Source organism: Streptomyces sp. NPDC043878 (assembly GCF_056435735.1).
Genome location: NZ_JBWKDW010000001.1, coordinates 640,222 through 696,019, shown reverse-complemented (window position 1 = coordinate 696,019; position 55,798 = coordinate 640,222). Strand labels below are relative to the sequence as shown.

General features: G+C 71.8%; 52 protein-coding genes and 1 pseudogene (1 of these 53 cut by a window edge). 28 read left to right on the top strand and 25 right to left on the bottom strand.

What is annotated here, in order from left to right:
- Positions 1-233 precede the first annotated feature (233 nt).
- The 5 genes from AC07AZ_RS02955 to AC07AZ_RS02935 all read right to left on the bottom strand — a co-directional run bounded on the left by AC07AZ_RS02955 (position 234) and on the right by AC07AZ_RS02935 (position 3,270).
- The gene (locus AC07AZ_RS02955; protein ID WP_478843140.1) at positions 234-614 is read right to left on the bottom strand and encodes a VOC family protein; all 381 of its coding nucleotides are present in this window, start codon (positions 612-614) and stop codon (positions 234-236) included.
- Complete coding sequence (locus AC07AZ_RS02950) at positions 605-1,522, bottom strand: Vgb family protein (protein ID WP_478843138.1); 918 nt, start codon at positions 1,520-1,522, stop codon at positions 605-607. The genes AC07AZ_RS02955 and AC07AZ_RS02950 overlap by 10 nt, the downstream gene beginning before the upstream one ends.
- On the bottom strand, positions 1,519-2,175 hold the full coding sequence (locus tag AC07AZ_RS02945; RefSeq protein WP_478843136.1) for a CatB-related O-acetyltransferase: 657 nt from the start codon (positions 2,173-2,175) through the stop codon (positions 1,519-1,521). Before AC07AZ_RS02945 ends, AC07AZ_RS02950 begins: the two co-directional genes overlap by 4 nt.
- Positions 2,176-2,407: 232 nt before the next feature.
- Positions 2,408-2,905 (bottom strand): anthrone oxygenase family protein, encoded by a 498-nt coding sequence (locus tag AC07AZ_RS02940; RefSeq protein WP_478843134.1) that lies wholly within the window; start codon positions 2,903-2,905, stop codon positions 2,408-2,410.
- Positions 2,872-3,270, bottom strand: coding sequence for a VOC family protein (locus AC07AZ_RS02935; protein ID WP_478843132.1), 399 nt, complete (start codon positions 3,268-3,270; stop codon positions 2,872-2,874). Before AC07AZ_RS02935 ends, AC07AZ_RS02940 begins: the two co-directional genes overlap by 34 nt.
- A 143-nt stretch (positions 3,271-3,413) precedes the next feature.
- Here AC07AZ_RS02935 and AC07AZ_RS02930 point away from each other — a divergent pair, with 143 nt between their 5' ends.
- The 4 genes and pseudogenes from AC07AZ_RS02930 to AC07AZ_RS02915 form a co-directional block, all read left to right on the top strand.
- Positions 3,414-4,067 (top strand): TetR/AcrR family transcriptional regulator, encoded by a 654-nt coding sequence (locus AC07AZ_RS02930; protein ID WP_478843130.1) that lies wholly within the window; start codon positions 3,414-3,416, stop codon positions 4,065-4,067.
- Positions 4,068-4,629: 562 nt separating this feature from the next.
- Positions 4,630-4,824 carry a ribbon-helix-helix protein, CopG family gene (locus AC07AZ_RS02925; RefSeq protein ID WP_107021548.1) on the top strand — a complete coding sequence of 65 codons (195 nt, stop codon included), beginning with the start codon at positions 4,630-4,632 and terminating at the stop codon, positions 4,822-4,824.
- Entirely contained in the window at positions 4,821-5,213 is a 393-nt protein-coding gene (locus AC07AZ_RS02920; RefSeq protein ID WP_478843127.1) for a type II toxin-antitoxin system death-on-curing family toxin, read from the top strand. Before AC07AZ_RS02925 ends, AC07AZ_RS02920 begins: the two co-directional genes overlap by 4 nt.
- Positions 5,214-5,315: 102 nt before the next feature.
- Positions 5,316-5,528, top strand: a pseudogene (locus AC07AZ_RS02915) (peptidase C39 family protein); the annotation flags it as partial.
- A gap of 95 nt (positions 5,529-5,623) precedes the next feature.
- Here the strand turns inward: AC07AZ_RS02915 and AC07AZ_RS02910 are convergent.
- Genes AC07AZ_RS02910 through AC07AZ_RS02890 form a run of 5 tightly spaced genes read right to left on the bottom strand, consistent with a single transcriptional unit; the run spans position 5,624 to position 11,180 of the window.
- Entirely contained in the window at positions 5,624-6,073 is a 450-nt protein-coding gene (locus AC07AZ_RS02910) for a hypothetical protein (RefSeq protein ID WP_478843125.1), read from the bottom strand.
- Positions 6,074-6,083: 10 nt separating this feature from the next.
- Positions 6,084-7,151: a hypothetical protein gene (locus tag AC07AZ_RS02905; RefSeq protein WP_478843123.1), complete on the bottom strand. Its 1,068-nt coding sequence runs from the start codon at positions 7,149-7,151 to the stop codon at positions 6,084-6,086.
- Complete coding sequence (locus tag AC07AZ_RS02900) at positions 7,148-9,139, bottom strand: hypothetical protein (protein ID WP_478843121.1); 1,992 nt, start codon at positions 9,137-9,139, stop codon at positions 7,148-7,150. The genes AC07AZ_RS02905 and AC07AZ_RS02900 overlap by 4 nt, the downstream gene beginning before the upstream one ends.
- Positions 9,136-9,873 carry a toll/interleukin-1 receptor domain-containing protein gene (locus AC07AZ_RS02895; RefSeq protein WP_478843119.1) on the bottom strand — a complete coding sequence of 246 codons (738 nt, stop codon included), beginning with the start codon at positions 9,871-9,873 and terminating at the stop codon, positions 9,136-9,138. Before AC07AZ_RS02895 ends, AC07AZ_RS02900 begins: the two co-directional genes overlap by 4 nt.
- Entirely contained in the window at positions 9,870-11,180 is a 1,311-nt protein-coding gene (locus AC07AZ_RS02890) for a helix-turn-helix domain-containing protein (protein ID WP_478843117.1), read from the bottom strand. The genes AC07AZ_RS02895 and AC07AZ_RS02890 overlap by 4 nt, the downstream gene beginning before the upstream one ends.
- A 551-nt stretch (positions 11,181-11,731) precedes the next feature.
- Between AC07AZ_RS02890 and AC07AZ_RS02885 the strand changes: the two genes are divergently transcribed.
- Positions 11,732-12,211: a hypothetical protein gene (locus AC07AZ_RS02885; RefSeq protein WP_478843115.1), complete on the top strand. Its 480-nt coding sequence runs from the start codon at positions 11,732-11,734 to the stop codon at positions 12,209-12,211.
- Positions 12,212-12,340: 129 nt separating this feature from the next.
- Here AC07AZ_RS02885 and AC07AZ_RS02880 read toward each other — a convergent pair whose 3' ends face one another.
- Entirely contained in the window at positions 12,341-13,300 is a 960-nt protein-coding gene (locus AC07AZ_RS02880; protein ID WP_478843113.1) for a D-2-hydroxyacid dehydrogenase family protein, read from the bottom strand.
- Positions 13,301-13,687: 387 nt separating this feature from the next.
- Between AC07AZ_RS02880 and AC07AZ_RS02875 the strand changes: the two genes are divergently transcribed.
- The 3 genes from AC07AZ_RS02875 (at position 13,688) to AC07AZ_RS02865 (ending at position 15,407) form a co-directional block, all read left to right on the top strand.
- Entirely contained in the window at positions 13,688-14,446 is a 759-nt protein-coding gene (locus tag AC07AZ_RS02875; protein ID WP_478843111.1) for a WD40/YVTN/BNR-like repeat-containing protein, read from the top strand.
- 58 nt (positions 14,447-14,504) lie between these two features.
- Positions 14,505-15,128 (top strand): RraA family protein, encoded by a 624-nt coding sequence (locus AC07AZ_RS02870; RefSeq protein WP_478843109.1) that lies wholly within the window; start codon positions 14,505-14,507, stop codon positions 15,126-15,128.
- 126 nt (positions 15,129-15,254) lie between these two features.
- Positions 15,255-15,407: a hypothetical protein gene (locus AC07AZ_RS02865; protein ID WP_478843107.1), complete on the top strand. Its 153-nt coding sequence runs from the start codon at positions 15,255-15,257 to the stop codon at positions 15,405-15,407.
- Between the two features lie 1,247 nt (positions 15,408-16,654).
- Here the strand turns inward: AC07AZ_RS02865 and AC07AZ_RS02860 are convergent.
- Complete coding sequence (locus AC07AZ_RS02860) at positions 16,655-17,920, bottom strand: PP2C family protein-serine/threonine phosphatase (protein WP_478843105.1); 1,266 nt, start codon at positions 17,918-17,920, stop codon at positions 16,655-16,657.
- Between the two features lie 345 nt (positions 17,921-18,265).
- A complete protein-coding gene (locus tag AC07AZ_RS02855; RefSeq protein WP_478843103.1) occupies positions 18,266-19,030 on the bottom strand; it encodes an LmeA family phospholipid-binding protein in 765 nt (254 codons plus the stop codon).
- Between the two features lie 196 nt (positions 19,031-19,226).
- Here AC07AZ_RS02855 and AC07AZ_RS02850 point away from each other — a divergent pair, with 196 nt between their 5' ends.
- Positions 19,227-20,849: an MFS transporter gene (locus tag AC07AZ_RS02850; RefSeq protein ID WP_478843101.1), complete on the top strand. Its 1,623-nt coding sequence runs from the start codon at positions 19,227-19,229 to the stop codon at positions 20,847-20,849.
- A 649-nt stretch (positions 20,850-21,498) separates the two neighbouring features.
- On the opposite strand, the gene AC07AZ_RS02845 is transcribed toward AC07AZ_RS02850, so the two are convergent.
- The 4 genes from AC07AZ_RS02845 to AC07AZ_RS02830 all read right to left on the bottom strand — a co-directional run bounded on the left by AC07AZ_RS02845 (position 21,499) and on the right by AC07AZ_RS02830 (position 26,329).
- Positions 21,499-22,215: an alpha/beta fold hydrolase gene (locus AC07AZ_RS02845; protein ID WP_478843099.1), complete on the bottom strand. Its 717-nt coding sequence runs from the start codon at positions 22,213-22,215 to the stop codon at positions 21,499-21,501.
- A 54-nt stretch (positions 22,216-22,269) separates the two neighbouring features.
- On the bottom strand, positions 22,270-23,241 hold the full coding sequence (locus AC07AZ_RS02840) for an alpha/beta hydrolase (RefSeq protein ID WP_478843097.1): 972 nt from the start codon (positions 23,239-23,241) through the stop codon (positions 22,270-22,272).
- A 216-nt stretch (positions 23,242-23,457) separates the two neighbouring features.
- Positions 23,458-24,366: a helix-turn-helix domain-containing protein gene (locus tag AC07AZ_RS02835; RefSeq protein WP_478843095.1), complete on the bottom strand. Its 909-nt coding sequence runs from the start codon at positions 24,364-24,366 to the stop codon at positions 23,458-23,460.
- A gap of 52 nt (positions 24,367-24,418) precedes the next feature.
- A complete protein-coding gene (locus AC07AZ_RS02830; protein WP_478843093.1) occupies positions 24,419-26,329 on the bottom strand; it encodes an AfsR/SARP family transcriptional regulator in 1,911 nt (636 codons plus the stop codon).
- Between the two features lie 426 nt (positions 26,330-26,755).
- On the opposite strand from AC07AZ_RS02830, the gene AC07AZ_RS02825 reads away from it, so the two are divergent.
- The 4 genes from AC07AZ_RS02825 to AC07AZ_RS02810 all read left to right on the top strand — a co-directional run bounded on the left by AC07AZ_RS02825 (position 26,756) and on the right by AC07AZ_RS02810 (position 30,266).
- Positions 26,756-27,478, top strand: a complete 723-nt coding sequence (locus AC07AZ_RS02825) for a hypothetical protein (RefSeq protein WP_478843091.1) — start codon at positions 26,756-26,758, stop codon at positions 27,476-27,478.
- 45 nt (positions 27,479-27,523) lie between these two features.
- On the top strand, positions 27,524-28,267 hold the full coding sequence (locus AC07AZ_RS02820) for a YcnI family copper-binding membrane protein (RefSeq protein ID WP_478843089.1): 744 nt from the start codon (positions 27,524-27,526) through the stop codon (positions 28,265-28,267).
- A gap of 73 nt (positions 28,268-28,340) precedes the next feature.
- Positions 28,341-29,240: a hypothetical protein gene (locus tag AC07AZ_RS02815; protein ID WP_478843087.1), complete on the top strand. Its 900-nt coding sequence runs from the start codon at positions 28,341-28,343 to the stop codon at positions 29,238-29,240.
- A gap of 354 nt (positions 29,241-29,594) precedes the next feature.
- The gene (locus AC07AZ_RS02810) at positions 29,595-30,266 is read left to right on the top strand and encodes a sigma-70 family RNA polymerase sigma factor (RefSeq protein ID WP_478843085.1); all 672 of its coding nucleotides are present in this window, start codon (positions 29,595-29,597) and stop codon (positions 30,264-30,266) included.
- Positions 30,267-30,349: 83 nt separating this feature from the next.
- Here the strand turns inward: AC07AZ_RS02810 and AC07AZ_RS02805 are convergent, their stop codons facing one another.
- Positions 30,350-30,853, bottom strand: coding sequence for a MarR family winged helix-turn-helix transcriptional regulator (locus tag AC07AZ_RS02805; protein ID WP_478843083.1), 504 nt, complete (start codon positions 30,851-30,853; stop codon positions 30,350-30,352).
- Positions 30,854-30,966: 113 nt separating this feature from the next.
- Here AC07AZ_RS02805 and AC07AZ_RS02800 point away from each other — a divergent pair, with 113 nt between their 5' ends.
- Positions 30,967-31,482 carry a YceI family protein gene (locus tag AC07AZ_RS02800; RefSeq protein WP_478843081.1) on the top strand — a complete coding sequence of 172 codons (516 nt, stop codon included), beginning with the start codon at positions 30,967-30,969 and terminating at the stop codon, positions 31,480-31,482.
- Between the two features lie 66 nt (positions 31,483-31,548).
- On the opposite strand, the gene AC07AZ_RS02795 is transcribed toward AC07AZ_RS02800, so the two are convergent.
- A complete protein-coding gene (locus AC07AZ_RS02795) occupies positions 31,549-33,285 on the bottom strand; it encodes a hypothetical protein (protein ID WP_478843423.1) in 1,737 nt (578 codons plus the stop codon).
- 224 nt (positions 33,286-33,509) lie between these two features.
- Between AC07AZ_RS02795 and AC07AZ_RS02790 the strand changes: the two genes are divergently transcribed.
- The 7 genes from AC07AZ_RS02790 (at position 33,510) to AC07AZ_RS02760 (ending at position 42,006) form a co-directional block, all read left to right on the top strand.
- Positions 33,510-33,899, top strand: coding sequence for a cell division protein SepF (locus tag AC07AZ_RS02790; RefSeq protein ID WP_478843079.1), 390 nt, complete (start codon positions 33,510-33,512; stop codon positions 33,897-33,899).
- Between the two features lie 113 nt (positions 33,900-34,012).
- Positions 34,013-35,443, top strand: a complete 1,431-nt coding sequence (locus AC07AZ_RS02785; protein ID WP_478843077.1) for an AAA family ATPase — start codon at positions 34,013-34,015, stop codon at positions 35,441-35,443.
- Positions 35,440-35,766 carry a nucleotide pyrophosphohydrolase gene (locus AC07AZ_RS02780; RefSeq protein WP_478843075.1) on the top strand — a complete coding sequence of 109 codons (327 nt, stop codon included), beginning with the start codon at positions 35,440-35,442 and terminating at the stop codon, positions 35,764-35,766. The genes AC07AZ_RS02785 and AC07AZ_RS02780 overlap by 4 nt, the downstream gene beginning before the upstream one ends.
- Before the next feature lie 177 nt (positions 35,767-35,943).
- On the top strand, positions 35,944-36,414 hold the full coding sequence (locus AC07AZ_RS02775) for a DUF6099 family protein (RefSeq protein WP_478843073.1): 471 nt from the start codon (positions 35,944-35,946) through the stop codon (positions 36,412-36,414).
- Positions 36,415-36,751: 337 nt separating this feature from the next.
- Positions 36,752-37,675 carry an LLM class F420-dependent oxidoreductase gene (locus AC07AZ_RS02770; protein ID WP_478843071.1) on the top strand — a complete coding sequence of 308 codons (924 nt, stop codon included), beginning with the start codon at positions 36,752-36,754 and terminating at the stop codon, positions 37,673-37,675.
- A 336-nt stretch (positions 37,676-38,011) separates the two neighbouring features.
- The gene (locus AC07AZ_RS02765; protein WP_478843069.1) at positions 38,012-39,466 is read left to right on the top strand and encodes a 3' terminal RNA ribose 2'-O-methyltransferase Hen1; all 1,455 of its coding nucleotides are present in this window, start codon (positions 38,012-38,014) and stop codon (positions 39,464-39,466) included.
- Positions 39,463-42,006 carry a polynucleotide kinase-phosphatase gene (locus AC07AZ_RS02760; protein WP_478843067.1) on the top strand — a complete coding sequence of 848 codons (2,544 nt, stop codon included), beginning with the start codon at positions 39,463-39,465 and terminating at the stop codon, positions 42,004-42,006. The genes AC07AZ_RS02765 and AC07AZ_RS02760 overlap by 4 nt, the downstream gene beginning before the upstream one ends.
- A 136-nt stretch (positions 42,007-42,142) precedes the next feature.
- Here the strand turns inward: AC07AZ_RS02760 and AC07AZ_RS02755 are convergent, their stop codons facing one another.
- Both AC07AZ_RS02755 and AC07AZ_RS02750 read right to left on the bottom strand, forming a co-directional pair.
- Positions 42,143-43,042: an NAD(+)/NADH kinase gene (locus AC07AZ_RS02755; protein WP_478843065.1), complete on the bottom strand. Its 900-nt coding sequence runs from the start codon at positions 43,040-43,042 to the stop codon at positions 42,143-42,145.
- A complete protein-coding gene (locus AC07AZ_RS02750; RefSeq protein ID WP_478843063.1) occupies positions 43,039-44,085 on the bottom strand; it encodes an SPFH domain-containing protein in 1,047 nt (348 codons plus the stop codon). Before AC07AZ_RS02750 ends, AC07AZ_RS02755 begins: the two co-directional genes overlap by 4 nt.
- A gap of 146 nt (positions 44,086-44,231) precedes the next feature.
- On the opposite strand from AC07AZ_RS02750, the gene AC07AZ_RS02745 reads away from it, so the two are divergent.
- Both AC07AZ_RS02745 and argF read left to right on the top strand, forming a co-directional pair.
- Positions 44,232-45,455 carry an arginine deiminase gene (locus tag AC07AZ_RS02745; protein WP_478843061.1) on the top strand — a complete coding sequence of 408 codons (1,224 nt, stop codon included), beginning with the start codon at positions 44,232-44,234 and terminating at the stop codon, positions 45,453-45,455.
- A 131-nt stretch (positions 45,456-45,586) separates the two neighbouring features.
- Entirely contained in the window at positions 45,587-46,603 is a 1,017-nt protein-coding gene (gene argF / locus AC07AZ_RS02740) for an ornithine carbamoyltransferase (RefSeq protein WP_478843059.1), read from the top strand.
- Between the two features lie 9 nt (positions 46,604-46,612).
- On the opposite strand, the gene AC07AZ_RS02735 is transcribed toward argF, so the two are convergent.
- On the bottom strand, positions 46,613-47,065 hold the full coding sequence (locus AC07AZ_RS02735) for an ATP-binding protein (protein ID WP_478843057.1): 453 nt from the start codon (positions 47,063-47,065) through the stop codon (positions 46,613-46,615).
- Between the two features lie 737 nt (positions 47,066-47,802).
- Between AC07AZ_RS02735 and AC07AZ_RS02730 the strand changes: the two genes are divergently transcribed.
- Together AC07AZ_RS02730 and AC07AZ_RS02725 are read left to right on the top strand one after the other, a co-directional pair.
- Positions 47,803-48,630, top strand: coding sequence for an enoyl-CoA hydratase family protein (locus AC07AZ_RS02730; RefSeq protein WP_478843055.1), 828 nt, complete (start codon positions 47,803-47,805; stop codon positions 48,628-48,630).
- Between the two features lie 2 nt (positions 48,631-48,632).
- Positions 48,633-51,053, top strand: a complete 2,421-nt coding sequence (locus AC07AZ_RS02725) for an oxidoreductase (RefSeq protein ID WP_478843053.1) — start codon at positions 48,633-48,635, stop codon at positions 51,051-51,053.
- Between the two features lie 53 nt (positions 51,054-51,106).
- Here AC07AZ_RS02725 and AC07AZ_RS02720 read toward each other — a convergent pair whose 3' ends face one another.
- Together AC07AZ_RS02720 and AC07AZ_RS02715 are read right to left on the bottom strand one after the other, a co-directional pair.
- Entirely contained in the window at positions 51,107-51,919 is an 813-nt protein-coding gene (locus tag AC07AZ_RS02720) for a PaaX family transcriptional regulator (RefSeq protein ID WP_478843051.1), read from the bottom strand.
- A complete protein-coding gene (locus tag AC07AZ_RS02715; RefSeq protein WP_478843049.1) occupies positions 51,916-53,526 on the bottom strand; it encodes an AMP-binding protein in 1,611 nt (536 codons plus the stop codon). Before AC07AZ_RS02715 ends, AC07AZ_RS02720 begins: the two co-directional genes overlap by 4 nt.
- A 134-nt stretch (positions 53,527-53,660) precedes the next feature.
- On the opposite strand from AC07AZ_RS02715, the gene AC07AZ_RS02710 reads away from it, so the two are divergent.
- Complete coding sequence (locus AC07AZ_RS02710; RefSeq protein WP_478843047.1) at positions 53,661-54,830, top strand: acyl-CoA dehydrogenase family protein; 1,170 nt, start codon at positions 53,661-53,663, stop codon at positions 54,828-54,830.
- On the top strand, positions 54,827-55,225 hold the full coding sequence (locus AC07AZ_RS02705) for a RidA family protein (RefSeq protein WP_478843045.1): 399 nt from the start codon (positions 54,827-54,829) through the stop codon (positions 55,223-55,225). The genes AC07AZ_RS02710 and AC07AZ_RS02705 overlap by 4 nt, the downstream gene beginning before the upstream one ends.
- 15 nt (positions 55,226-55,240) lie before the next feature.
- Here the strand turns inward: AC07AZ_RS02705 and AC07AZ_RS02700 are convergent, their stop codons facing one another.
- Entirely contained in the window at positions 55,241-55,438 is a 198-nt protein-coding gene (locus AC07AZ_RS02700) for a DUF5999 family protein (protein ID WP_478843043.1), read from the bottom strand.
- Positions 55,439-55,680: 242 nt separating this feature from the next.
- Between AC07AZ_RS02700 and AC07AZ_RS02695 the strand changes: the two genes are divergently transcribed.
- Positions 55,681-55,798 carry the start of a DUF6299 family protein gene (locus AC07AZ_RS02695; RefSeq protein WP_478843421.1) on the top strand. Its footprint extends 311 nt past the window's final position, so the window shows 118 of its 429 coding nt (coding positions 1-118); its start codon is at positions 55,681-55,683; the stop codon falls past the right edge of the window.

Genomic DNA, 55,798 nt, shown 5'->3' with positions numbered 1-55,798 from the left:
GCTCGTCCTGATGGTGCGTCAGGCCGGTATGCCCGACTGCGGCGGGCAGGCGGGCAGGCGGGCAGGGGGGCAGCACGGGGAAGTGCTGGGGCAGACGGGCGGGGCAGAGATCGGTGAAACGGGACGGCAGATCGACGGGGAGCGCATCCGGTCGGCAGATGTTTACAGTCTCGAACACGCGACCGGGCAGGATGGGTGGACTGGTCATGCGGTTCTTTCGGGGGCGGTTCGGTTCACAGATAGGGCTTGGTGATCAGTTCGATGGCGTGGCCGGCGGGGTCCTTGAAGTAGACGCCGCGGCCGCCGTGCTCGGTGTTGGTCTCACCGGGACGCGTCATCTGGGGATCGGCCCAGTGCTCGATGCCGCTGGCGCGGAGGTGGGCGTAGGTCCGGTCGAACAGGTCGTCGTCGACGAGGAATGCGTAGTGGTGCATCTGGATTTCGTCGACGCCGGGTAGTTCGGCGAACTGCAGCAGCACGCCTTCATCGAGCTGGACGTTGGTGAACGGCCCCCACGACGGCGCTTCGGGGAGTTCGAGCAGGTCCCGGTAGAACCGTGCCGATGCCTCGCGGTCCTTGGCGGGGACGATGGTGTGGTTGAAGGTCACGGGCATGGGGCAACTCCTGGGGTTGAGGAAACAGTTGTCGGGCTGATGCGGGCCAGGGCACCGATCTCCAGTGCCGTCCACAGCGCGCCGTCGGGGCCGGAGGCGATGCCGTGCGGCTCGGCGCCGGGGGTCGGCAGGTCGTACACCTCGATCACGCCCTGGGCGGTGATGGAGCCGACGCGGTTGCCGCTCCACTCGGTGAACCACAGGGCACCGTCAGGCCCTGGGGTGATGGCGTGCGGTCGGCCGGCACGGTCGGGGAGCGCGAACTCCGTCACGTGTCCGTCGAGGGTGATCCTGCCGATCTTCCCGGCGGCGATCTCGACGAACCACAGGGCGCCGTCCTGGCCGGTCGTGATGCCTACCGGTGCGGCGGCCGGGGTGGGCAGCGAGTGGACCGTGAGCGCGCCGTCCATGCCGATCCGGCCGATGGCGTTGGCCTGGTTCATGGTGAACCACATCGCGCCGTCGGGCCCTGCGGTGATCGCGGAGGGGAACGCACCGGTGGTCGGGAGCGGGAACTCGACGACCTGTCCGGCAGTGGTGATCCGGCCGATGCGGTCGGCAGTGGTTTCGGTGAACCAGAGAGCGCCGTCGGGTCCGGCGGCGATGCCGAACGGTCCGCAGTCCGCAGTGGGCAAAGCGAACTCGGTGACGGTGCCGTGAGTGGTGAGTCGCCCGATGCGGTGTGCCTGGTACTGGGTGAACCAGAGGGCACCGTCCGGCCCAGTGGTGATGACGGTCGGACCGCACATCGGTTCCAGCTCGTGGTAGGAGGGTTCGCCGCCGGGGGCCAGCCGGCCGATCCGGCCGCTGTGGACCATGGTGAACCACAGCGCGCCGTCCGGCCCGCTGGTCAGCGCGTACGGGCCACCGTCTGCCACCGCGTATTCCTTGATGGACACCTGTGTCATGGCGTCTCCTGCAGATTGTGCTGGGCGGTGATGCGTGCGATGTCGGCCGGGGTGCCGGCCATGATGGTGCGGGCGTGTTCGGTGACCAGGTCGGCCGGCCAGTCCCACCATGCGGCGCGCAGCAGCAGTTCGATGTCGGCGTCGGCGAAGCGCTGCCGGATCGGCCGGGCGGGGTTGCCGCCGACGATCGTGTACGGCGCGACGTCGGCGGTGACCACCGCGCCGGCGGCGATGATGGCGCCGGCGCCGATGTGCACGCCGGGCATGACTGTGCTCTGGTAACCGAACCAGACGTCGTTGCCGACGACCGTGTCGCCGCGGCTGGGCATCGAGGTGACGATATCCAGGGTTTGTTCGGTCCACTCGCCGCCGAACATGGTGAACGGGAACGTGGAGACACCCATCGTCGGATGCTCGGCGCCGGCCATCAGGAACCTGGTTCCCGTGGCGATCGCGCAGTACTTGCCGATGATCAAACGCTCCGGCCCGTAGGCGTAGAGGACGTTGCGCTGTTCGAACTCGGTCGCGCCGTCCGGGTCGTCGTAGTAGGTGTACTCGCCCACGTCGATCTTCGGTGAGGTGAGCATCGGTTTGAGGAACACCACGCGGTCGTGGGCGGGCAGCGGGTGCAGAAGTGTCGGATCAGGTGACACGGTCGAGTTCCTTTGTTGTGGGGCGGGGGCGGTCCGGGGCGTGCGTGGGCGTGGCGCCATGCCGAACTTTGCGCCCGGTCGTGGTTGCCATGTGTCGGTCGCCAGGTGGTGGTGCCCGGGGACGGCCGGTTGCCCTCGGCCGGGGGGTGGGTGGATTCGGGCGGTGCCGAGGGCGACGAGGGCCCAGGCCAGGCATCCGAACGCGGCGGTGTGCAGTAGAGCGCGGACGAGGTCAGGTGACCCACCGGTTCTCGAGGTGCTCACGGGCCATGGCCAGGCCGTCGGCGTCGCGCAGGGGGGCGACCTTGGCGAGCTGGTCGTTGAGCGGGACGTTGACTGCGCCAGTGATGCCGAAGGCCACCAGGTACAGCAGCAGTGCGGCGATGATCCAGGGGAGGGCGGGTCGGCTGTGGCCGCGCCAGGCCAGGACGGCGGCCAGCGCCAGCAGGGGGATCGAGCCCATGAAAGGGATCATGAACGTGGGGCTGATGATGGCCTTGTTGATGTTCTGCATCGCCTCGACCAGGGTGCGGTCGGAGGACCGGCCCAGGCCGGGCATGACCGAGTAGGCGAAGCCGGCGAACAGTCCGGCCATCAGGCCGGTGCTCACAGTGGACGCCAGGAGCACGGCTGTCTGCAGGGGCTTGATGGGTGCGCTCGCTTCGTCGGGCTGGTGGTGAGGGCCGGTGGCGGGGGTCAGGCGTGCTCGATTCCGGTCGGGGTCGCCCACTCGACGAACTGGACGATCACGCCGTTGGGGTCGGTGACCTGGAAGAGGCGCTCGCCCCAGGGCTCCTCGCGCAGCGGCATGGTGATCTCGACGCCCGCGGCGCGCAGCCGCTTCTCCTCTTCGGTGACGTCGGTGACGGTGAAGGCGAGGATCAGGCCGGAGGCGCGCTGGTCGCGCTGGTCGGCCGGCAACACCTCGGTGCCGCGTGCGAGCAGGACGACGTCCACCGCGGCGTCGTCGCGCGACAGGGAGGCGAATCCGTTGGCGGCGGCCTGCTCGACGTAGCCGAGGTGGGTGATGAAGAACCGCTGGGACGCGGCAAGATCGTTGACGGTGAGCGAGACGGTTGACGCGGTGATCTGCAAGCGGGTGCTCCTTATTGGTGGGGCTTGTCGTCGGCCGGTTGGCGGGGCGCCCAGCCGAAGATGCAAACTTACTATGAAGGTAAACTTATTCCAGTGGCATCAAGGCTGTCAACATAAAAATGCTACAAGTGTAAGATTGAGTCATGGCTACCGACACCACATCGTCAGCGCAGCCCACCGGCTTGCGGGACGCCAAGAAGCAGGAGACGAGGCAGCTCATCTCCGACCACGCCACCCGCCTGTTCATCGCGCAGGGCTTCGAACAGACCACCATCGCCGAGATCGCCACCGCCGCCCGGGTCGCCAAGAAGACCGTCACCAACTACTTCCCGCGCAAGGAAGACCTGGCCCTGGACCATCAGGACGCCTTCATCGCCTCCCTGGCCAACGCCGTGACCGACCGTCGGCCCGGCGAGTCCGCCCTGGCGGCACTACGCCGCGCTTTCGCCGACGCCGCGGCGGCCGCGGATCCGGTCGCCGGGTTCTCCGGCCCCGCCTTCGCCCGCATGATCGCCGACAGTCCCACCCTCTCGGCCTGCCTGCGCGGCCTGCATGACCGGCGCGAACATGCCCTGGCCGAGGCTCTCGCCGCGGCTGTCGGCGCACCACGAGACGACATCACCGTCCGCACCGCCGCCGGACTGCTCGGCACCGTCCACCGCATCCTGTTCCAGCGCATCCAGGACCTCACCCTGGCCGACCGCCCCAATGACGAGATCGCCGAGACCGTCGACGCGGAGGCATCCCTCGCCTTCGACCTGCTCGAACCCTCCCTCGGCCACTACGCCATCGTCTGAACACTCCCGGTTCCACGGAGGGTGCACATGAGCGGATGTCGGCTCATGCAGGGGGAACTGGTCGTGGCGGCCTGTTCCCCCTGAAGAGGGGGATGGCTGGGGGCCATGACGCCCGTTTGACGCTCTGGGTGCCGACACGCGGGACGGGAGCCCAGAAATGGGCTTTGACCTGGTCTTTTGTGAGACCCGCTCAGCCCGACATCCTTCCGATGACGCATCATGTGGAGTGCGTGGCGGTTCTGGAGCCGGTCGCGAAGGGCGCCTGACCTGCGGTTTCGTTGCCCTGGTGGGTTGCTCGACCTGTTTCCCTCCGTGTAGCGGTTCAATCGGGCGGATCGATCTTAGAGAGCTCTCTTACCTGCGAGTTCGGGAGGGATGCGCTGCATCGGGGCGACGCCTTCGGGTGTCTCTTCGGAGATTCTTGACGCTCGGATGACGCTCGCAATGGGGTCTCTAGCGCGCCTCCGCGGTAGCGGTGCGAGTGGCCGCTTTATTCGCGCTCCGCGGAGCTGGGAGCGGGGGTACCATCACACCATTGATACCGGACTGGTATCATTGGTGTATGGCGATGACACTTCGACTCCCCGACGACCTTGACGCGAAGCTCACTGAGCGGGCTCGTCGGGAGGGCCGCAGCAAGCAGGAACTCGCCATTGAGGCCATCCGTGACGCCCAGGACCGGGCCGAGCTGAAGGTCGATGACGTCCTGGTCGAGCTCATGGACAGCGATGCGGAGATCCTGGACTACCTGAAGTGACCGAAGTGCGCTACATCCAGATCGACGAGATCCTGGCCATCGCTCGCAAGGTCAACGATACCGAGCACAGCGTGCGTGACCTGGGACTTTTGGTGTCAGCGATCGAACGGCCCCGGACGAACGTGTTCGGAGCCGAGCTGTATCCCACGCTGCACGAGAAGGCGGCGGCACTGCTGCACTCCGTCGCTCGCAATCACGCGCTGATCGACGGCAACAAGCGCACCGCCTGGCTTGCCATGCGTGTCTTCCTGCGGCTCAACGGCGTCAGCGCCAGTACCGCCCCGCCACCCGTCTCCATTGCCGGCCCGTTCGTCGAGGAAGTCGCGCAGGACAACATCGATGTCCCGGTAATCGCCAAGCGCCTGGCGGCCTGGTTCCCCGTTTTCTGACGTTCGACGACGTGAGGGCAGGGCATGCGCGTGCTCTGCCCTCACGCGCTGTTCGGCCGTCATCCCACGCGGCCGCATTGGCTGGTTTGGGAGTGTCGGGCTGCGCCAACCAAAGGCTTCGATGTCCCGCACTGAGTGCTGTGCCACGGCGTCACGTACCGGCGCCGACGTGATCGACGCCCCCTGCGCCAACGCGGCGATGGGGGCCACCTGGGTCGACGCACACCTCCTGCCGGTCCCGCCCTGTCGCTCGTCGCGATCTCGATGACCTCGCCGGATGGATTCCGGGGTGCCGTGACCACCGGGCGCGCGTAGTTACGCGGCGCGGCTGCCTTGGGGCGGCCGACTCGAGCCGGGGCAGGAACGGGTGACCGAGCACAGGAGCGCGCGGTGCCCTCCTCGCGCTGGCGTTATTGGCGATCCGCGCGATCGACGTGATCCACGTGGAAGGTCAGCCCGGCAACGGTGCCCGACTGGACGACGGGACCGTGCTGGACTCCTCCGCTGATGCGGTTGTCCACCGTGCGCCAGCTGTCTGCCGTGGACGCCGAGAGTTGCAGTAACGAGGTCAGCAGAGCGCGCAGGGCCGCGTCGCTGCCGTCGTCGGCGTCCGCGAGTCGGCGCAGACGGTCACCGTATCGTCCGCTGATCTCGCGGGCTGTCCGTTCACGTTCCGTGGCGTCGGCGGCGAGGAGCCAGGTCCTCGCGTCCTGCAGATCGTCGAACGTGTCGGGGTCCGCGCCTGTGCGGGTCAGGAACCGCCCGACGAGTTCCCGGGCGTGTGTCCAGGAGTCGGTGACCATGAGGGAGACCAATGTGGTGGCGCCCGACGCCGCGAGTACGGCCAGTTCGCTGTCCATGTGTCTTCTCCTAGGCGAAGGGGGAGCCGGAGGCGGGCGCCTCGTCGTCATCCGGAGCGAGGGACGCCGGCGGATCGAAGCAGTGCTGGATCTCCTCGGCGGTCTCGTGGCGGTTCTGCTCCTTGACGAGGCCGGCGATCTGTGCGGCGAGCATCGGGCGGCGTACATCTCCGTCGGTGAAACCGATGCTGTCGAGGAAGTCGGAGAGATGCATCGTGGCCGTCTCCCGTCCCTGTGGCGCTGAGGGGTGCTCCACCCCGGGAAAGTCCGATGTCGTCGGCTCGCCGGCCTGCTGAGAGATCAGATCCTGAAGCCGTTCGGGAACGTCGGTGTCATTGGCCGCCGAGGTGAGCTGAGCGAGCAGGGCCAGGTCGTTCACCGTACGTTCCACGTGCTCGTCGTTCCTGGCGAGCCACCAGACCACGGCGCTGCCGGTGTCCTTGAGGACGTCCTCGCCCAAGTACCGGCGCCTGCTCTGCTCGTACTTGCGCTGATGCACCCAGACCTCCTCGTCCTTGCGTACGCCGGCGAGCTTGTCGAGGCGCTCCTGGTCCTGCTGCACCAGGACGAGCTGGATGTTCTCCGCCATCGCCTGGAGGTGCCCGGTGGGCTCAGGCGCCATCCGGCTGAGGGCGCCGCACAGTTCCTGCTCGACGAGTGAGGCCCGGACCGGTTCTCGTTGCTCGGTGATGGCGCGGGCCCGCTTCAAGACCGCGTCGACGGCGAGACCCGCCGGGTTGAGAACGAGGGCACTCGCGGGAGCGTCGACGAGGTACCAGCGCACCGTCGCAGAGAAGACGAAGTCGTAGTCGGCCCACTTGCTGGGCAGTACGACCTGGTTGACGCGGTGTTCCGTGCGTTCCACGGGGGCGGCCGTGAGCTGCTCCTCGAAAGCCACCGGTACCGTGCCGCGGCGCATCGCGGCGATCCGGAAGACCGCTGCGGGGACGACGAGCAGCAGTACTGCCAGCAGTGACCATGCCCATGCGGGCCACCGCTGCGTCAGACCGATGATGCTCAGCAGGAGACTGCTCAGAACGGTGAGGAAGACGGTCGTGGTTTTCCGTGCGGTGGTCATGGTCGAGTCCCCCTGGGTGAGGTCGTCGGCGGTGTGGCCGGAGCGAAGCCTTGAGCCGTGCTGATCTTGTGGAGCAGTAGATCGGTGGTCTCCGCGGCCCGCGCCGCATCCCCCGGACTGGTGCGTTCGGCGTCGCGGGCGCACGCGTACAGCAGAGCGAAGACCTCGCCCCGCTTCTCTGTGCACTGCTGTGCCGCGCTGACGAGGAGGTCCAGCAGGAGCCCGCCGTGCGGCCCGGTGCCGGCGGCCGCCCAGTGGAGCCAACGTCGTGCTTCGGCCTGCCACTGCGGAGGAGGCAGCTCAGCCAGTACTGCATGCCAACAGGTTGTCAGGGAGCCCTGCGCGCTCTGTTCGTCGACCAGCGTGTGAGAGGTGCCGGTGCGGTGCGTCAACAGTTCGGGGTCGCTGGCCTGGAGGAAGATCCCGAGATTGGCGGGTGAGAAGTCGGAATGGGCGAGACGGTCGAGCAGCACGCGGTGCAGCCTGCGGCTGCGCGCCACCAGCTCGCACAGCGCCTGCCGGGCACGCGTCGTGCCGCGCTCACGCCGGGCCAGGTGGTAGAGCCTGACCAGGGCTTGATCGGGATGACTGGTCGCGAGGACGTCAGCACAGACGCGGACCAGCACCTGCGCGAGCTCCCCCTTGAGGCGCCGTTTGGCGCACCACTGGTAGATCTGCTCGCGGAAGTCCCTGGCGTGCACCGGGTCCGCCAGCCCGCGGGTGAGCGCATGAACGGCCGCTTCCAGGCGAGGGCGGCTCGTCCCACCGGTGCTCCAGCCTTCGACGAGAGCCCCCAGTCCGTCCGCACGTCCGGTCCGCAGATATTCACCGGCCACTCGTTCCACCAGACCATCGCGTACGAGGGGGACGACGTGCGGGTCGTTCAGCTCCACCACACTCACCGCCCAAGTGCCGAGGTGGGGGCGGAGATCGGGCATGTGGTCCCAAAAATGGGCACGAACGGCGGAGTCGAAGTCCAGTCTCTCGAACCGGACCTGTCCGTTGGGGGTGGCAGTGGCCGAGATCTCGAGGAGTCGCTCGGCGAGGTCCCGGTGCTGCAGCGGCGAGTCGCCCTCCGACGGAGGCCCGAGGGCGCTCAGCAGTTGCCCGGCCGCGCGGTGAACGACATCGGCATGCGCCCCGTGCAGCATGGACACCGCGATCAGCAGAGCTCGTTGCGGTGCCTCCCGCAGCTTGGTGACGAGCGCGGCGGCTTCCCGTCGGCCGTCGTTTCGCGCCCGCCCGGCCGCCTCGCACCACTGACCGAATCCGTCCCCGGGCTGACCGGCCTCGCGTGCTCGGCGCACCAGGTCGGCGAATTCCGCGATCTCCCGCATCGGCCTGTTCGCCGTCAGGAACCCGGTGACGGTGCCGTCCGCCCGGAGATATTGCTCAGGCGGCACACCGTGCAGGCGCAGGTGCCGCCGGAGAACGCCGATACCGGGTGGCCGTTCGAGTACCACGCGACAGTACTGCAGGTCCGGGTCGAGAACGCCGCGGTGCGGCATGACCACGACCAGATGAGCCCGCTGCTCGTGCACGGCCTTGCGCAGCGCCGGGAGGTCGGCCTGGGCCGCTGCCCAGCGGCGGTCGTCCGCGGCGGCCAGGTCCAGCAGCAACTGGTCACCGGTCCCGACCAGAGCGGGGTCCTGGAGGGAGAGCTCCTCCTCCTCCTCATCGGGCAGGAGTTCGTGGAAGACACCACTGTCCCGGTGATGTTCGTGCAGCAGTACGCGGGCCGCAGCCGACCGGCCGCTGCCCGGGGCACCCTCCAGGATGACGGTGCCGGTGTCGGCGAGTACGGCACGAGCCTCGCCCATACGCGGCGGGGCGACCAGTACGTAGCGCAGTCGGCGGAGTTGGTCCTCGGCGACTCGGCGGAAGGCCGGCTTGTCCGAGTCCTGCAGTTGCGTTCCGATGTAGACGTCGCCAGGGCCCGTGACCGTGACGCCCGAGTCCCGGACCCAGGTGCCGGCGTGCTGGTTCACCGGTCCTTGTCCTCGTGACCGTCCCGTTCGCCGAACCGGTGCTGGACGGCACCGTGGTGGTCACCCTCGGAGTACGTCATCCCGTCACCACCCGAGATATGACGTGAATGCGAGTAGATGTTGCCGGTCCCGGTGTGGACAGGAGCGTGGGTGCCCTTGACGACCGTGCCGACGTCACCGGTGAAGTCACGGCTCTGTACGGCTGTGCCGCTCACGGTCCCGATGGAATTGGTCACGCTGCCCGGCGCGGGCGTCCCCGCCTCGGTCCCGGACTGGTCGTCAAGGCTGGGAATCAGGTCGGCCATCAGATCACCGATGCGCGCGACGCACACCTCGGTGTCACCAGAGTCGAACGCGATGGACTGGAGATCGGCGAGCCGTCGCAACGCGGGCGGGAGATCGGCCTTGCTCAGCCGGCTGGTTTTGCGTCCGTCCAGAACGGGGACCACCGGGACCTCACATGTGAAAGCCTCCTCGATCTCCTTGCGCACCCAGTCCTCGGGGTCCTCCAGCCGGGTACGGAAGTTCGTCCAGTCCGGTCCGATGACGGCCAGGAGCACGGAGCTGTGCCGTACCGCGGCCAGTAGCCGTTCGGGCCAGCTCTCACCGGGGACGATGGACTGTGACGCGTGGAACGCGTGTCCCGGGCCGAAGCGGTGCGACAGCCCTTGACGCAGTAGAGCCGCGGTTTTCTCCCCGTCCCCGGTGCGGTAATTGATGAAAATCTCGCTCATGACGATGACTCCTCAAGAGGGGTGGCCGGGCGTGACAAGGTGCCGAGCCGCGGTGCCAGCCGGCGTACCGGTGGATGGTCCGGGTAGCGGCCCAACACCCGGACGAGCCGTCGGAGATCGGTCGCGACGGTCGCCGAGCGCACCGCCGTCACGCCGTCGAGCAGTGACTCCGTCAGCGCGCAGGCATGGTCGATCTCGCCGGCGGAGGCATAGGCGAACGCGCGGCGTACGCCGTACCGGACCTGCGTACGCACCGCGTCGGGGCCGACCAGAGTGAGTTGCCGATCCAGTTCCTCGCACGCCTCGCGCGGTCGCCCGAGATCGACGAGGCACCAGCCGGTGACCATGCCGACCGAATCGGGAAGATGCATAGAGCCGATCACCGGGCCGTCGGCATCGTCGTTCCGGCGGGCGAGCAGAGTACGAGCCCGGTCCAGGGCACGTAGACAGGCGCCGACATCACCGGCGAGGGCATGACCCTGCGCTTCGCGCTGTGCGGCGAGACCACGGATCCGTAACGGCAGCACGCCGCTCTGTGCCCGGCGGGCCAGCGCGATCGTCTGCTCGGCGTCCTCCCGGTACAGCGTGACCAACGCCCTGCGGACCAGCGCATAACCGGCCAGTGCCTGATCACCGCCGGCGGCGGCCAGGGCGACCGCACGCTGTGTCCACCACAGCGCCGCACGCTCGTTCCCGGTCTCCTGCACCAGCCAGCCCACGTACTCGGCGTACCGGGAACCGAGCGCCAGCAGGCGGCGCCTGGTGCCGCTGTCACTCTGCGCCGACAGCTCCCGCAGCGTGTGTGTCTGCGCGATCAGAACGGGCAGGAGCAGGCCGGGTTCCACGGCCTGACCGAGTCTGCGGTAGTGCGTGAACAGGGAGCGTGAGGCTTCCAGCATGCCGGCGCCGGCGGCCGGGGAAGCCGGACCCGATCCGTCCGACCTCCAGGTCATCAGCGAGGCGACACCGGCGTTCATCACCTCACGCCGGCCCACGGGCCCGAACGAGTTCGGGCCGTCCGGTGACAACTGCATCATCCAGTTCTCCTCCTCGACCCGGCCTGGCGCCGACACGGCAGGTGAGTCGACAGCGGCGGGGGTGCTCAGGGCGATCAGTGCCCCGTCGGCACCGAGTGCGGCGTCGCACAGCCGCGCGAGATCACGGCTGGGTGCCTTGATGCCCCGCTCGACCTTGCTGAGCTGCGCCTTGCTGTAGTGCACGAGACCGGACAGGTCTGTAAGGCTCAGTCCGGCCTCCAGACGCCGCTTCCTCAGTTCCTCGCCGAACGGGGTGGACGGATGTGGCACGGGAACCTCCCAAACCCGGTCGTCCGGGCTGAGGCGGTGCTGCACGGAAGAGTGCGGCACCAACTGCCGGACGGACAAGGCGATCGAAGCTGTTTCCCGTTTCCTTCTCCACGGCGGGGCGCGGCAAGCTCGTGCGGGGCAGTTGAGTTCCCCAAGGGTCGGTGCTCGTGTTTCCGGCGGACGGCTGGGTCGCCTTCGTTTCAATGAGTGCGAGTGGGCGCTCGGGTGCCTGAGCCGAGATGCGGTCCGTCCGACACCGTGGGTCCGCACGATGACCCGAAGGAAAGTGCAAGGTGGCCTTCGACGCGCCCTCGCCCACGCGCCCCCGCCCACGCGGCCGGGCCCGCGACACAGCCGACGAGCCGCTCCACTGTCAGGAACATAGCCGCGCTTCCTGGAGCCGCTACGCCGAACAGGCGACACCGAGGAAAGCGATGGTGTCGCCGCGGTTTGCGGGCTGCTGAAGACGATCACCATCCGCAGGCCACACACCGATGGTCCTCTCCCGCTGGCCGGGCAGGTACGGGTGCGGGCGGCGATGGACCTGTGACGTGCCGCGCTTGCCGTCGACCTGCCTGGTTGGCACGCTGGTCGGAGTCGGTGCGTTCGCCGACGCGGCGATTGGCGAGAGGGTGTGGCTGGAGTTGATGCACTCCAGCGCCGTGCATTTTCCGGCCTTTACGGACGCTGACTTCGTCACCGAACGCACCGCCGCCCACCCCTGCCATGGGGACGTCCTGCTGCTCGTCGACCGTGACGCTCGTTTGACGCTCCAGGCACTCACACGTAGGACGGCGAGGGGAGAAACTGGCTCTGACCTGGTCTTTTCCATGACCTGCTCAGGCCGGCACCTTTCCGATGACGCATCACGTGGAGTGCGTGGCGATTCTGGAACCTGCGGCGAAGGGGGCCTGAGCTGCGGTTTCGTCCATGCAGTGATCGCTTTGACGTGTTTGCTGAGCCACATCACGTGGATCGAGTCGAAAGTGCTTGAGCGTCGCTTGACCAGCTGCTTCGTCAAGTGCGGGTGACGGGGAGCAGGAGCGCGAGGCGTTTTCGCCGGACTCGGATCAGACCATCCTGACGCTCTTTTGACGCTGGTGCTGATGTTGCGTCAGGTGGCTGGCGCCGGGCTCCGAGAGGGCTGGGCCCGAGGTCGGTCAGCCGAGGCGGCGTACCGGTGAGCCCGCCAGGAACGCTTCGATGTCCTCGACGGCCTGGCTGTAGTAGATGCGGTAGTTGTTCTGGGACACATAGCCGAGATGCGGCGTGGCAAGCAGCCTGGGCGCGGTGCGCACGGGGTGGTCGACGGGCAGCGGTTCGATGTCGAAGACATCGGTCCCCGCGCCGGCGATCCGCCCCTCGTGCAGCGCGGCGAGCAGGGCGTCCTGGTCGACGATCGCGGCCCGGGAGGTGTTCACCAGATACGAGGTCGGATTCATCAACGCCAGCTCGGAGGCTCCGAGCAGCCCGCGGGTGCGGTCGCCGAGCACCAGGTGCACCGAGACGAAGTCACTGGTGGACAGCAACGCCTCCTTTGAGGGGGCCAGTTGCACACCGTGCTCCTTGGCCCGCGCGTCGGTGAGGTTCTGGCTCCAGGCCACCACGTCCATGCCGAAGGCGAGGCCGACCTGCGCCACCCGGCTGCCGATCTTGCCGAGGCCGAGCAGGCCGAGCCGACGCCCGTGCAGGTCGGCGCCGACCGTCGACTGCCACGGGCCGCCGGTGCGCATCGCGGTGGACTCCGTGACGATGCCGCGGGCGAGACCGAGCAGCAGCGCCCAGGTCAGCTCCACCGGCGGGGTGGAGGTGCTCTTGGTGCCGCACACCGTCACGCCGTTGGCTTCGGCCGATACGAAGTCGATCACGGAGTTGCGCATGCCCGAGGCGATGAGGAGCTTGAGGCGGGGGAGTCGGTCGAGGACTGCAGCCGGGAACGGGACACGTTCGCGCAGCGTGACGATGATGTCGAAGTCGCCTACGGCGGAGACGAGTTCGTCCTCCGTGGCGAAGTGTTTCGGGAAGCTGACGACCGCCACTCGGTCCAGGACCGGGCCCCAGTCGGCAACGGTGGTGGCGACGGATTGGAAGTCGTCGAGGATGGCGCAACGCAGTTTCATGTCAGGGCTCTCCATTGTTCACGCGGTGAGTTGGGCTGCTGACGGGTAACGCCACGGCACCGAGGCCCGCGGATGCCGGGAGGCTGATCATCCCGCAATCGGTGCCGATTCCCGTGAACGGGTCGTCGGTCAGGTCCAGATGTCCGTCCAGGTCCAGGTGGTCGGCGAGCCCGGCCAGTTGCGCCCGTCGCGGTCACGCCGAGGGAGCTCTCCACCTTGCATCCGAGCATCGCCTAGAGGCCGCAGCGGCGGGCGAGGGAGACCGTCTCGCGGGCAGCGAGGAGCCCACCGCACTTGAGCAGCTTGACGTTGATGCCGCTCACCCGGCCCTGCAGCCGCAGGACGCTCTCGCGTCGGTGCAGTCCTCGTCGGTGAAGACCGGCACCGGTGAGCGCTCGTGCACGTAGCCCAGGTTGTCCGGTGAGCCGGGCGACGCCGGTGTTGCCGGGCGGAGGGCGCCCGCAGCGCGATCGTGGCCGTCTCCGGGCGAGTTTCATCGCAGTACTTCCTCGAACTCGGCCACTACACCGCACGCTTGACGGAACGTCAACGCGGGAAACTGTCTGGCTCCACCGGTGTCGCCGGGGCGCGCAAGGCGGCGGCGGTGGGGATGCCGCCGGCGACCTCGGCACGATCATCGTCACCCGGGACGGCGGCACGACCTGGCGCACCCAGCCCACGCCTTGCGACGACGTCCTGGGGGGCCTCGACTTCACGGACACGCAGACCGGTTGGGCCGTGGGCCTCGGCGGCACGATCCTGCGCACCCGCGACGGCGGGGACACCTGGCAGGCGCAGGACGTGGGCACCGACGACGACCTGTTCGGGGTGTACGTCGCCGACGGTCAAACCTGCTGGGTGGCCGGCGACCGGGGCGCGGTTCTGCACAGCCGCGACGGCGGCCATACTTGGGCACGTAACCCGACCGACGCCCAACAGACTCTCCACGCCGTCGCGTTCACTCCCGACGGAGGCACCGCCCTCGGCGTCGGCCGCAGCGACACCGTCCTCAACTCCCGGGAAGATGGTGCCCGACCACGGCGCACCGGGCATGGATCGTCGGCGACGAGGGGACCGTGCTCTCGACTTCGGACGGCGGTGCCACCTGGGACCGCCATCCCCACAGCCCGGAGAAGGACGCAGTGATCCACTGGTAGCGCGCCCGGACACCCGGAGAGAAGAACACCCAAATCAGGAGAACCGTATGAGCAGCATCGCCGCATTCGCGAACATCCCCACCACGACCCTCGCCGACATCCTGGGCCACGAGCAGGTCATGGACATCAGCATCCGCCCGCTGTGGCCGTCGATGCCCCGTATCGCCGGCCCGGCCTTCACGGTGCAGTGTCCGCCCGGCGACAACCTCATGCTGCACGCGGCGATCCACCGGGCCGCGCCCGGCTCGGTCATCGTGGTGGAGTCCGGCGACGTGGACTTCGCGCTCGCCGGCGGCAACGTCTGCGCCGTCGCCCAGCGCCGCGGGATCGTCGCGTTCGTCGCCGACGGAGTGATCCGCGACATCGACGAGGTGCGCGACGCCCGCTTCCCCGTACACGCGCGCGGAGTTGTCCCCATCCCCGGGGCGAAGAAGCTTGTCCGGCCGCTGAACGAGCCGGTGCGCTGCGCCGGTGTGCGGGTCGAGGCCGGTGACGTCGTGGTCGCCGACGAGGAAGGCGTCGTCGTCGTACCCGCCGCACGCCAGGAGGAGGTGCTGCGCACGGCGGAGGCGAAGCTGGCCAAGGAGGCGGACCAGACCCTCGACGCCTGGGAGGAGGCGCACCGCACACGCATCGACAAGATCCTTGCCGAGTCCGGCTTCGAGAGCTGATCGGCCGTCCTCCGCAGATGCTCAAGCGTGGCCTCGCGGCGCTCAAGGGCGCCGTCCCCGAACACTCCCCGGTCCGTACCTTCCTCGGAATCGTCCCTGGTCCTCACCCTGGGACAGGGACTGTGGATGGCGCTCAACGCCGTCTACGCGACCACCGTTCTCGGCCTGTTCCCAGGCCAGTTCGGCGTGGGCGTGGGGATCGCCGCCGGTGTGGCGCACCGGGACACCGCCAGGGAGTTCGAGGGTGTCTTCGGCCGGCTGTTCCCGGGCTCGCGCTGAGCACTCCGGCCGGCCACCTCGCGGACCGGATCGGCCCGCGCCGCGTACAGACCGTGCACCGCACCGCACCGCGACGGGCCCGGACCGGGAGCGCCACACGATTCACACGTGCGGCGCTCTGGTGCGATCAATTGCCGTCTGAGCAGTAGCTGTCGCGCTACCTGCCTGGACTGAGGTCCGCTCCGCTCCTTTGCGGCACCGCCGGTTGTCTCCACAGCACCTCCCAGCCCTGAATCAGGGACCGCCCGCTGGTGCGGCCATAAGCCGGGCCTCCAGCAGCTGGTCGGCGCTCGGCTTTGGGATCAGCAGGGAGCCAGGCGCAGCGGCCTCGACACAGCGCCGAGCGGACGGACTGCCTCGACCGCCCGATGTGTAGAAGCAGCAATTCAGCGCGACGTTCGATAGCGTTTTTTCACGACACGGAGGCCCCTTTACACCGCCGAGCCGTCTCTACACAGCGCGCGCACTGGGCGCACCGACGCGACTCGACCGGCGTAGGGCTCCGTACCGGCGGGCGTACTACGGTTAGCCATCACGCGCCAGAGTGCCGGTGCCGAACAGACGTAGGGCCGTGACGCTCATTTGACGCTCCGGGCGCCCGGCGGCCCTCATTCGGGACCCAAAAGCCTATCTGACCTGCGAATTCAATGAGGGAGACGCTTGCGTCGGAGATGCCTTCAGGGTGGCGTTCGGAGATTCTTGACGCTCGGATGACGCTCGAAGTGGAAGCCTCAACCTCCCGGACCTCTTCGGCTGTGGCCGTGCGAACCGGGCCATCGGTACGGGGGAAGGAATCCGGTATGGGCGTCCCGCTGCACCTTTCCGGCGGCGGCGCGAGCTGCCATCCCGGCCCTGGGCTCGTTGGACTGGACGCCCGCTCCGGCAATGGCTTGGGTTCGGGCGAACGTCAGCAGCGGAACCCGCGGGTCGTGTCCCGGGGCTCGACGTCCGTGTAAGGCTTGAACCAGTCGAGCGGGACGGAGCCTGCTGGGGAGCTGGTCGGGGCTGCTCGGTCTGCCCCGCGCAGGTGGGACGGGCTGTCGGCCGTGACGCTCGTTTGACGCTCTGGGCGCACTCACGCTGCGCGGCGAGCCGAGAAACTGCTCTGACCTGGTCTTTTCCACGACTCGCCCAGGCTGACATCTTCCCGATGACGCATCATGTGGAGTGCGTGGCGGTGCTGGAGCCCGCCTCCAAGGGCGTCTGACCCCACTCCGCCACCGGAACGCCGCCGCGTTGCCGCGCTCTCAGCCGCCCGGCATCGCTGTCGGTACTCCTGCCAGTGGGCCGACCGTCGAGGTGGGTACGGTTCGGGGGCCCAGCCATTCACACAGCAGGATCGTCGCGTCGTCCTGCAGGTGTTCCTGGTGGTGGCGCAGGTGGGCGCGGATGAGGCGGCGGAGGGTCTCCGGCACGGAGAGGCCGTCGGAGTGGTGGCGGACCAGGAAGTCCGTGAAGCGGGTCAGGCCGAACTCCTCGCCATGGGGGGTACGGGCCTCGGTGATGCCGTCGGTGTAGAGGACCAGGCGGTCACCGGGCTGGAGCTGCTCGCGGCACAGGATGGTCGGCAGCCGCAGGTCGGTGCCCATGGGATGGGCGGGCGGGCAGTGCAGCAGAGTGGGCCAGCGCCCGTCACGGATCACGATCGGCGGGTGGTGGCCACGGTTGACCCAGGTCAGCATGCCGGTGGTGGTGTCCAGGTCGGCGAGGATGCCGGTGACGTAACGGGACCGGTCGAACTGTTCGATCAGGACCCGTTCGATGGCGTCACCGAGATCGCCCAGGGCGGTGCCCTGCCTGCGGTGGTTGCGGCAGGCTCCCATGGCGAGGTTGGCGGTCAGACCGGCCGAGGTGTCGTGGCCCATCGCGTCGAAGATCGACAGATGGACCACGTCAGCGGCGGTGGCGTAGTCGTAGGCGTCGCCGCTGACCTCGTACGCCGGTTCCATCACGGCGCCGATGAGCACCCTGCTGTCGGCGTACGAGCGGGGCGGCATGAGCGTCCACTGCATCTCCGCGGCCACGTTCATCGGCTGCGTGCGGGTGAGGCGGGCGTGGGAGTCACTCGTGTCGCGGCTGCCGACCACCATCATCGCGACCAGCGAGGCCAGCGCCAGCATGTCCTCGCAGACCTCCGTGCCCTCCCCGGCGGACGTCAGGTGCATCACGCCGAGGCGTTCGGTGCCGTCCAGGAGCGGTACCCACCAGGCGTGGCGGCCGTCCTCGGCGCTGGTGGCCACGAGGCGTCCGTACTGGTAGGCGCGGCCCGCGATGGTGCCCTCCACCGACAGTTCCGCCTTGCCCTCCGGCGGGTCGGCGGCGGCGTCCAGACCCTTGCCGGTGAGCAGGCGCAGCACGTCCCGCTGCAGGTCGCCGAGGTAGATCATGACCTCACCGAAGCCCGCCTCCGCCGCGAGCGCGGCCACCCGGGAGGGCAGGCACTCGAACGACATCAGGTGGCTCTCGCCCAGCAGCCCCGTCAGCATGCGTCGCACCGCGCTGTCCCGCTGCATCACGGACGACCTCCGTACGGCTCGCGCGTCCCGAGCTCTCCGCTCCCTCTCCGTCTACCCCACCGTTCCCAACCGACTCGGAGGGGTGCGACGGTCTCGGGAGGCACCCGAGTGGGGGCCCCGTGACGTCCGGGGTGCGTCCTGCTCGGTGGCGGGCCGGCTGGGGTGTGTCCGGTTCGGTGGCGGGCCGGTGGGGAGCGCGGTGGGGGCGCCGACCCGGTACTCGCGCCACCTCGGATGGTCGGCCGCGTACCGCGCCGCGCGGGTGGCCACCTCCGGCTTGTAGATCGTGGGACGGGCCGCGCGTACTCCGGCTGGTGGGTGCGCGGCTGCCGCGCTGCCGCCTCACCCCGCGGTCGCGTGGCCGGGGCGGAAGGTCACCGACTCACCGGAGAAGCGGGCGTCGAGGCCGGTCGGGGTGGTGGTGAGAGACCGCAGGCGCAGCCCGTCGAGGATGTTCCGCAACGGGATCGGCCGCTCGAAGGCCCGGTCGAGCAGCGCCTGCCCGGCGGCGGGCAGCGCACCGCCGTTGATCCGGGGGTCGCGCAACGCGACGCGGTTGCCGGAGGCCGCCGACACCGTCGTCGACACGGTGATCTCCCCGGCGAACGGAAGGACGACGCGTACCGCGACCTCGCCGGGGCGCTCGCCCCGGGTCACCTCCAGGCCGAGGGCGTCGGACAGGTCCGCGTAGGACAGGCCGGCGGTCGCCGTCGCCGAACGGGCCCACGCCTCGCTGTCGTCGTCGGACTTCCGCAGGCCGTCCAGCCGCAGGGTGAGCGAGGACACCGGCAGCGGGCGGTCGGTGCCGTCGGCGGGTACGTCGTGCGCCGTGACATCCACGTGCCGCAGGGTGCCGGAGGCCAGCTGCGTCAGCACCGGGAAGCCGCGGACGTGCACTTCGGGCCGCCGCGGAGTGCGCATGCCGTCCTGGAACGCCTCCGCCGTACGGGCCTCCACCCGCCCCGCCACGAACCGGTCGGCCGCCACCAGGGCGAGGACCGACGCGAGGACGGCGACGGCGACGACGACCGGACGCCGGCGCCTCCGGCGCACGTGTGCCCTGTCACCGTGCTCCTGCTCCTGCTCCTGCTGCGGCTGCTGGTGCATGAGGTCTCCTTCGGGAGGGGTGGGGGCGAGGCGTGCCAGGGCACTCGCGGGGGCGGGGCGGGGGCGGGGCGAGGGCGGGTGCGGGTGACGGCGCGGATCCGGCGGCTCGGAGCGTCCGTCAATATTTGCACAGTGGTGAGCAATAAACTATTCTGCACATCAATGGGCAATCAATTTCGCCCCCTAGGAGTGTCCGATGCCCTTCCTCGCCACCACACCCGTCGACAAGATGCCCGGGCCGTACGTCCGCCGCTGGTGGGCCCTGCTCGTGCTCTGCCTCAGCCTGCTCATCGTGGTCATGGCGAACACCTCGCTGATCGTGGCCGCGCCCGACATGACGAGGGACCTGCGCCTCTCCAGCAGCGACCTCCAGTGGGTCATCGACGGCTACACCGTCCCGTACGCCGCGCTGATGCTCGTGCTGGGGGCGGTCGGCGACAAGTACAGCCGTCGCGGCGCGCTCGTCACCGGTCTGGTGATCTTCGCGGGCGGCTCCGTGATGGGCAGCCTGGTCGACCAGACCCACCTGGTCATCGTTGCCCGCGCGATCATGGGGGTCGGCGCCGCCGTCGTCATGCCGGCCACGCTGTCCCTGCTCGTCGCGATCTTCCCGAGGCATGAGCGGGCCCGCGCCATCACGGCCTGGACCGCCACCTCCGGCCTCGCCATCGCCGTCGGCCCGCTGGTCGCCGGCTGGCTGCTGGAGGACCACGCCTGGGGTTCGACCTTCCTGACCAACGTCCCCGTCGCCGTCCTGGCCGTCGTCGGCGCGCTGGCTCTGATCCCGCCGTCCAAGGCGCACGGCATGGGGCGTGTCGACCTCGTCGGCGGGCTGCTGTCGATCGTCTCCGTCGGCTCCCTGGTCTACGCGGCCATCGAGGGCCCCCACTTCGGCTGGGGCGCCGGCCCCGTCACCGCCGCGATCGTCGCCGCCGTCGGCCTGATCGCCTTCGTGGCCTGGGAGTTGCGCCACCCGCACCCCATGCTCGACGTGCGCAAGTTCGCGCTGCGCCCCTTCAGCGGCTCCATGATCGCGGTGCTGTTCTTCTTCTTCGGCACCTTCGGCGCGATCTACTACGCCACCCAGTTCCTGCAGTTCGTCCTCGGCAACGACGCCCTGGAGACGGGTGTACGACTGCTGCCGCTGGCCGGAGCCGTCTTCGTGGGCGCCGCCGTCACCGGGCGGCTGACCCCCAGGCTGGGCGTGAAGGCGATGGTGGCGACCGGCATGGCCATCGGCACCGCGGGGGTCCTGCTGCTCGTACGGGTCGACCAGGGCTCGTCGTACACCGACTTCCTGCCGACGCTGCTCCTGCTGGGCTTCGCGATCGGCCTGAGCGTGTCCCCGGCCACCGACACCATCATGGGCTCGTTCCCGGAGAACGAACTGGGCGTCGGCGGCGGCGCCAACGACACCTCACTGGAACTGGGCGGCTCCCTCGGGATCGCCGTACTCGGCTCGCTCCTCGGCACGGCCTACCGCGACAGGCTCACCGACCTTGTCGGCGGCCACCTCCCGGCGGCCGCGCTGGACACCGCGAAGGACTCGGTGGGCGGCGGCCTGGCGGTCGCCGAGCAGATCGCGAGGACCCCGTCGGCCGGCCCCGGGCAGGCCCAGGCCCTGGTCGACGCCGTGCACGAGTCGTTCGCCCACGCCGTCGCGGGGACCAGCCTCGTCGGCGGCATCATCATGGCCGCCGGAACGTTGATCGTCCTCGCGGTCCTGCCCGGACGGCGGGCCGGCGACAAGGACCGGCCGCAGGAGCCGGCCGACGCCACCGGGGAACGGGACGAGACGTACGCCGGCTCCCCGCGGTGACGAGCGTCGTCACACTCGCGCCGACCCCGGCGGGTTGTCGCGGCGGGGATGGGCCGCCGTTCGCCGCAGGCTCGCCGAGGTCTGGCCGACCGCGACGCCGCCCGCACCGGTCCGCCGCCCCGCCGGAGCTCTTCCGCGACCTGCGCCAGGGATCGGCTGCCGGGGGACCGGCTGCCGGGGTTAGGGGAGGAGGGGAACCGGTCTCCGGCGCCGCGTCGCCCATGACACAGGCCGCGTGGACGAACTCCCTGTCGGGGTCCGTCCACGCGGCCTGTTGGTGCCGCTCGCGGGTCTGTCGCGCCGGCCGCCGGCTGCCCGCCGTGAGCGGCTTCGGGCCCGCCGGCCCATCGTGCCGTCAGCCGTCAGCCGTCAGCCGTCAGCCGTCAGCCGTCAGCCGTCAGCCGTCAGCCGTCAGCCGTCAGCCGTGAGCCGTGAGCCGTGAGCCGTGAGCCGTGAGCCGTGAGCCGTCAGCCGTGAGCCGTGAGCCGTGAGCCGTGAGCCGTGAGCCGTGAGCCGTCAGCCGTGAGCCGTGAGCCGTCAGCCGTGAGCCGTGAGCCGTGAGCCGTCAGCCGTGAGCCGTGAGCCGTGAGCCGTCAGGCGTGAGCCGTGAGCCGTGAGCCGTCGGGTGTCAGCCGGGAGCTGTCAGCCGTCAGCTCGTCGCGCGGACGGCTTCGCGGATGAGGTCGGCGACCTGCTGGGGCTGGGACACCGCCACGGCGTGCGAGGCGCCCTCCACCTCGACGATCGTGGCGCCCGCCCGCTTGGCGCCGAAGCGCTCGACCTCGGGGTTGATCGCCTGGTCGGCGCCGGCCACGAGGGCCCAGGACGGCTTCGTCTGCCACGCGGCCGCCGAGGCCGTCTCGGCGAACGCGCCGGCGGCCAGCGGTCGCTGCGCCGCCGCGAGCACCTTCGTCACGGACGCCGGGACGTCCGCGGCGAAGATCTCCGGGTACGCCTCGGCCTTGATGGTGACCTCGACCGTGGGCTCCGCGCCGTCGCTGGGGTAGGTCCACTCCCTGAGGTTGCTGACGAGCTGCGAGAGCGGGAAGCGGCCCTGGAGTTCGCCGAGGCTCTCGCCCTCCTCCAGGACGTAGGCGGCGATGTAGACCAGCCCGACGACGTTCTCCGTCGTGCCGGCCACGGTGATCAGCGCACCGCCGTAGGAGTGGCCGACCAGCACGACCGGGCCGTCGATCTGGGCGGCCACGGAGGCGACGTACGCGGCGTCGGACGCCAGGCCGCGCAGCGGGTTGGGCGGTGCGATCACGGGGATGTCGTGGTTCTGCAGCTCGGCGATGACGCCGGACCAGCTGCCGGCGTCGGCGAAGGCGCCGTGCACCAGGAGGACGGTGGGGGTGGTGGACATGGCGGGTTCTCTTCCCTGTGGGCGGGGCGGGGGATGTGGGCGTGTCGGAGGACGTCAGTCGGTGTGGAGGGCGGTGCGCAGGGTGGTGACGGCGAGGGTGATGGCGGCTTCGGCGGCGTGGGTCCGGCGCAGGGCGTTGAGCATGACGAAGTCGTGGATGATGCCCTGGAAGCGGACGGCGGTGACGGGGACGCCGGCCTGGCGGAGCTTGTTGGCGTAGGCCTCGCCCTCGTCGCGCAGGACGTCGGCCTCGCCGGTGATGACCAGGGCCGGGGGCAGGCCGGTGAGCTGTTCGGTGCTGGCGCGCAGCGGGGAGGCGGTGATCTGCGCGCGTTCGGCCTCGTCTGTCGTGTACTGGTCCCAGAACCACCGCATGCCGTCGCGGCGCAGGAAGTAGCCCTCGGCGAACTGGTGGTAGGAGCCGGTGTCGAAGGCGGCGTCGGTGACCGGGTAGAACAGCACCTGCTGTGCCAGGGGGACGTCGCCGCGTTCCTTGGCCATCAGGGTCAGGGCGGCGCTCATGTTGCCGCCGACGGAGTCGCCGACCACCGCCAGCCGGGAGCCGTCGAGGTTCAGGTCGGCCCCCTGTTCGACGATCCACCGGGCGACGGTGTAGTTCTGCTCGATGGCGACCGGGTAGCGGGCCTCCGGGGAGAGGTCGTACTCGGGGAAGACCACCGCCGCGCCCGCGCCGACGGCCAGTTCCCGCACCAGACGGTCGTGGGTGTGGGCGTTGCCGAACACCCAGCCCGCACCGTGGATGTAGAGGATCACCGGCAGGACGCCCGTGGCGCCGGCCGGCCGCAGCACACGCGCCCGGACACCGCCCGTCGGACCACCCTCGACACTCACCCACTCCTCGTCGACCGCCGGCATCACGACCTCACCCGACTGCACCTCGTCGACCGCCTTGCGGCCCTCGGCGGGCGCCAGGTCGAACAGGTACGGCGGGTTCGCTGTCGCCTCGGCGAACGCGGCGGCCGCCGGCTCCAGCACAGGCTGAACCGGCTCGAAGGTGTAGGACATCTGGTGCTCCTGTGTTTCGTTGCTGCGCCGTGGCGTGTTGCGCCGTGGGGCATGACGGGACGCGCCTGGGGCGGCAGTCGGCTGTGCCGTGGCGCTTCGGACCCCACGCTAGAGGCGTCCCGTGGCCGCGGATGGCCCACGAGTGCACGGGTGTCGACCTCACAGCGCACGAGGACCGAAGCCCGTGCGCCGGCGGTGTGGCCAGGTTGCCCGGTCCTAGGAGCGGTGTCCCCGCGCACCCCGGCCTGCCGTGTCCCGCCACTCGCTGGGGGACATGCCGTACGCGGCCCGGAACACCCGGCTGAAGTGCGTGGCGCTCAGGAAGCCCCAGCGGCCGGCGACCGCGGCGATCGTCTGCCGGTCGCGGACCCGGTACACCAGGTCCCGCCGGCACTCCTCCAGGCGGCGGCGCTGTATCCAGCGGCCGACGGTGGTGCCCTCGCCCTGGAACAGGCGGTGCAGGTAGCGCACCGAGATGTGCTGGGCGTCCGCGATGGACTCGGGGGACAGGTCCGGATCGGCCAGACGCAGGTCGATGTGGCGCTGGATGCGCGTCATGAGCGGTGAGTGGACGCGGGGGGTGCCCGTCGCGTCCTCGCCCAGGTGCCCGTTCGCCAGGGTGGCCAGGAGGTTCACGGCGTTCCAGGCGAGCATCTCGGCGACCGGGGGCCGGGAGGAGGAGACGGTGTCGGCGAGTTCGGACAGGAACGGCGACAGCAGCGTGCCCAGCCGCGAGGACCGGCCGACGGGGGCCGCCATGACCTGCCGCAGGTCGCCCTCCTCGAGGCCCAGCGCCTCACGCGGCACCAGGAAGACCTTCAGCCGGACGGCCTCGGGGGCGTCGAGCGCCGGCGGCCGGTCGGCGTCGTAGAAGCAGATGTCCCCGGGGCCGACGCGGACCTCCCGGGGCCGCCGCGTGTCGGTCGCGGCGGCGGGGGAGCGGGTGGTGCCACCCCGGACGCCGACGAAGAGGTACTCGCCCGGGCCGCGTACGACCAGCCGGTGGGCCGCCGGCCGGGATCGCCCGGTTCCGTCCGCCGGGGCGGGCAGCCTGGTCGGGGCCCGGTCGGTGACGACGATGTCGAGGCCCATGGGCATCCGGCACACCTGTTCCTGCCACACCATCTGTCCTCGCTTCCACCCCGGCTGAAGAACCGTCCTCCACCTCGAGTGGAGCCTAGGAAGGAGGAAGTGCAAAAGAAGTGACGGAGGAGTGACAGTCGTGGCCGGAGCCCGGCGGCCGGCTGCCCGCGGGGCCGGGGGTCGCGCCGGGTTCGGCGGCGAACACCCGCAGCAGGTCGTGCGTGACGTAGTGGCCCGGGGCGTGCTCGGCGACGAGGTGGGCGTCGGCGAGTTCGTCGAGGACGAGCCTGGCCGTGCGGACCGGGAGTCCGGTGAGAGAGGCGGCCGCCTCCGCGGTGAGGTCCGGGCCGGGGTGCAGCGGCAGCAGCCGGAACAGCCGCGCGCTCTCGGGCCGCAGCCGCCGGTAGGAGCAGGTGAAGGCGGTCCGGACGTCGGCCTCCCCGCCCGGGTCCGCGAACGCGTCGAGGCTGTCCCCGGCGGCACCCAGGGCGGCGGCGATCACGCCGAGCGGAAAGTCCGGGCGCGTCACGGCCCGGGCCGCCACCCCCGCGAGGGCCAGCGGCAGCCGGCCGCAGCGCGCGACGATCTCGTCCACCGCCACCGGCTCGGCTGCCAGCCGCTCGTGGTCCACCCGCGCCGCCAGCAGCGCCCGCGCGTCCCGGGCCGAGGGCAGGTCCAGGCGCAGCGGCCGGGCCCCGGAGGTGACCAGCCCGGACAGGCCGTTACGGCTGGTGATGAGTGTCAGACAGCCGGGCGAGGCGGGCAGCAGCGGCCTGACCTGCTCGGTGTCCAGGACGTCGTCCAGTACCACCAGCAGCCGCCGGCCCGGCAGCAGGCTGCGATACAGGCCGGCGAGGGCGCCCTGTTCCGTCGGCATCTGCCGCGGTGTCACACCCAGCGCCGCGAGCATCCCGCGCAGGGCATCCTCCGGCCGCAGCGGCGCCCGCGACGGTGCGTGCCCCCGCAGGTCGACGTGGAGTTGGCCGTCCGGGAACCGGTCGGCGACCTCGTGCGCGAAGCGGACCGCGAGTGTGGACTTCCCGATCCCCGGCATCCCGGTGATCAGGACCGTCGCGGGCGCCCCGGTCCCGTCCGGCGCCGACCCGGCGACCTCCCGCAGGACGCCGAGTTCCGTGCGCCTGCCGGTGAACACCTTGAGATCGGGTGGCAACTGGGCGGCCCGGACGAGTGGTTCGGGCTCGGCGGGCTCCGCCGCGTGCGGTGTCAGGCCGCTCCTGCCGCGGGCCGGCCGCAGCTCCTGGCGGAGCACCCGGGTGTGCGCCGCAGCCAGCTCGGCACCCGGCGCCACCTTCAACTCCCTTGCCAGCAGCTGTCGTACGCCGTCGTACGCGTCCAGCGCCTGGGCCTGCAGGCCGGCGGCGGCGAGGCCCATGACGAGTCTGGCGTGCAACGACTCGTTCAGCGGGTCGAGTTGAAGGGCCTGACGCAGTCGCGGCAGGACCTCCTCCGTCCTGCCGCACAGCAGCGCCGCGTCGGCCGCCATCGTCGTCGCCTGGAGAAGTTCTCGCTCCACCGCGGCGAACACCGCGTGCTCGCGCACCGGCGCGGGGATGCCCATCGCGACGGGCCCACGCCAGGCGCCGAGCGCCTCGACGAAGTACGGCAGCGCCACCTCGGGCCTCCCGGTGGCCGCGGCCCGCTTGCCGCGTTTGGTGAGGGCGCGGAAACGCAGCAGGTCGACCTCGTCCTCGTCCGCCGCCAGCACATAGCCACCGGTTCGGCGCGGCAGCCGCCGCCCGGGCTCCCGGGGCGGCAGCCCGGGTTCCAGCAGCCGCCGCAGCGCCCCCACGTAACGGCGCACCACGTTGACCGCGCTGGCCGGCGGTCGCCCGGGCCAGAGCACCTCGACGATCCCGTGAGCCGTCACGGGCTGGCCGCCCCGCACCACGAGCAGGCCCAGCACGGCGCGTTGCTGGGGGAACCCCAGGTCGAGTTCCCTCTCCCCCTCACGCACCCGGAGCGGACCCAGTACCTCGAACCGCATCAACTGTCGGAACTCCGTCTTGCCGCACGAACAGGCGCAGAGAACGACGGACCCCCTCGGCCGCCCGCGCCCTGTCCGCAGCCTAGTGCCAGGTCGGGCGGTGTTCGCATGTCAGGGGGGAGGGTGCCCGGGGGCGTGGGAGGCGGTGCTTGGCGTACGGCCAATGGTGGGCGCACGGCGTACGGCACGCGGCCGGGGAATGGCGTGCGGCCGGGGAACGGTTGGCGTGCGGCCGGCGCGTCCCCGCGCGGGTGTGCGGTGTGGGTGTGCGGTGTCGACATGTGTGGTGTCGACATGTGTGGTGTCGACGTGTGCGGCGTGGGCGTGTGCTGCGGTCGGTCCGGGAGAACCGTTTCCCTCCGGAGACGTGTGCGGAGCAGCCGTTCCTCCCCGGGAGGTGGGTGCGGCGTGGCAGGATCGGGCGCCATGAGGGCGTCCCCGGCGGTACGCGGCCTGCGCGCGGCGGTGTTCGCGGCGTGGTGCGTGCTGCTCGCAGCCGGGGGACACGTACTGGCGACCGGGATGGTGCCGCCGGTGTGGGCACAGGCCGCCGCGTTCCTGCCGCTCTGCGCGGCCGGCTACCTGTTCGGCGGCCGCGAGCGGTCCCTCGCCGCCATCGGCGCCGGAACGCTCACGGCACAGGGGGGCCTCCACCTCGCCTTCGACGCGGTCCGACCGCGTGCCGCGACGTGCGGACAGGGGCAGGGGATGGGGGTGTTGGGCGAGACCCGTGGGATGGGCGGCATGCGGGGCATGCGTATGGCGCTTCCGCACATGGTGCATCCGCACATGGTGCATCCGCACATGGTGCATGGCCCCGTGGTGTCTTCCCACATGGTGCATCCGCACATGGCGGCTGCCCATGCGCTGACGTCCCACGCCACGGTCGCCCATGTCTCGGCCGCCGTCGTGCTGACGTGGTGGCTGCGGTGCGGCGAGGCGGCCCTGTGGTCGCTGCTGCGCAGGGCCGTCACGTTCGTACCGGGGCTCGCCGCCTGGTGGCAGGTGAGCAGCGGGGTGCGGTGCGTTCCGGCGGTGCCCGGTCCGGTACGCCCGGCGGCCGGTGGCCAGGCGTCGCTCCGGCAGGTCCTGCTCCGGCACGCGGTGCAGCGGCGCGGCCCGCCGACGGGGATCTCCTTCGCGATCTGACGGAATGTCCCCGCACACCTCATGAGTACGGAGATCGACTCACCCATGTCCCGAACCCGTTCCACCCTCCGCCGCACCGGCGTCGTGACCGCCCTGGCCGCCGCTTCGGTCCTGACCGCCGCGGGCATCGCCTCCGCGCACGTCACCGTCCACCCGGACAGTTACGCCAAGGGCGCCACGGACGGAGTCCTCTCCTTCCGTGTCCCCAACGAGGAGGACACCGCCGCCACCACGAAGGTGCAGGTCTTCCTGCCCACCGACCACCCGGTCCTGGGCGTGCTCGTCTCCCCGCACGACGGCTGGACGCCCAAGGTGACGACCACGAAACTCAAGACCCCGGTCAAGACGGACGACGGCACCATCACCGACGCCGTCTCGGAGGTCACCTGGACCGGCGGCCGGGTCGGGCCGGGGCAGTACGAGGACTTCGACATCGCGTTCGGCCAACTCCCCGACACCACCGGCAAGCTCACCTTCAAGACCCTCCAGACCTACTCCGACGGCAAGGTCGTCCGCTGGATCGAGGAGGCGGCGCAGGACGGACAGGAACCGGAGAACCCGGCGCCGGTCCTCCAGTTGACCGCGGCCGGGGCGGACAAGCCGGCCGGCTCCGCGAGCGCCACGGGCAAGGCGGCGACCACCTCCGAGTCGACCACCTCCGAGTCGACGGCCTCGGCGAGCGACTCGACCGCGCGCGGCCTCGGCATCGCCGGTGTGATCGTCGGCGTACTGGGCCTGGCGGCCGCGGCGTTCGCCATCGTGCGCGGTCGCTCGCGCACCGGCGGCTGAGCGAGGAACGGGGGGTTTCCGTACACCCGTGCACAGCACGAGGGCCGGGGTCCGGATGCGAGGATGAGGCGCCATGACCGCAGGGTGGGGATCACGCACGGTACGGGCCGCGGTGTTCGCGGCCGTCTGTGTGCTGCTCGCCGCCCTCGGTCACGTCCTCATGTCCGGCCGGCACGTGCCCGCCTGGGCGATGGCCGTGGGCCTGGCCGCCACCGCGGGCGCGGGCTGGTGTCTCGCCGGCCGTGAACGCGGCCTGCCGGCTGTCACGGCGTTCGTGGTCGCCGTGCAGACGGCCCTCCACGCGGCGTTCTCCCTCGCCCAGCCGGAAGGACATGCCACCGGTTTCGCCGCGGTGGGGTTCCCCGGCATGGTGAACGCCGACATGGGCTTCCCGGACCTGTGGGGCTCGGACCTGTGGAGTTCGGACATGTGGGGTGCGAACATGGGGTCAATGCCCATGGGTCGGGCTCCCCTTGCCTCCATGGACGCGGCGCCCATGGACGCGATGTCCATGCCCCCGATCGAACCCATCGGCATGGGCCACATGCCCGCCGGCCACATGGACATGAGCCACACGTCCATGACCCACATGGCCATGGACCACACGTCTATGACGCACATGGGCATGGACCACACGGGCGTGACCCACATGGCCATGGACCACATGCATCAACTCGGGCAGTCGACGGCCGAAGGCATCACCTCGTCCGTCGGCATGCTCGCCGCGCACCTGCTCGCCGCGCTGCTGTGTGGTCTGTGGCTCGCGCACGGGGAGCGGGCCGCCTTCCGCATCCTGCGGACCGTAGCCGCCCGGCTGGCCGCACCGCTGCGGTTGTTGCTCGCGCTCCCCGCGCCGCCGCACCGCCGACGCCCGCACGTCCGCCGCCGTCGTGCGGGCCGGGCACCCCGCCTGCTCCTTCTCGTCCACGCGATCACCTCGCGGGGACCACCACCGGGGACGGCTGTCGTCTGAGGACAGCCCGCGACCCGGGGCGGTCCTGTGCGCCCCGGGCTTCGGCCGTACGCCCGCGTGAGCGTCGTACGGCCGGTTCCCCTGCACCGGACCGACCGGACCACCGCGCCGGCGCGCGACCGACCGCGCCCGCACGCCTCGTCCGGCCTCCGGACGACCCGAGAAGGACCCCAGGTGATCACTCCTGTCCCGACCGCTCCGCGCGGCCACGGCGACACAGGCGGCGGCGGACGCGGCGCCGGACGCGTCGGCGAACAAGGCGGCGCACATGTCGGAGAACAGACCGGCCGCCACGCCCCACACAGCGGCCGGCGGAACAGCGAGGCGAGCGGCCCGGGACACGGGCGTACACCCGTGTCCTCCGACGAGTCGATCACCGCATGGGCACTGGCCGCCCGGGGCGGTGACGCGGACGCCGTCGAGCGGTTCGTGCGCGCCCTGCACCGTGACGTCCTGCGGTACGTCGCCCATCTGTGCGCCGATCCCCAGGCGGTGGACGACCTGGCGCAGGACACGTTCCTGCGGGCGCTCGGCAGCCTGCACCTGTTCGAGGGCCGTTCCTCGGCCCGCGCCTGGCTGCTGTCCATCGCCCGCCGCGCGGTGATCGACGGCTACCGCCGGACCGCCACCCGGCCACGGCTGAGCGACGCGCCCGACTGGCAGCTGGCCGTCGAGCACGCCCAGCCGCGGGGCCTGCCCGGCTTCGACGACGGGGTGGTGCTGCACGACCTGCTGGCGGCGTTGCCCGTCGAGCGGCGGGAGGCGTTCGTACTCACGCAGCTGCTCGAACTGCCGTACGCGGAAGCGGCTCTGGTGAGCGGCTGCCCCATCGGCACCCTGCGCTCACGCGTGGCCCGTGCCCGCGCGACGCTCATCGCTCTGCTGGCCGACCCGCACGAGTCCGTCGCCCGACCGCCCGCCACGGACCCGCCGGCAGCCCGGCGCCGCACCCTCCTGAAACCCCCGTCCACGCCCAGGCACGAGCCCCCACTCACGCCCGGGCCCGCCCGCACGCCCCCGGCCTGACCGGCTGCCGCCGCCGCCGTCGCCGTCGCCGTCGCACCCGTGCACCGCCCGCGACGGCCGACGGGGCCGGGGAACCCGGGTCCTCAGGCCCCGCTCGTCCCCCCGGCCAGGTCCGGCAGGAGGCCGGACACCGCCGCGCGCTGGGCGGGGCCGACGGACTGGGCCAGGGCGCGGGTGACCGTCTCGGCGAGGGCGCCGGAGGCGTCGGTGAGGAGCCTGCGTGCCTTGTCGGTGAGGGCCACCTCGACGCCCCGCTTGTCACCGCACACCGACTTGCGGGTGACGAGCCCGGCGTGCTGAAGGCAGGCGATCTGGTAGGTGAGCCGGGTCTTGGGGCGGCCCAGGAGTTCGGCGACCCGGGTCATCCGCAGGCCCGCTCCCGGCTGCTCGGCCAGGAGGCACAGGATCAGGAACTCGTCGTGGGAGACGTCGAGCCGTTCCCTCACCACGGCTCGCAGCTGCTGTTCCACCGCCCCCGTGGCACCCACCAGCAGCATCCACGCCCGCAGTTCCGTCGGCAGGAGTCCGCCGCCCTGCGAGGAAGGACATTCGGGCAGGTCGGTGGCGTGCTCGTCGGGATCGGCCATGGTTCGAGTGTACCTGTTGTTCAATTTTGGATTAGAGGGTTGTCCAGATTTGGATGACGGGCTAGCGTGAGGTCATCCAAATTTGTACGAAGAGCGAGAGCGGGAGAAAGATCATGACCGTCGCTGTGGAAACCGGCCTGTGGCAGCTCGACCCGACCGCGTCCAGGGTCGCCCTGCGGCACCGGACCATGTGGGGTCTCGTCACCGTGAAGGGCGCCTTCGCCGCGGTCGCCGGCCAGGGCGAGGTCCGCCCCGACGGGTCCGCTGTGGGCACCGTGACCCTGGATGTCGCCTCCCTGGACACCGGCAACGCCAAGCGCGACACGCACCTGCGTTCCGCCGACTTCTTCGACGCCGACAACCACCCCGAGATCACCTTCGCGGCCCGCAGCGCCGAACTCCGTGACGGGAACGCCGTACACGTGGTCGGTCAGTTGACCGTGCGGGGCGTCAGCAGGCCGCTGTCCTTCACCGGCCGGCTCGGCGCGTCCGACGCCGCAGGGTTCACTCTGGACGCCGAAGTGACGGTGGATCGCGCCGAGTTCGGCCTGACCTGGAACCAACTGGGCATGATCCGCGGCCTGACAACGGTCGCCACCACCCTCCGCTTCACCCGAGCGGCCGCCTGAGTCCGAGCCGGCGCCCGGTCACCCGCCCCGGCCACCCGGCGCCGACGTGAGCCACGTACCCCGGCGTCACCTGGTGGGGTGTGCGTCGTCCGGCAGGAACCGGACGTAGGCGCTCGACAGCGTCTGCGGTGCCGGGGTGAAGGCGCGGAGCCGCACCCGGGCACCGGCCCGGGGCACGTGGTATCGCCCGTCGGGCGGCCGGAGTTCGTACAGGGCCGTGGTGTGGGCGGGCAGCGCGGCGGGGCCCCGGAGCACCGACCAGTACGGGTCCATGCCCGGCCCCGCGGTGAGCGTGAAGTGGGGCGTCAGGGTGCTGCCGACGGTGTTGGTGACCCGCAGGGTCAGCCGGGAGACGGCGGTCGCCGAAACCCGTCGTACCGCGAGGACCCGCATACGCAGCGGCGGTGTCCCCGACGCCGCCAGGGCCGCGCTCGCCAGCGCGGGCAGGAGCAGGAGCACTACGGCGGCGACCCGCGCGGGGCGGCCGTGCGGGCCGGACAGCCGGCGGAACCGCGGCTGCCACGCGCCGGCGAACTCCGCCGGGGGCGCGGTGACCGCGGCCGCCAGCCACAGGGGCGTCATCATCAGGTAGTACCCGTCCTGGGAACGGGTCGCCAGATAGAAGGCGCACCAGGGCAGTACGGTCGCCGCCGGGCCCAGCCGCCGTACGAACAGCACGAAGAGCGCGAGGAGACCGGCGGCCAGCAGCAGGCTCGCGTGTCCGTACCAGTCGAGCCGGTCGCTGCCGTTCGTGTAGTACAGCGAGACGCCGATCAGACCTTGTCCGTGCAGCGTCGCGCCCTGCGTGAGCGGCAGCGCGATGCCGCCGAGCCAGGTGCCGGGCTCGCTGACGGCGAAGTAGGTGTTGATCAGCAGCCAGACGAGACCGGCGACACCGGCCAGCCGCCCCAGTACTCCCGCCGCGGCCCGCCCGCCGAGCTCACCGCGGCGCACCGCGTAGATGCCGGCCAGCAGGAACGGCGCGAGGAACCAGGGCAGTTGCTGCGCCGCGCACGCGGCGCCCAGGCAGCCGGCCTGCGCCACACCAGCCGGGCCGAGCCGCCCGCCCCGTCCGATCCGCGGCCAGCGCACCACCACCGGCACCAGCAGGGCCATCGCGAGGATCGCCGGGTAGCCGAGCCGGCCGTAGGTGGGCAGCATCGCGAAGCCCAGGCACACCATGGTCGCCGCCGGCCGCCACGGCACCGGCAGCAGGCGCCACAGCACGACCGCGCCGGTCAGGAGCGCGCCGGTGCTCACCGCCGTGGCCGGGGTGCCGCCGTGGCCCAGCCACAGCAGGGGCGCGGTCAACAGCGGTGCGAGGGGCGGATAGCCGTACGTGTAGTCGTAGCCGCCGCTGACCGTGGGGGTGACGGCGACCCCGTGCCCGAAGAGCCAGGGCCACGGCTGCCCGTAGACGGCGTGCCCGGCGGCGAGTTCCCGCGCGGCCTGGGTGGTGAGGAGCGCCTCGTCGGAGCCCTTGTGGTAGAGCACCCACGCGCACAGCGCGAGCGTCAGGGCGGTGATCAGTACGCACAGGTCGAGCCGTGCCAGCGACCGGGTCCGGCGCACCACGAGGGCGAGCACCCCGCAGACCAGGATCGAGGCGTAGCAGACCGAGACGACCGCGGCCACGGGGAGCCGGTGGCCGGCGGCCTGGGTCCACACCGACCGCGTCCCGATGAAGAGACTGATGTCGGCGAGCAGGGTCAGGACGCGATGCCACTGGGCGGGGGGTTCCGGATCGGCGGACACCGCCGGCTGGGTGCGCCGGGCGGGTGTCGACGGCTGCGTTTCTGCCACATGCACGACTCCGGACCGTAGGCGGGCGGGGTGAGTGGGCTGTCGGGGGAGGAGAAGAGTCCGGTGTGAGAGGGGTAAGAAGGGGGCTGTACCGGCTGGAACCGGGCAGGGGGTTCCGGTCGTTGTGACGGTGGCGGACCGTGTCGCTGTTGGGCTGAACGGGTGACTTGGCGTAAGAATTGGCCAGTGCAGGCAATGAACGCGAGTCAGGTCGGGGGAAACCGGTGAACAGCTACGACGTCACCGATGAACAGTGGGAGGGACTCGCCCAGGTCGTTCCGTTGCGGGGCCGGGACGCCTGGCCGTCCGCCGTGGGCCACCGCGCGCTGCCGGACGCGGAGACGGAGACCCGGCGCCGTTTCGTCGTGCTGAGGATCAACGTGTTCGCGGACGCCCGCGAGGTCGCCGAGACGCTGATGGCGGGCATCCCCGTGCTGCTCGACCTGACCACGGCGGAGACCGAGGTCGCCAAGCGGGTCCTGGACTTCAGTACGGGCGTCGTCTTCGGCCTGGCGAGCGGGATGCACCGCGTCGACCGCAACGTGTTCCTGCTGACGCCCTCCGGCACCGAGGTCACGGGGCTGATGGAGGGAGCGGGAGTGCCCGGCGTGTGAGACCGTCCCCCGATCGTGAGACCGGCTCACCTGTCGTGAGACCGGTCCCCCGATCGTAGGAAGGTCTCCGGGGAGGAACGGTTCGTCCGACGGCGGAGTCCTACCGTCCGGATATGACCGTGTCCTCCGCCTTCTCCTCCCCGTCCGGTCCCTCCCCGTCCGGTCCCGCCGCGTCCGGCCCATCCGCGTCCGGCCCATCCGCATCCGGCTTCTCCCCGGACGGCTCCCCGGCAACCGGCGCCGCCACCTCCCCGGTAACCGGCCCCGCCGTAGCCGGTCCCGGGGCAACCGGCGCCGCCGTAGCCGACCCTGCGGCAACCGAACCCGCCGCAACCGGCCCCGCCACCTCCCCTTCCCCCGGACCTCCCCGTCCCGCAGGTCCCCCTCCCGGTCCCGCCGGTGCATCTCCGCCTCCCGAGACGACGCGGCGGCCGGTGCTGCCGCGGCTCACCGAGCTGCGGCTGTCCGCGTTCGCCGCGCACCGGGGCGCCCGGTTCCCGCTCGGACCGCTCACCCTGTTCGCCGGCCCCAGCGGCTCCGGCAAGACGAGCGCGCTGCGGGCGTACGAGGCGCTCGCCCGGCTCGGGGGCGGCGCGGCCCTCGCGGAGGTGTTCCCCGACCCCGGCGCCTGCGTGCCCGAGCGTGCCCGGCCCGACGTCCAGCGCCGCCGCGGCTTCCGCATCGGCTGCACGGCCGACGGCCCCGAGGGCTCGGTCCGGCTCGACGTCGCAGTCCAGGCCGAGCCCGAACTGCGCGTGGTGGGGGAGCGGTTGACGGTCGACGGCCTGGTGCTCCTGGAGACCGCCCTGCGGGATCCGGGCCGCCGCAGCGTCCAGGCCGCCTGGTACACCGCCGGGTCGTCACCGGTCACCCGCGCCCCCCTGCCGGACGACCGGCTCGGCACCCCGCTGCTCCCGCTGCGCGTGGCCGGCAAGACGGAGGGGCAGCGGCGGGTGCTCGCCGCGGCGGAACAGATGGTGATCGCCCTGCGGTCCGTGTTCCCCTGCGACCCGCGGCCGGCGCGCATGCGCGCCCCCGTGCCGTTGGGGTCCGGCCGGCTGCTCGGAGGCTGCGACAACCTCGCCGACGTGCTGTGGCGCACCCGCGCGGAGTGCGGCCGCCGGCACGCCCAGCTGGTCGCCGCGGTGCGCGCCGGCTGCGCGGGACCGGTCGCCGACCTGTGCGCCGAGCCGCTCGGCGACGGGACGGTACGGGCGGTCCTCGACCGGGGCGACGGCGTGCGTACGGAGCTGGGGCGGCTCGGTGAGGGCGAGTTGAGGTACCTGGCGCTGTCACTCGTCCTGCTCACCGGCCCGGGGGTGCTTGACGTCGACCCGGCGGGCGAGGTGCCGGCCGCCCTGCAGACGCTCACCGTGCTCGCCGACGGGCTCGACCGGGGGCTGGACCCGGGCCAGCGGGGTGAACTGCTGCGGCTCGCGGCCCGGATGTGCGAACGCGGGCACATCCGTCTCGCCGGTACGGTGAGCGACGCGTCGTGGGCCGCGGCGGCGGACGGGATCACGGTGGTAGACCTGGAGCCGTGACCGAACCTCTCGATGTGGCGAAGCTCCAGCGCAGGCTGACCGAGTTCGCGACGGCGCGGAACTGGCAGCCGTTCCACACCCCCAAGAACCTGGCCTCCGCGCTCAGCGTGGAGGCCGCCGAACTGGTGGAGATCTTCCAGTGGTTGACGCCGGAGGAGTCGGCCCGGGTGATGGACGACCCGGACACCGCGCACCGGGTCGCGGACGAGGTCGCCGACGTGCTCGCGTATCTGCTGCAACTGTGCGAGGTGCTCGGGGTCGATCCGCTGGCGGCACTGGACGCGAAGATCGACCGGAACGAACGGCGGTTTCCGGCACCGTAGGGAGCAGTTGGTTCCGTTTTCACTCTCCGCAGTCAAACCGCGGTGCGAAACCGAATTGTTGTCCGTTAATTTCCGTCTTCCTCTGGCTTTTCGCCGTGCGGAAGCTCACGCTGGGTAGTGGACACGGGAGTTCGGGCGGACGTGCCGTGGGCGCGTCGCGACAGACGGGGGCAGCGCATGGATGCGGTGCGGCTCATCGTGACGAGCAGACGCGCGCTGGTGGGCACCAGTGACGCGCCGGAGGTCATGACCCAGGTGTGGCAGGCGCAGGCCCTCGCGCAGGCGATAGGCAGCCGCCTGGCGGTCTTCGGGCCGCCCGAACTGCGCGGCGAGGCACTCGGGTTGACCGAACTGGCGGGCAGGGGCTGCGGCGTGCTGGACAGGCCGGACCTGGACACCGAGGACCTGTTGGCGGCCCAGCTGACCGACCTGGGCGACGCCCGCCAGGCCCTCGTGTACCTCGGCGGGCTGCTGGGCGAAGTGGGCATCGCCCTCGTCGGCCTGGCCTGCGCTGTGGATGACGAGGGCACGTACTGGCAGTGCATGGAAGCCATCGACGCGGCGGACGAGTCCAGGGACCGGGTCCGCGAGATGCTGCGCAAACTGGCCGACGCGCAGCCGGTGTTACCGGAGCGGGAAGCCGGCTAGGCCCCCCGCGCCCCACCAGTCCCGGCGGCCTCGGCGGCCTACATCACCGGCGTACGCCGGGCACCCGGCCCCCGGTCGCACCCTGCTTCCGTGCCCTCGGCCCGGTCCTCCGGGAGACCGGACGGGGGTGGGCGCCCCGGCATCGCCCGGCCGATGTGCATGCCGGGGGCCGGGCGCCGGGGGCCGGACGCCGGGGGCCGGGCGCCGGGCGACCCCGAATCTCACCCGCCCAGGGACCCGGCCGGGCATGATCGCCGAGTCCGGAGGATCCGCCGAGTCCGGAGGGTCCGGAGGGTCCGGTGAGGCCGTCCGGGCCCTCGGCGTGCAGGATGGAAGCATGGATTTTCGAATCTTCACCGAGCCCCAGCAAGGGGCCACCTACGACACCCTGCTCTCCGTGGCGAAGGCCACCGAGGACCTCGGATTCGACGCCTTCTTCCGCTCCGACCACTACCTCGCGATGGGTTCCGGTGACGGCCTGCCCGGTCCCACCGACGCCTGGATCACCCTCGCCGGCCTGGCCCGCGAGACCCGGCGCATCCGGCTCGGCACGCTGATGACCGCCGGTACCTTCCGGCTGCCCGGCGTGCTCGCCATCCAGGTCGCGCAGGTCGACCAGATGTCGGGCGGCCGGATCGAGTTCGGCCTGGGCGCCGGCTGGTTCGAGGACGAGCACAAGGCGTACGGCATCCCCTTCCCGAAGGAGAAGTTCGCCCGCCTGGAGGAGCAGCTGGCGATCGTGACCGGGCTGTGGCAGACCAAGGCCGGCGAGACGTTCGACTTCCACGGCACCCACTACGACCTCACCGGCTCGCCCGGGCTGCCCAAGCCCGCGCAGGCGAGGATCCCGGTGCTGGTGGGCGGTCAGGGCGCCACCCGCACCCCCCGGCTGGCGGCCCGGTACGCCGACGAGTTCAACATGCCGTTCGGCTCGATCGAGGACAGCGAGCGCCAGTTCGGCCGGGTCCGCGCCGCGGTCGAGGAGGCCGGCCGCGGGGCCGACGAGATGACGTACTCCAACGCCCTCGTCGTCTGCGTCGGCAAGGACGACCAGGAGGTCGCCCGCCGTGCCGCCGCGATCGGCCGCGAGGTCGACGAGCTCAAGGCCAACGGGCTGGCCGGCACGCCGTCCGAGGTCGTCGACAAGATCGGCCGGTACGCGGCTATCGGCTCCCGGCGGTTCTACCTCCAGATCCTCGACCTCCACGACCTGGACCACCTGGAGCTGATCTCCTCCCAGGTCCAGTCCCAGCTGTCGTAGAACACCCCGGGCGGGCGGGCGGGCGGGCGAGCCGAGCCCCGGCCCCGCCGAGCCCACCTGTCCGGACCGGCGGGGGTCCGGTGCGCCGAGCCCCGGCCCCGCCGAGCCGCCCTGTCCGGACCGGCGGGGGTCCGGCGAGCCAACCCCGACTCCGCCGACTCCGTCCGCCCGGTCCGCCCGGTCCGGCGGCCCCCGCGGGCCCCGCGGCTCTGGTGAGCCGGCTCCTGACCTCGCCCGGAACCGCCGCCGCCCACCCCTGCACCCAAGCCGAACCCCCACCCCCGCCCGTGGTGAAAACCACTGGTCATCGCGCACGTCCGCCGGGAGACTCGGGGCATGTTCCTGACGATCTCGACCACCGGCACGCCGGAGAGTCCCGCGACCGACCTGGGGTTTCTCCTGCACAAGCATCCCGACAACTCGCAGGCGTTCTCGACGTCGTACGGCACGGCTCATGTGCTGTACCCCGAGGCCCACGCCGAGCGCTGCACCGCGGGGCTGCTGCTGGAGGTCGATCCGGTGGCGCTGGTCCGCCGGGGCAAGGGCAAGGGCCGCGGCGGCGCGCCCGACGCGGCGCTCGCGCAGTACGTCAACGACCGCCCCTACGCGGCCTCCTCGCTGCTCGCGGTGGCGCTGAGCGCTGTCTTCTCCAGCGCGATGCGCGGAGTGTGCGCCGCCCGGCCCGAGCGGGCCGCGCGGCCGCTGCCGCTGCGCATCGAGGTGCCCGTGCTGCCAGCCCGCGGCGGCCCGGCGCTCGTCCGACGCCTCTTCGAACCGCTCGGCTGGGCGGTGGAGGCCGAACCGGTCGCGCTGGACCCCGCGTTCCCGGAGTGGGGTGACTCGCGCTACGTGTCCCTCGTGCTTGAGTCCGGGGCGCTGACCCTCGCCGAGGCCCTGCGTCACCTGTACGTGCTGCTGCCGGTCCTCGACGACGCCAAGCACTACTGGGTCGCCCCCGACGAGGTCGACAAGCTGCTGCGGGCCGGTGAGGGCTGGCTGCCCGGCCACCCGGAGCAGAAGCTGATCACCAGTCGTTTCCTGTCCCGCCGCTGGGCGCTGACCCGGCAGGCCATGGAACGACTGGAACTGGTGCGGCTGGCCGAGGCCGACGACAGCGCCGTCGAGGAGATCGACAACGCGGTGGCGCCGGAGACCGAGGCGGAGGAGAAACCCACCCCGCTCGCCGTGCTGCGCCGGGAGGCGATCGTCGCCGCGCTCACCGCGTCGGGGGCCACCCGTGTCCTCGATCTCGGGTGCGGACAGGGCCAGTTGGTGCAGGCGCTGCTGAAGGACCCGCGGTTCACCGAGGTCGTGGGCCTCGACGTGTCGATGCGCGCGCTCACCATCGCCTCCCGGCGGCTGAAGGTGGACCGCATGGGAGAGCGGCAGGCGGCCCGCGTCAAGCTGCTCCAGGGCTCCCTGGCGTACACCGACAAGCGACTGGCGGGTTACGACGCCGCCGTGCTGAGCGAGGTGATCGAGCACCTCGACCTGCCGCGGCTGCCCGCCCTGGAGTACGCCGTGTTCGGCGCGGCCCGCCCCCGGACCGTGCTGGTGACCACACCGAACGTCGAGTACAACGTCCGCTGGGAGAGCCTGCCCGCCGGGCACGTCCGGCACGGCGACCACCGTTTCGAGTGGACCCGCGAGGAGTTCCAGGGGTGGGCCCGCCCGGTGGCCGAACGGCACGGCTACGGCGTGGAGTTCGTCCCCGTCGGCCCGGACGACCCGGAGGTGGGACCGCCCACCCAGATGGCGGTTTTCCGCATGAAGGAGGCGAAGGCGGCATGACCGACACACGCGACGGACGGGTCCTGCCCGTCACCGACCTCTCCCTCGTGGTGCTCGTCGGGGCCTCCGGCTCCGGCAAGTCCACGTTCGCCCACCGGCACTTCAAGCCCACCGAGATCATCTCCTCCGACTTCTGTCGGGGTCTCGTCTCGGACGACGAGAACGACCAGAGCGCGACGAGGGACGCCTTCGACGTCCTGCACTACATCGCCGGCAAGCGCCTGGCCGCCGGCCGCCGCACCGTCGTCGACGCGACCAGCGTGCAGCAGGACTCGCGGCGGCAGTTGGTCGAGCTGGCCAGGGAGCACGACGTGCTGCCCATAGCCATCGTGCTCGACGTGCCCGAGGAGGTCTGCGCCGAACGCAACGCGGCCCGCGCCGACCGGGCCGGCATGCCGCGCCGGGTCATCCAGCGCCACATCCGCGAACTGCGCCGATCGGTGCGGCATTTGGAACGCGAGGGCTTCCGCAAGGTGCACGTGCTGCGCGGGGTGGCGGACGTGGACAACGCAACCGTTGTCACCGAGAAGCGCTTCAACGACCTGACCCACCTCACCGGCCCCTTCGACATCATCGGCGACATCCACGGCTGCTCCGCCGAACTGGAGTCTCTGCTGGGCGAGTTGGGCTATGTCGACGGCAGCCACCCGGCCGGCCGCACCGCCGTGTTCGTCGGCGACCTCGTCGACCGCGGCCCGGACAGCCCCGGTGTGCTGCGCCGTGTGATGTCGATGGTCGGGGCGGGCGACGCGCTGTGCGTGCCCGGCAACCACGAGAACAAGTACGGGCGTCACCTGCGCGGCCGCAAGGTCCAGCCCACGCACGGCCTCGCCGAGACCATCGAGCAGATGGAGGGCGAGAGCGAGGAGTTCACCAAGCAGGTCAGGGAGTTCATCGACGGTCTCGTCAGCCACTACGTCCTGGACGGCGGCCGCCTGGTCGTCTGCCACGCGGGTCTGCCGGAGAAGTACCACGGCCGCACCTCGGGCCGGGTCCGTTCGCACGCGCTGTACGGCGACACGACCGGCGAGACCGACGAGTTCGGCCTGCCGGTGCGCTATCCGTGGGCGGAGGACTACCGGGGCCGGGCCGCCGTGGTCTACGGCCACACCCCCGTCCCCGAGGCCACCTGGCTCAACAACACCATCTGCCTCGACACCGGTGCCGTCTTCGGCGGCAAGCTCACCGCGCTGCGCTGGCCGGAGCGCGAGCTGGTCGACGTACCGGCGCAGCAGGTCTGGTACGAACCGGCGAAGCCGCTGCGGTCCGAGGCGCCCGGCGGGCACGACGGGCGGCCGCTGGACCTCGCCGACGTGTACGGCCGCAGGGTCGTGGAGACCCGGCACGCGGGCCGGGTCTCGGTCCGCGAGGAGAACGCGGCGGCGGCCCTGGAGGTCATGAGCCGCTTCGCGGTGGACCCGCGGCTGCTGCCGTACCTGCCGCCCACCATGGCGCCGACGGCCACCTCGCGTGTCGAGGGCTACCTGGAGCACCCCGCCGAGACCTTCGCGCAGTACCGTGAGGACGGTGTGGCGCGGGTGGTGTGCGAGGAGAAGCACATGGGGTCGCGGGCGGTGGCCCTGGTGTGCCGGGACGCGGACACGGCCCGCGGGCGGTTCGGGGCCGGGGGAGGGGTCACGGGATCGCTGTACACCCGTACGGGCCGGCCGTTCTTCGACGACGGAGCGGTGACGGAGGAGATCCTCGGCCGGCTGCGCACGGCCGTCGGCGAGGCCGGTCTGTGGGAGGAACTCGGCACCGGCTGGCTGCTGCTGGACGCCGAGTTGATGCCGTGGTCGCTGAAGGCGTCCGGGCTGCTGCGCAGTCAGTACGCGGCGGTGGGCGCCGCCTCCCGGGCGGTGTTCCCGGGCGCGCTGGCCGCGCTGGAGGGCGCGGCGGCGCGCGGTGTCGACGTGTCGGACCTGCTGGCGCGCCAGCGTGAACGGGCCGGTGCGGCGGCCGCGTTCACCGACGCGTACCGCCGGTACTGCTGGCCCACGGACGGCCTGGACGGTGTTCGCCTGGCACCCTTCCAGCTCCTCGCGGTCGAGGGCCGCAGCCTCGCCGCACTGCCCCACGACGAACAGCTCGCGCTGCTCGACCGGCTCGTCGAGCACGACGGCAGCGGCCTGCTGCACACCACCCGGCGCCTGTACGTCGACACCGCCGACCCCGAGTCGGTGCGGGCCGGTGTCGACTGGTGGCTGGAGATGACCGGCCGCGGCGGCGAGGGCATGGTCGTCAAGCCGCTCGGCGCGGTGGTGCGCGGCGAGCGGGGCCGCCTGGTGCAGCCCGGCATCAAGTGCCGGGGCCGCGAGTACCTGCGGATCATCTACGGTCCCGAGTACACGCGCCCCGACAACCTGGCCCGGCTGCGGCAGCGGTTCCTCAACCACAAGCGGTCGCTCGCGATCCGCGAGTACGCGCTCGGTCTGGAGGCACTGGACCGTCTGGCCGAGGGGGAGCCGCTGTGGCGGGTGCACGAGGCGGTGTTCGGGGTGCTCGCCCTGGAGTCGGAACCGGTGGACCCCCGGCTGTGACATGGAACCCGGTGGACCCCCGGCTGTGACATGGAAACCGGTGAACCCCCGGCTGTGACATGGAAACCGGTGAACCCCCGGCTGTGACATGGGGTTCGGGTGGGAGTCTGCGTCGGTGACGGAGGCTCCCACCGCCTCACCCCACCAGCCGCAGCCGCTCCCCGCACACCCCCACCCGGATCGTCTGGCCCCACGTCAGCTCCAGGGCGTCGCGCTCCATGCCGTCCCCGAAGGCGATGAGCCGTTCGGACTCGACGGTGAGATGGAGGGACGCCCGGGCCGGCAGGTCACCCGCGACCAGGGACGTGCCGGTGGCCGGGGAGGGCCAGGCCTCGCGGACGAACCACAGGAGGCGGGCCTCGGCGGGCCGGGGCAGCGGCAGGGCGCTGGCCCGTTCCTGCCACACGGACCTGATCCAGCCCGTGGCCCCCGTGCCCGTCCCCACCAGCACCCCGGACGATGCCTGGGCCTCGACGACACCCCCGTCGCCCTCGAGGCCCAGGCGGTATCTGGCGGTCTGGTGACCGGGGGCGCCCAGGTAGATCTCGTTCAGCGCGACCAGCCGCTGCGTGTCGTCGGCGACGGCCTCGACCATGGTGAGTTCGTCGACCGGCGTGCCGGCCGCGTGCGCCGCCGGCAGCAGGCGCGCCGCGTCCGCCGGCCGGTGCCGTACCAGCACGCCCGGATTGCGGCCGGGCTCCGTGTCGATCCCCACCACGGGCTGGCCCGCGAGGTACTTGGCGGCGTTGGCCACCAGTCCGTCCTGGCCGACCACGACCACCACGTCCTCCGGCGCGAACAGGAACCGGTCCAGGTCGGCCCGCTCCACCCGGCTCTGCCGCCAGGTCAGCGGGACGGCCGAGGCCACCTCGGCCAGCGCCCGCCGGGTCCTCCGGTGCCGGTCGGCGATCTCCCCGATGTCCCGGCCGCGGCTGGACAGGAAGAAGGCGGCCTGCCCGTGGGTGCCGTGCCGGGCCACCAACTCCTCGTACTCCGTGGTGCGATGGACCAGGACGACCCGGGGGGCGAGACTCACGTCCGCTCTCCCGCGCCCAGCCGCGCGAGCAGTCCGGTCAGCACGTCCGGGGAGATGGTCACGCTGTCGATGTTCGGCAGGTTCTCCGCCAGCCGGGTCCCGGTGAGCGCGTGCAGCGTCGCCAGGCCGTCCACCCCTGCCTCCGCGTGCACCCGCAGCCAGGCCGCCTGTGCCTGGGCGCGTGCATCGCCGAGTTCGCGCGCGCCCTCGGCCTCCGCGCGGTGCAGGCCGAGGGCGCGGGCCGCCTCCGCCTCCGCCAGCCGTACCGTGCGCGCCGCCTCCGCCTCGGCCCGGACCGCGTCGGCCGCCGCGTGCTCCTCCGCCTCGCGCCGGGCGTTGGTGCCGCGCTGGTCGACCAACTGCTCCTCACGGCGGGCGAGTTCGATCTGGCTGGCCAGTTCGTTCTCGGCGATCGTCCGCTCCCGCTCGACGGCCACGGCCCGCCGCTCGTACGTCGCCCGGTCGGCCTCCTGCTGGATCTGTTCGCGCGCCGGGGTGCGCAACGCCCGCTCCACCTCCGGCTCGGGCCGCAGGGCGACGACCCGTACGGCCACCACCTCGATGCCGGTGGCCGGCAGCCTGGGTTCCGCCGCGAGGCCCGCCGCGACCCGCTCGCGCACCGCCGCCACCCCGTCGACCAGGGCGGCCGACAGCGGTGTCCGGGCCAGGACGTCGAGGGCGTGCTGCTGCGCCGTCTCCGTGAGCAGGGTGCCGAGTTGCTCCAGCGGCGCGCCCCGCCACACCCCGGAGTCGGGGTCGATCGAGAAGTCCAGCCGGGCGGCGGCCAGCGCCGGGTCCGCGATGCGGTAGGTGACGGTCGCCTGCACCGCCACGTCCTGGAAGTCGGAGGTGCGGGCGTGGAAGGTCATCGCCAGCTCGCGGTCGTCGACCGGCACTTCGGACAGCGCGGCGGTCAGCGCCCGGAACCAGAAACTGAGCCCCGGGCCGTCGTGCACGAGTGTGCCCGAGCGGTAGTGCCGGATGTGCGCCGTCGGAGTGCCGCGCAGGTGGCGCCGGCCCAGGCGCCGGGTGATGTCTGCCATGATCCTCTCCCCTTTTTCGTCGTCGCGACGATAACGGAGGATTCCGCTTCTCGTCAAGAGGACGAGAAGCGGGGGCGCGGAAAGAAGAGAGAAGCGAAACACCAGAGCAGGGGGTGAATCCGGTCATCGGTGGTCAGGATGGAGGCATGGGATTCCATGTCGACTCCGAGACCGGGCGGCTGCGCCGCGTCATCCTGCACCGGCCGGACCTGGAGCTCAAGAGGCTCACCCCCAGCAACAAGGACGCCCTGCTCTTCGACGACGTGCTGTGGGTACGCCGGGCGCGCGCCGAGCACGACGGGTTCGCCGACGTGCTGCGCGATCGCGGGGTCGCCGTCCACCTCTTCGGCGACCTGCTCGCCGAGGCCATGGAGGTCCCGGCGGCCCGTTCACTCGTCCTGGACCACGTCTTCGACGAGAAGGAGTACGGCCCGCTCGCCACCGACCACCTCCGGGCCGCGTTCGAGACCCTGCCCGCGGCGGAACTCGCCGAGGCCCTGGTCGGCGGGATGACCAAGCGCGAGTTCCTCGACGCGCACCCCGAGCCGACCTCCGTGCGCTTCCACGTCATGGACCTCGACGACTTCCTGCTCGGCCCGCTCCCCAACCACCTGTTCACCCGCGACACCTCCGCCTGGATATACGACGGCGTCTCGATCAACGCCATGCGATGGCCCGCCCGGCAGCGCGAGACCGTCCACTTCGAGGCGATCTACCGTCACCATCCCCTCTTCCGTGACGACGCGTTCAACGTGTGGTCGGAGGGGCAGGCCGCCTACCCCTCGACCATCGAGGGCGGCGACGTGCTCGTCATCGGCAGCGGCGCGGTCCTCATCGGCATGAGCGAGCGCACCACGCCCCAGGCCGTCGAGATGCTCGCGCACAAGCTCTTCGCCGCCGGGTCCGCGCGGACGATCGTGGCCCTCGACATGCCCAAGCGGCGCGCCTTCATGCACCTCGACACCGTGATGACCATGGTCGACGGCGACACCTTCACCCAGTACGCCGGGCTCGGCATGCTCCGCTCGTACACCATCGAACAGGGTGTCGCCGAGAAGGAGTTGAAGGTCACCGACCATCCGCCGGAGCACATGCACCGGGCGATCGCCGCCGCCCTCGGGCTGAACGAGATCCGGGTACTGACCGCGACCCAGGACGTGCACGCCGCCGAGCGTGAGCAGTGGGACGACGGCTGCAACGTCCTGGCCGTGGAACCGGGCGTCGTCGTCGCCTACGAACGCAACGCCACCACCAACACCCACCTGCGCAAGCAGGGCATCGAGGTGATCGAGATCCCGGGCAGCGAGCTGGGCCGGGGCAGGGGGGGACCGCGTTGCATGAGCTGTCCGGTGGAACGGGACGCGGTGTAGGCGTAGAGCCGTAGAGCCGCACGGCCCGTGTGGAGCCGTGGGGCGACGCCGCCCACTTGGAGGTGTATAGAAATTCTGAAGGTCGTATAGACTTCCAAGCGTCCTCGTCCCTGCACCTCTGGAGCGCCCCCATGGCGACTGTCCCGACCGCCCTCGCCGGCCGCCACTTCCTCAAGGAGCTGGACTTCACCGCGGACGAGTTCCGCGGGCTGATCGAGCTGGCCGCAGAGTTGAAGGCCGCCAAGAAGGCCGGGACCGAGACGCAGTACCTGCGGGGCAGGAACATCGCGCTGATCTTCGAGAAGACCTCCACCCGCACGCGCTGCGCGTTCGAGGTCGCCGCCGCCGACCAGGGCGCCTCGACGACCTACCTCGACCCCTCCGGCTCACAGATCGGGCACAAGGAGTCCGTGCGCGACACCGCGCGGGTCCTCGGCCGGATGTTCGACGCGATCGAGTACCGGGGGGACAGTCAGGCCGCCGTCGAGGAGCTCGCGGCCCATGCCGGGGTGCCCGTCTACAACGGCCTCACCGACGACTGGCACCCCACCCAGATGCTCGCCGACGTGCTCACGATGGCCGAGCACGCCGGCAAGGACATCCACCGGGAGGGCGTCACCCTCGCCTACCTCGGCGACGCCCGCTTCAACATGGGCAACTCGTACCTGATCACCGGCGCGCTGCTCGGCATGGACGTGCGCGTCGTCGGCCCCGAGGCCTACTGGCCGGCCGCCGGGATCGTCGCGAGGGCGCGCGAGCTGGCCGAGGACAGCGGGGCCGTCATCACCCTCACCGAGTCGGTGGCGGACGGGGTGCGTGGCGCCGACTTCGTCGCCACCGACGTCTGGGTGTCGATGGGGGAGCCCAAGACCGTCTGGGACGAGCGGATCAAGGCCCTCGGCCCGTACGCCGTGACCATGGACGTCCTGCGCGCCACCGGCAACCCGGACGTGAAGTTCCTGCACTGCCTGCCGGCCTTCCACGACCTCGGCACCAAGGTCGGCCGCGACATACACGAAACCCACGGCCTGGACTCACTGGAAGTGACGGACGAGGTCTTCGAGTCGGCTCACTCGGTCGTCTTCGACGAGGCGGAGAACCGGTTGCACACCATCAAGGCGATCCTCGTCGCGACCCTCGCCCGCTGACCGGCGGGTTCACGCCGGACGGCGCTGCGGCGGGACCACCGGAAGGCGGAACCACACCGCCTTGCCCGTGCCGGTGGGGCGGTGTCCGCAGGACGAGCTGAGGGCGCGGATCAGCAGCAGACCCCGGCCGTGTTCCTGCCAGGGGTCGGGCTCCCCGCCCGCCGGACGCGTGAGGTTGCCGGGTGGCGCCGGGTCCCCGTCGTGCACCTCCACCTGGCAGCCGGACGGCAGCAGCTCCACCACGAGCTCTATCGGCGTGTCGCCGTGGGTGTGCTCCACGGCGTTCGCGACCAGTTCCGCCGTGAGGAGTTCCGCGGTGTCGCAGTCGGAGCCGTGCTCCAGCTCGGCCAGCGCCGTCCGCACCAGAGCGCGCGCCACGGGCACGGCCGCAGCGGTGTGCGGCAGCGCGATGCGCCAGGAGGCGGAGGCGGAGGGGCGTTCGTGCAAGGCGGTTCCGTTCATGAGCAGGCTGTCCTGCTTTCAACCGTAAGAATGGTACGGCGCCGTCCGGCGGGGACGTCGGGGGCGCCGCGGGGACCTTCGGCCCCGTTGCAGGCGGCATACCCCGGTGAACGACCGGCCTCGCTCCGATGCTCCCGTCGTTACGGGTCCATCGACGAGCTGTGACGCGTGTGACCGAGCGCGATCACATCGAGACACCGCGCGCGGAGGGGATGTGGCCTCCGTCCGGGGATGCGGTGTGGGGCGCCGTCCATGTGGGCCGAGATGGTGTGGTCGCTGCCGCTACGTGCGACGGCGACGGCGACGGCGCCGGTGCCGGTGCCGGTGCCGGGATCGTGTGTACGCCGTTCTGTGTGCCGAGACCCGTGTGGTGGCTGCCTACGTGTGCCAAGACCATATGTGGCCGTTGCCCATGTGTGCCGACGCGGCGCCTGCCCTCGGTCCGCCGACGCGGCCACCGCATGTGGCCGCCGCCCATGTGTGCCGACACGCTGCGCGGTCGGGCCGACCATGTGCGCCACACCCGTACAAGCTCGTGGAAGCCACCGCGCTATCGCGCACTCGTGACGACAGTCACCGATGAGTGATAGCTTCGACGCGGAGTCCGGTGGTGGGCCCTCGGCCAGAACCCCAGAACCGACCGCACCCGGAACGCGACACAGCGCCACACAGCGCAGCGCAACGCACCGAGGCTCGGTGCGGCAGTGCCCGCCACTCGCACGAGGAGGCCGCACGTCATGAGTCCCTTCGCCGGTTCAGCCGCCCGCACCCCGCGCTGGCGCCACCTGCGCCTCGACCTCGCCGACGGTGTCGCCACGGTCACCCTCGCCCGCCCCGACAAGCTCAACGCCCTCACCTTCGGCGCCTACGCCGACCTCCGCGACCTGCTCGCCGAGCTGTCCCGGGAACGGGCCGCACGAGCCCTGGTGCTGGCCGGCGAGGGGCGCGGCTTCTGCTCCGGCGGTGACGTGGACGAGATCATCGGCGCCACCCTGTCCATGGACACCACCCAGCTCCTCGACTTCAACCGGATGACCGGGCAGGTCGTGCGGGCCCTACGGGAGTGTCCCTTCCCGGTGATCGCCGCCGTGCACGGGGTGGCGGCCGGCGCGGGCGCGGTCCTCGCCCTGGCCGCCGACTTCCGGGTGGCGGACCCCAGCGCGCGCTTCGTCTTCCTGTTCACCCGCGTCGGCCTGTCCGGAGGCGACATGGGCGCGGCCTACCTGCTGCCCCGGGTCGTCGGCCTGGGTCACGCCACCCGGCTCCTCATGCTGGGCGAGCCGGTCCGGGCTCCCGAGGCCGAGCGGATCGGCCTGATCAGTGAACTCACGGACGAGGGTCGCGCCGACGAACGCTCCCGGGAACTGGCCCGCCGCCTGGCCGAGGGCCCGGCCCTCGCGCACGCCCAGACCAAGGCGCTGCTCACCGCCGAACTGGACATGCCGCTCGCGGCCGCGGTCGAACTGGACGCCGCGACCCAGGCCCTGCTGATGAACGGGGAGGACTACGCCGAGTTCCACGCGGCGTTCACGGCGAAGCGACCGCCGAAGTGGCGGGGGAGGTAGCCGTGCGGAGCGCCGGCGCGGCCGGTGGCCGGGGCGGGCGGCCCCTGCGGGTGGCGGTCGTCGGCGGCGGCCCCGGCGGCCTGTACGCCGCCGCCCTCCTCAAACGCCTGGACCCGGCCCGCGAGATCACCGTCTGGGAGCGCAACGCACCCGACGACACCTTCGGGTTCGGTGTCGTGCTGTCCGACGAGACCCTCGGCGGCATCGAGCACGCCGACCCGGTGGTGTACGAGGCACTGCGCGCCGAGTTCGTGCGCTGGGACGACATCGACGTCGTGCACCGCGGTGTCCGCCACACCTCCGGCGGTCACGGCTTCGCCGCCCTCGGCCGGCAGCGGCTCCTCGAGATCCTGCACGAACGCTGCCGGTCCCTCGGCGTCGAGCTGCGCTTCCGCTCCGAGGCACCCCACCCGGTCCGGCTCGCCGAGACGTACGACCTCGTCGTCGCCGCCGACGGTGTGCACAGCGCCATCCGCGAGGCGTACGCCCATGTGTTCCGGCCCCATGTGGTCACCCACCGCTGCCGTTACATCTGGCTGGCCGCGGACTTCGCCTTCGACGCCTTCCGTTTCGAGATCGCCGAGACCGAGTACGGCGTGATGCAACTGCACGGCTACCCGTACGCCCGCCCCTCGACCGGCACCACTCCCACCCCTTCCTCCTCCCCGGGGCTGTCCGCACCGCCGCCTCGATCCGGCGCATCGACCGTGATCATCGAGATGCGGGAGGAGGTGTGGCGTGCCGCCGGTTTCGCGGCCCCGGAGGAACGGGCGTCCGGTGAGCCGGAGCCGGGGGCCTGGTCCGCCACCTCGCGGGAGTCCGTCGAGCGCTGCGCCAAGATATTCGAGGACGCGCTCGGCGGCCGGCCCCTGCGGACCCATCGGTCGGCCTGGACCACCTTCCGCACGGTGGCCAACGAACGCTGGTCGCACGGTAACGTCGTGCTGCTCGGCGACGCCGCCCACACCGCGCACTTCTCCATCGGCTCCGGCACCAAGCTCGCCGTCGAGGACGCCCTCGCCCTGGCCGCCTGTCTGGGGGAGCAGCCCTCCCTGGAAGCGGCCGCGGCCGCCTACGAGGCCGAGCGGCGCCCGGTCGTCACCTCCACCCAGCGCGCCGCCCGCGCCAGCCTGGAGTGGTTCGAGGACCTGGACACCTGCCTGGACCGGCCACCACGCCAGTTCGCCTTCGACCTGCTCACCCGCAGCCGCCGCGTCACCCACGACAACCTGCGGCTGCGCGACCGGCACTTCACCGAGGCCGTGGAGCGGGAGTTCGGCTGCCCGCCCGGTACGCCCCCGATGTTCACCCCGCTGCGCCTGCGCGGCCTGACCCTGCGCAACCGGGTCGTGGTCTCCCCGATGGACATGTACTCGGCCACGGACGGCGTCCCCGGCGACTTCCACCTCGTGCACCTGGGCGCCCGGGCCCTCGGCGGCGCCGGACTGGTGATGACCGAGATGGTGTGCGTGAGCGCGCGGGGCCGGATCACCCCCGGCTGCACCGGCCTCTACACCGCTGAGCAGGCAACGGCGTGGGAGCGGATCACCGGCTTCGTGCACGAGCGGGCGCCGGGCACCGCGATCGGCGTGCAGCTCGGCCACAGCGGGCGCAAGGGCTCCACCAGGCTGATGTGGGAGGGCATGGACGAGCCGCTCACGGAGGGCGGCTGGCCGCTCGTGGCCGCCTCCCCGATCCCGTACAAGCCGGGAAGCCCGGCCCCGCGCGAACTGTCCCATGCGCAACTCGCCGACATTCGCCAGCAGTTCACGACGGCTGCCGGACGGGCGGCGCGGGCCGGCTTCGATCTGCTCGAACTGCACTGCGCGCACGGCTACTTGCTCTCCGGCTTCCTCTCGCCACTGACCAACCGGCGCACCGACGCCTACGGGGGCCCGCTCGCCAACCGTCTCCGCTTCCCGCTGGAGGTCTTCGACGCCGTCCGGGAGGTCTGGCCGCGGGAGAGGCCCATGACGGTCCGGGTCTCCGCCACGGACTGGGCGGACGGGGGGACCAGCGCCGAGGACGCCGTCGGGATGGCCCGGGCCTTCGCCGCGCACGGCGCCGACGCGATCGACGTGTCCACCGGACAGGTCGTGGCCGGGGAGCGCCCCGAGTTCGGGCGGTCGTACCAGGCGCCCTTCGCGGACCGCATCCGCCGGGCCACCGGCACACCGGTGATCACGGTCGGCGCGATCTCCTCCTGGGACGACGTCAACTCGCTGGTTCTGGCAGGCCGCGCCGACCTCTGCGCGCTCGGCCGCCCCCACCTCTACGACCCGCAGTGGACGCTGCACGCGGCGGCCGAGCAGGGCTACGACGGGCCGGGCGTGGTCTGGCCGGTGCCGTACCGGGCGGGCAGCCGCCGCCCTCCGACCGGACGCACGGACGCGCCCAAACCCCGCCTCACGCTTGGCACTTGACGCCGTACGCCGGACACGTCACGACGGTCGTGGCCGCTTGGTGATCCCCGCGCTCAGCACTCCACGAACGCCGCTCCCGCGTCCCGCAACCGCTCGTGCAGCCCCCGGAACACGGCGGCCGAGCGGGCGCCCGGCCAGTCCCCGGGCAGGAGATGAGCGGGCAGACCCGGGTCGGTGTAGGGGAGATGGCGCCAGGAGTCCAGGGCGAGGAGGTAGTCGCGGTAGGCGTCCTCGGGCGGGGTGTCCTGCCGCTCCTGCCAGTCGCTCAGCACCCGCGCGTGACGGTCGAGGAACGCCTCGTGCTCCTTGGCGATCGCGGCCAGGTCCCACCAGCGGGCGACCGCCTCCGCGGTCGCCGCGAACCCGAGGTGCTCACCCCGGAAGAAGTCGACGTACGGGTCGAGTCGCAGCCGCTGGAGGGTGTGCCGGGTCTCCTCGTACAGCCGGGCCGGGGCGATCCACACGCCGGGCGCCGCCGTGCCGAAGCCGAGCCCCGCCAGGCGTGAGCGCAGTACGTGCCGTTTCTGCCGCTCGGACTCCGGCACGGAGAACACCGCGAGCACCCAGCCCTCGTCCCCGGGTGCCGCCGTGGCGTAGACGCGCCGGTCGCCGTCCTCCAGCAACTGGCGGGCGTCCGGCGACAGTTCGTAGCCGGCCGCGCCCTGCGCCGTACGGGCCGGCGTGAGCAGTCCGCGCCGTTTCAGCCGGGACACCGACGAACGGACGGACGGCGCGTCCACCCCGACCGCGGCCAGCAGTCGGATCAGCTCGGCGACGGGCACCGGGCCGGGCACGAAGCGGCCGTACGCGCCGTAGAGCGTGACGATGAGAGACCGTGGGGCATGCTGGTCGGACACGTTGATCATCTTAGTTCGTCGGCATCACTGCTGGTCACGTCGGTCCGCAACCTGAACCGCTGCAACTTGCCGGTCGCCGTGCGCGGCAGCGCGTCCAGGAACACGATCTCGCGGGGGCACTTGTAGGGCGCCAGCTCCGCCTGCACGAAGGCGCGCAGTGCCCCGGCGTCCCGGCGCGCGCCCTCCCGCAGCACCGCGAAGGCCACCACCACCTGACCGCGCGCCTCGTCGGGCCGGCCCACCACCGCCGCCTCGACCACGTCCGGGTGGCGCAGCAACGCGTCCTCGACCTCCGGGCCCGCGATGTTGTACCCGGCCGAGATGATCATGTCGTCGGCGCGGGCCACATAGCGGAAGTAGCCGTCGTCCTCCCGGACATAGGTGTCCCCGGTGATGTTCCAGCCGTCCCGGACGTAGGCGCGCTGCCGGGGATCGGCGAGATACCGGCAGCCGACGGGACCGCGTACGGCGAGCAGTCCGGGCTCGCCGTCGGGTACCGGCGCGCCGTTCGCGTCCTGCACCCGCGCCTCCCACCCGGGCACGGGAACCCCGGTCGTCCCGGGTCTGACGCGTTCGTCCGCGGCGGAGATGAAGATGTGCAGCAGTTCGGTGGCGCCGATGCCGTTGATGATGCGCAGCCCGGTCCGCTCGTGCCAGGCCCGCCAGGTGGCGGCGGGCAGGTTCTCGCCGGCGGACACACAGCGGCGCAGCGAGGAGGTGTCGTGGGCGCCCACCTGGTCGAGCATCGCGCGGTAGGCGGTCGGCGCGGTGAACAGCACGGAGACCCGGTGCTCCGCGATCGCGGGCAGCAGCCTGTCGGGACCGGCCTGTTCGAGGAGCAGGGCGCTGGCACCGGCCCGCAGCGGGAAGATCACGAGCCCGCCCAGGCCGAAGGTGAAGCCGAGCGGGGGACTGCCGGCGAAGACATCGTCCCCATGGGGCGCGAGCACATGGGCGGAGAAGGTGTCGGCGGTCGCGAGCACATCCCGGTGGAAGTGCATGCAGCCCTTCGGGCGGCCGGTCGTGCCGGAGGTGAAGGCGATCAGCGCCACGTCGTCGGACGCGGTGGCCACGGCGGGGTACGGCGTGCCGGGCGCCGGGCGGCGCAGCAGGTCGTCGGGGGCGTCACCGCCGTACGTCGTGATCCGCAGCCCCGGGATCTCGGCCTTGGCGAGGTCGTCGACGGCCCGGACGTCGCACAGCGCGTGCCGGACGCGGGCGATCTCGCACATCGTGCTCAGCTCGTGCGGGCGTTGCCGGGCCAGCACGGTGACGGCGACCGCGCCCACCTTGAGCACCGCCAGCCAGCAGGCCGCCAGCCAGGGAGTGGTGGGCCCGCGCAGCAGCACCCGGTTGCCGGGCACGACACCGAGGTCGCCGACGAGCAGGTGCGCCACCCGGTCGACCCGGGCGCGGAGTGTGCCGTACGTCCATGTGGGGCCGGAGGGGGTGTGGAACGCGGGGCGGTCGTCGGGCGGGCCGTGCAGCAGTTCGGCGGCGCAGTTCAGCCGGTCCGGGTAGTGCAGCTCCGGCAGGTCGAAGCGGAGTTCGGGCCACTGCTCCGGGGGCGGGAGGTGGTCGCGCGCGAAGGTGTCGACGTGGGCCGAGACGTTCATGGCGGTGCGCCCCCTTGCCTGGTGGCGTCATGGTGGGCTCGCGCAGGCAGCGTATCGCGTTGGTGACGGACGTCAACGGTACGCGATACCGTCGGGGGAGTGGCCGTACCGCCACCCCGGAGAGAGGACCGGCGATGCCCGCATTCTCGCTCGAACCGGAACAGACCGCCCGACGGGACCGGCTGCGCACGCTGGCCGCCGACCGGCTCCGCCCGCTCGCCGACAAGGGCGAACCGGGGCACGTCAACCGCCCGCTGGTCGTCGAGCTCGGCCGACTGGGCCTGCTGGAGCGGCTGTTCACCGCCGGCGCGGTCGATCTCTGCCTGATGCGCGAGTCCCTCGCGTACGCCTGCACCGAGGCCGAGACCGCCCTCGCCCTCCAGGGCCTCGGTGCCCATCCCGTGCACGCGCACGGTACCCCCGCGCAGCGCGCCCGCTGGCTGCCCCGGGTGACGGAGGGCACCGCGGTGGCCGCGTTCGCGCTGAGCGAGCCGGGCGCCGGCTCGGACGCGGCGGCGCTGGCCCTGCGGGCGGAGGCGGACGCACCGGAGTCGGCCACCTCCGTCGGCGCCGAGCCCGACGGCCCGGCCCGCTGGCGCCTCACCGGTGAGAAGTGCTGGATCTCCAACGCCCCCGAGGCCGACTTCTACACCGTCTTCGCCCGTACGACCCCCGGTGCCGGCGCCCGCGGTGTGACCGCCTTCCTCCTGCCCGCCGACCGCCCCGGCCTGAGCGGCCGGGCCCTCGACATGCTCTCCCCGCACCCCGTCGGCGCCCTCGACCTCGACGCCGTACCGGTGACGGCCGACGACGTCCTCGGTGAGGTCGACCGGGGCTTCCGGGTCGCCATGGGAACCCTCGACCTGTTCCGCCCCAGTGTCGGCGCCTTCGCGGTCGGCATGGCGCAGGCGGCGCTGGACGCGACCCTCACCCACACCGCCGGCCGGGACGCGTTCGGCGGCAAACTGAAGGACCAGCAGGCGGTGGCCCACCAGGTCGCCGAGATGGCGCTGCGCACGGAGGCGGCCCGGCTCATGGTGTACGCGGCGGCGACGGCGTACGACGACGGCGCCCCGGACGTCCCCCGCCGGGCCGCGATGGCGAAACTCCTGGCCACCGAGACCGCGCAGTACGTCGTGGACGCGGCCGTCCAACTGCACGGCGCCCGCGCCCTGCAACGCGGTCACCTCCTCGAACACCTCTACCGGGAGGTGCGCGCCCCACGCATCTACGAAGGGGCCAGCGAAATCCAACGCAGCATCATCGCGCGGCAGCTGTACGCGGAGCGGGAGGCGCGGGCGTGACCGCGGAGCGGGTGAACCCGCCGGAACTCGCGCCGCCCACCGGCTTCTCCCACGCTGTCGTCGCCACCGGCTCCCGCGTGGTGTTCCTGGCCGGCCAGACCGCCCTCGACGCGGCCGGCGAGGTGGCCGAGACCACGCTCCCCCTGCAGTTCGAGCGGGCGCTCGGCAATCTCCTCACGGCCCTGCGGGCGGCCGGAGGCACCCCCGCCGACCTCGCCCGGGTCACCGTCTACGCCACGGACGTCGCCGCCTACCGCGTCCACGCCCCTGAACTCGGCCGTATCTGGCGCCGGTTGGCGGGACGCGACTACCCGGCCATGGCGGTCGTCGGAGTCGTACGCCTGTGGGACGAGCGGGCGATGATCGAACTCGACGGCTTCGCGGTGCTGCTGTAGGGCCGCTCGCGCGGATCAGGCGGCGATCGTCAGCGATCGTTCGGCGGGCGCCCGGTGCGGCGCCACGATCCGGCCGTCGGGCAGCAGCTCGCCGGTGTCGTCGAAGACGATCGCCCCGTCGCACAGCAGGCTCCAGCCCTGCTCGGGGTGGGCGGCGACCACGTGTGGGGCGTTCGCGTCGGCTGCGGGGCACAAAGGCTGGTGGGCACACATGGCACACCTCCACGTCGGTGGGAGAACCCGTATGGGTCTCCATGAAGAGACCATGCGCCTCCGGCGACGTCGCCGGAACCGTCTGCCGCCAAGCGTGACAACACGCGGACATGACCTGGACGGTTCCACGACGGACGGTGCGGACTCGCCACCGAAGGAGTGACGATCACGCAGTTGGAGCCCCGGGCCGGGTACCAGTGGAAGCCCCCATTTCCGTCCCACCGGGAGATCCCCCCATGTCCATGGCCCTACGCCCCGCCCTCGGCACCACCGTCGCCGCGCTGCTCCTGCTCGCCGCCGCCCCCCTCACCCCGGCGGCCTCGGCCCCGGGCGAGACGGTGACGGTCGCCCCGACCGGGA

Excerpts from the sequence above, each read along its gene's own strand:
- AC07AZ_RS02955 (WP_478843140.1), bottom strand. The coding sequence starts at position 614 with ATGCCCGTGACCTTCAACCACACCATCGTCCCCGCCAAGGACCGCGAG.
- AC07AZ_RS02950 (WP_478843138.1), bottom strand. The coding sequence starts at position 1,522 with ATGACACAGGTGTCCATCAAGGAATACGCGGTGGCAGACGGTGGCCCG.
- AC07AZ_RS02930 (WP_478843130.1), top strand. The coding sequence starts at position 3,414 with ATGGCTACCGACACCACATCGTCAGCGCAGCCCACCGGCTTGCGGGAC.
- AC07AZ_RS02925 (WP_107021548.1), top strand. The coding sequence starts at position 4,630 with ATGGCGATGACACTTCGACTCCCCGACGACCTTGACGCGAAGCTCACT.
- AC07AZ_RS02910 (WP_478843125.1), bottom strand. The coding sequence starts at position 6,073 with ATGGACAGCGAACTGGCCGTACTCGCGGCGTCGGGCGCCACCACATTG.
- AC07AZ_RS02905 (WP_478843123.1), bottom strand. The coding sequence starts at position 7,151 with ATGACCACCGCACGGAAAACCACGACCGTCTTCCTCACCGTTCTGAGC.
- AC07AZ_RS02895 (WP_478843119.1), bottom strand. The coding sequence starts at position 9,873 with ATGAGCGAGATTTTCATCAATTACCGCACCGGGGACGGGGAGAAAACC.
- AC07AZ_RS02880 (WP_478843113.1), bottom strand. The coding sequence starts at position 13,300 with ATGAAACTGCGTTGCGCCATCCTCGACGACTTCCAATCCGTCGCCACC.
- AC07AZ_RS02870 (WP_478843109.1), top strand. The coding sequence starts at position 14,505 with ATGAGCAGCATCGCCGCATTCGCGAACATCCCCACCACGACCCTCGCC.
- AC07AZ_RS02865 (WP_478843107.1), top strand. The coding sequence starts at position 15,255 with ATGGCGCTCAACGCCGTCTACGCGACCACCGTTCTCGGCCTGTTCCCA.
- AC07AZ_RS02860 (WP_478843105.1), bottom strand. The coding sequence starts at position 17,920 with ATGCAGCGGGACAGCGCGGTGCGACGCATGCTGACGGGGCTGCTGGGC.
- AC07AZ_RS02855 (WP_478843103.1), bottom strand. The coding sequence starts at position 19,030 with ATGCACCAGCAGCCGCAGCAGGAGCAGGAGCAGGAGCACGGTGACAGG.
- AC07AZ_RS02850 (WP_478843101.1), top strand. The coding sequence starts at position 19,227 with ATGCCCTTCCTCGCCACCACACCCGTCGACAAGATGCCCGGGCCGTAC.
- AC07AZ_RS02845 (WP_478843099.1), bottom strand. The coding sequence starts at position 22,215 with ATGTCCACCACCCCCACCGTCCTCCTGGTGCACGGCGCCTTCGCCGAC.
- AC07AZ_RS02840 (WP_478843097.1), bottom strand. The coding sequence starts at position 23,241 with ATGTCCTACACCTTCGAGCCGGTTCAGCCTGTGCTGGAGCCGGCGGCC.
- AC07AZ_RS02835 (WP_478843095.1), bottom strand. The coding sequence starts at position 24,366 with ATGGTGTGGCAGGAACAGGTGTGCCGGATGCCCATGGGCCTCGACATC.
- AC07AZ_RS02830 (WP_478843093.1), bottom strand. The coding sequence starts at position 26,329 with ATGCGGTTCGAGGTACTGGGTCCGCTCCGGGTGCGTGAGGGGGAGAGG.
- AC07AZ_RS02825 (WP_478843091.1), top strand. The coding sequence starts at position 26,756 with ATGAGGGCGTCCCCGGCGGTACGCGGCCTGCGCGCGGCGGTGTTCGCG.
- AC07AZ_RS02820 (WP_478843089.1), top strand. The coding sequence starts at position 27,524 with ATGTCCCGAACCCGTTCCACCCTCCGCCGCACCGGCGTCGTGACCGCC.
- AC07AZ_RS02815 (WP_478843087.1), top strand. The coding sequence starts at position 28,341 with ATGACCGCAGGGTGGGGATCACGCACGGTACGGGCCGCGGTGTTCGCG.
- AC07AZ_RS02805 (WP_478843083.1), bottom strand. The coding sequence starts at position 30,853 with ATGGCCGATCCCGACGAGCACGCCACCGACCTGCCCGAATGTCCTTCC.
- AC07AZ_RS02800 (WP_478843081.1), top strand. The coding sequence starts at position 30,967 with ATGACCGTCGCTGTGGAAACCGGCCTGTGGCAGCTCGACCCGACCGCG.
- AC07AZ_RS02785 (WP_478843077.1), top strand. The coding sequence starts at position 34,013 with ATGACCGTGTCCTCCGCCTTCTCCTCCCCGTCCGGTCCCTCCCCGTCC.
- AC07AZ_RS02775 (WP_478843073.1), top strand. The coding sequence starts at position 35,944 with ATGGATGCGGTGCGGCTCATCGTGACGAGCAGACGCGCGCTGGTGGGC.
- AC07AZ_RS02770 (WP_478843071.1), top strand. The coding sequence starts at position 36,752 with ATGGATTTTCGAATCTTCACCGAGCCCCAGCAAGGGGCCACCTACGAC.
- AC07AZ_RS02765 (WP_478843069.1), top strand. The coding sequence starts at position 38,012 with ATGTTCCTGACGATCTCGACCACCGGCACGCCGGAGAGTCCCGCGACC.
- AC07AZ_RS02760 (WP_478843067.1), top strand. The coding sequence starts at position 39,463 with ATGACCGACACACGCGACGGACGGGTCCTGCCCGTCACCGACCTCTCC.
- AC07AZ_RS02750 (WP_478843063.1), bottom strand. The coding sequence starts at position 44,085 with ATGGCAGACATCACCCGGCGCCTGGGCCGGCGCCACCTGCGCGGCACT.
- AC07AZ_RS02745 (WP_478843061.1), top strand. The coding sequence starts at position 44,232 with ATGGGATTCCATGTCGACTCCGAGACCGGGCGGCTGCGCCGCGTCATC.
- argF (WP_478843059.1), top strand. The coding sequence starts at position 45,587 with ATGGCGACTGTCCCGACCGCCCTCGCCGGCCGCCACTTCCTCAAGGAG.
- AC07AZ_RS02735 (WP_478843057.1), bottom strand. The coding sequence starts at position 47,065 with ATGAACGGAACCGCCTTGCACGAACGCCCCTCCGCCTCCGCCTCCTGG.
- AC07AZ_RS02730 (WP_478843055.1), top strand. The coding sequence starts at position 47,803 with ATGAGTCCCTTCGCCGGTTCAGCCGCCCGCACCCCGCGCTGGCGCCAC.
- AC07AZ_RS02720 (WP_478843051.1), bottom strand. The coding sequence starts at position 51,919 with ATGATCAACGTGTCCGACCAGCATGCCCCACGGTCTCTCATCGTCACG.
- AC07AZ_RS02715 (WP_478843049.1), bottom strand. The coding sequence starts at position 53,526 with ATGAACGTCTCGGCCCACGTCGACACCTTCGCGCGCGACCACCTCCCG.
- AC07AZ_RS02710 (WP_478843047.1), top strand. The coding sequence starts at position 53,661 with ATGCCCGCATTCTCGCTCGAACCGGAACAGACCGCCCGACGGGACCGG.
- AC07AZ_RS02700 (WP_478843043.1), bottom strand. The coding sequence starts at position 55,438 with ATGTGTGCCCACCAGCCTTTGTGCCCCGCAGCCGACGCGAACGCCCCA.